The 56,689-nt window shown below is 74.1% G+C and carries 56 protein-coding genes and 3 tRNA genes (2 of these 59 cut by a window edge); 36 read left to right on the top strand and 23 right to left on the bottom strand.

What is annotated here, in order from left to right; translation table 11 throughout:
* The 11 genes from dnaN to ACFP6A_RS09025 all read left to right on the top strand — a co-directional run.
* Positions 1-592 carry the 3' portion of a DNA polymerase III subunit beta gene (gene dnaN / locus ACFP6A_RS09075; RefSeq protein WP_379603170.1) on the top strand. 539 nt of this gene lie to the left of the window's left edge, so the window shows 592 of its 1,131 coding nt (coding positions 540-1,131); the start codon falls outside the window, past its left edge; its stop codon occupies positions 590-592.
* Positions 593-616: 24 nt separating this feature from the next.
* Positions 617-1,582, top strand: coding sequence for a phosphogluconate dehydrogenase (NAD(+)-dependent, decarboxylating) (gene gnd / locus ACFP6A_RS09070; protein ID WP_379603169.1), 966 nt, complete (start codon positions 617-619; stop codon positions 1,580-1,582).
* 70 nt (positions 1,583-1,652) lie between these two features.
* Complete coding sequence (gene recF, locus ACFP6A_RS09065) at positions 1,653-2,804, top strand: DNA replication/repair protein RecF (RefSeq protein WP_379603168.1); 1,152 nt, start codon at positions 1,653-1,655, stop codon at positions 2,802-2,804.
* Positions 2,797-3,366, top strand: a complete 570-nt coding sequence (locus tag ACFP6A_RS09060; protein ID WP_379603167.1) for a DUF721 domain-containing protein — start codon at positions 2,797-2,799, stop codon at positions 3,364-3,366. The genes recF and ACFP6A_RS09060 overlap by 8 nt, the downstream gene beginning before the upstream one ends.
* Before the next feature lie 252 nt (positions 3,367-3,618).
* Positions 3,619-5,709 (top strand): DNA topoisomerase (ATP-hydrolyzing) subunit B, encoded by a 2,091-nt coding sequence (gene gyrB, locus ACFP6A_RS09055; RefSeq protein WP_379603166.1) that lies wholly within the window; start codon positions 3,619-3,621, stop codon positions 5,707-5,709.
* A 95-nt stretch (positions 5,710-5,804) separates the two neighbouring features.
* The gene (gene gyrA, locus ACFP6A_RS09050) at positions 5,805-8,387 is read left to right on the top strand and encodes a DNA gyrase subunit A (RefSeq protein ID WP_379603165.1); all 2,583 of its coding nucleotides are present in this window, start codon (positions 5,805-5,807) and stop codon (positions 8,385-8,387) included.
* On the top strand, positions 8,384-8,884 hold the full coding sequence (locus ACFP6A_RS09045) for a DUF3566 domain-containing protein (RefSeq protein WP_379603164.1): 501 nt from the start codon (positions 8,384-8,386) through the stop codon (positions 8,882-8,884). The genes gyrA and ACFP6A_RS09045 overlap by 4 nt, the downstream gene beginning before the upstream one ends.
* A gap of 97 nt (positions 8,885-8,981) precedes the next feature.
* A tRNA-Ile gene (locus ACFP6A_RS09040) sits at positions 8,982-9,055 on the top strand.
* A 46-nt stretch (positions 9,056-9,101) separates the two neighbouring features.
* Entirely contained in the window at positions 9,102-9,218 is a 117-nt protein-coding gene (locus ACFP6A_RS09035) for a DLW-39 family protein (RefSeq protein WP_379603163.1), read from the top strand.
* Between the two features lie 12 nt (positions 9,219-9,230).
* A tRNA-Ala gene (locus ACFP6A_RS09030) sits at positions 9,231-9,303 on the top strand.
* Between the two features lie 61 nt (positions 9,304-9,364).
* Complete coding sequence (locus ACFP6A_RS09025; protein WP_379603162.1) at positions 9,365-10,891, top strand: CHAD domain-containing protein; 1,527 nt, start codon at positions 9,365-9,367, stop codon at positions 10,889-10,891.
* A gap of 70 nt (positions 10,892-10,961) precedes the next feature.
* Here ACFP6A_RS09025 and ACFP6A_RS09020 read toward each other — a convergent pair whose 3' ends face one another.
* The 3 genes from ACFP6A_RS09020 to ACFP6A_RS09010 form a co-directional block, all read right to left on the bottom strand.
* The gene (locus ACFP6A_RS09020) at positions 10,962-11,165 is read right to left on the bottom strand and encodes a type II toxin-antitoxin system RelE/ParE family toxin (RefSeq protein ID WP_379603161.1); all 204 of its coding nucleotides are present in this window, start codon (positions 11,163-11,165) and stop codon (positions 10,962-10,964) included.
* Positions 11,166-11,259: 94 nt separating this feature from the next.
* The gene (locus ACFP6A_RS09015) at positions 11,260-11,526 is read right to left on the bottom strand and encodes a type II toxin-antitoxin system Phd/YefM family antitoxin (protein WP_379603160.1); all 267 of its coding nucleotides are present in this window, start codon (positions 11,524-11,526) and stop codon (positions 11,260-11,262) included.
* Between the two features lie 220 nt (positions 11,527-11,746).
* Positions 11,747-12,595, bottom strand: a complete 849-nt coding sequence (locus ACFP6A_RS09010) for a DUF5324 family protein (protein WP_379603159.1) — start codon at positions 12,593-12,595, stop codon at positions 11,747-11,749.
* 124 nt (positions 12,596-12,719) lie between these two features.
* Here ACFP6A_RS09010 and ACFP6A_RS09005 point away from each other — a divergent pair, with 124 nt between their 5' ends.
* Both ACFP6A_RS09005 and ACFP6A_RS09000 read left to right on the top strand, forming a co-directional pair.
* On the top strand, positions 12,720-13,241 hold the full coding sequence (locus ACFP6A_RS09005; protein ID WP_379603158.1) for a peptidylprolyl isomerase: 522 nt from the start codon (positions 12,720-12,722) through the stop codon (positions 13,239-13,241).
* Between the two features lie 41 nt (positions 13,242-13,282).
* Entirely contained in the window at positions 13,283-14,092 is an 810-nt protein-coding gene (locus ACFP6A_RS09000; protein WP_379603157.1) for a rhomboid family intramembrane serine protease, read from the top strand.
* A gap of 137 nt (positions 14,093-14,229) precedes the next feature.
* Here the strand turns inward: ACFP6A_RS09000 and ACFP6A_RS08995 are convergent, their stop codons facing one another.
* Positions 14,230-14,505, bottom strand: a complete 276-nt coding sequence (locus tag ACFP6A_RS08995; RefSeq protein ID WP_379603156.1) for a cell division protein CrgA — start codon at positions 14,503-14,505, stop codon at positions 14,230-14,232.
* A gap of 222 nt (positions 14,506-14,727) precedes the next feature.
* On the opposite strand from ACFP6A_RS08995, the gene ACFP6A_RS08990 reads away from it, so the two are divergent.
* From ACFP6A_RS08990 to ACFP6A_RS08975, 4 genes are read left to right on the top strand one after another with little or no spacing between them, the layout of a single operon-like run.
* Complete coding sequence (locus ACFP6A_RS08990) at positions 14,728-15,420, top strand: DUF881 domain-containing protein (RefSeq protein ID WP_379603155.1); 693 nt, start codon at positions 14,728-14,730, stop codon at positions 15,418-15,420.
* Entirely contained in the window at positions 15,417-16,136 is a 720-nt protein-coding gene (locus ACFP6A_RS08985) for a class E sortase (RefSeq protein ID WP_379603154.1), read from the top strand. Before ACFP6A_RS08990 ends, ACFP6A_RS08985 begins: the two co-directional genes overlap by 4 nt.
* 4 nt (positions 16,137-16,140) lie before the next feature.
* Positions 16,141-16,296: a hypothetical protein gene (locus tag ACFP6A_RS08980; protein WP_379603153.1), complete on the top strand. Its 156-nt coding sequence runs from the start codon at positions 16,141-16,143 to the stop codon at positions 16,294-16,296.
* A gap of 14 nt (positions 16,297-16,310) precedes the next feature.
* Positions 16,311-16,946, top strand: a complete 636-nt coding sequence (locus ACFP6A_RS08975) for an aminodeoxychorismate/anthranilate synthase component II (RefSeq protein WP_379603152.1) — start codon at positions 16,311-16,313, stop codon at positions 16,944-16,946.
* Positions 16,947-17,212: 266 nt separating this feature from the next.
* Here ACFP6A_RS08975 and pknB read toward each other — a convergent pair whose 3' ends face one another.
* The 8 genes from pknB to ACFP6A_RS08935 are packed head-to-tail and all read right to left on the bottom strand — an operon-like array spanning position 17,213 to position 26,011.
* Entirely contained in the window at positions 17,213-19,111 is a 1,899-nt protein-coding gene (pknB, locus tag ACFP6A_RS08970; protein ID WP_379603244.1) for a Stk1 family PASTA domain-containing Ser/Thr kinase, read from the bottom strand.
* Positions 19,111-20,535, bottom strand: a complete 1,425-nt coding sequence (locus ACFP6A_RS08965) for a protein kinase (protein WP_379603151.1) — start codon at positions 20,533-20,535, stop codon at positions 19,111-19,113. Before ACFP6A_RS08965 ends, pknB begins: the two co-directional genes overlap by 1 nt.
* Positions 20,532-21,989 carry a peptidoglycan D,D-transpeptidase FtsI family protein gene (locus tag ACFP6A_RS08960; RefSeq protein ID WP_379603150.1) on the bottom strand — a complete coding sequence of 486 codons (1,458 nt, stop codon included), beginning with the start codon at positions 21,987-21,989 and terminating at the stop codon, positions 20,532-20,534. The genes ACFP6A_RS08965 and ACFP6A_RS08960 overlap by 4 nt, the downstream gene beginning before the upstream one ends.
* The gene (locus tag ACFP6A_RS08955) at positions 21,986-23,401 is read right to left on the bottom strand and encodes an FtsW/RodA/SpoVE family cell cycle protein (RefSeq protein ID WP_379603149.1); all 1,416 of its coding nucleotides are present in this window, start codon (positions 23,399-23,401) and stop codon (positions 21,986-21,988) included. The genes ACFP6A_RS08960 and ACFP6A_RS08955 overlap by 4 nt, the downstream gene beginning before the upstream one ends.
* Positions 23,401-24,621, bottom strand: coding sequence for a PP2C family protein-serine/threonine phosphatase (locus ACFP6A_RS08950; RefSeq protein WP_379603243.1), 1,221 nt, complete (start codon positions 24,619-24,621; stop codon positions 23,401-23,403). The genes ACFP6A_RS08955 and ACFP6A_RS08950 overlap by 1 nt, the downstream gene beginning before the upstream one ends.
* Before the next feature lie 5 nt (positions 24,622-24,626).
* A complete protein-coding gene (locus ACFP6A_RS08945) occupies positions 24,627-24,788 on the bottom strand; it encodes a hypothetical protein (RefSeq protein WP_379603246.1) in 162 nt (53 codons plus the stop codon).
* Between the two features lie 3 nt (positions 24,789-24,791).
* Positions 24,792-25,304 (bottom strand): FHA domain-containing protein, encoded by a 513-nt coding sequence (locus tag ACFP6A_RS08940; protein ID WP_379603148.1) that lies wholly within the window; start codon positions 25,302-25,304, stop codon positions 24,792-24,794.
* Entirely contained in the window at positions 25,301-26,011 is a 711-nt protein-coding gene (locus tag ACFP6A_RS08935; RefSeq protein WP_379603147.1) for an FhaA domain-containing protein, read from the bottom strand. Before ACFP6A_RS08935 ends, ACFP6A_RS08940 begins: the two co-directional genes overlap by 4 nt.
* Before the next feature lie 165 nt (positions 26,012-26,176).
* Here ACFP6A_RS08935 and ACFP6A_RS08930 point away from each other — a divergent pair.
* From ACFP6A_RS08930 to trxA, 6 genes are all read left to right on the top strand, one after another.
* Positions 26,177-26,260: transfer RNA gene (locus tag ACFP6A_RS08930), tRNA-Leu, on the top strand.
* Positions 26,261-26,567: 307 nt separating this feature from the next.
* Entirely contained in the window at positions 26,568-27,062 is a 495-nt protein-coding gene (locus tag ACFP6A_RS08925) for a helix-turn-helix domain-containing protein (RefSeq protein ID WP_379603146.1), read from the top strand.
* 3 nt (positions 27,063-27,065) lie between these two features.
* Positions 27,066-27,653, top strand: coding sequence for a putative toxin-antitoxin system toxin component, PIN family (locus ACFP6A_RS08920; RefSeq protein ID WP_379603145.1), 588 nt, complete (start codon positions 27,066-27,068; stop codon positions 27,651-27,653).
* Positions 27,654-27,846: 193 nt separating this feature from the next.
* Entirely contained in the window at positions 27,847-28,500 is a 654-nt protein-coding gene (locus tag ACFP6A_RS08915; protein WP_379603144.1) for a redoxin domain-containing protein, read from the top strand.
* A complete protein-coding gene (locus tag ACFP6A_RS08910; protein WP_379603143.1) occupies positions 28,497-28,790 on the top strand; it encodes a glutaredoxin family protein in 294 nt (97 codons plus the stop codon). Before ACFP6A_RS08915 ends, ACFP6A_RS08910 begins: the two co-directional genes overlap by 4 nt.
* A gap of 6 nt (positions 28,791-28,796) precedes the next feature.
* Positions 28,797-29,249 (top strand): thioredoxin, encoded by a 453-nt coding sequence (gene trxA, locus ACFP6A_RS08905; protein ID WP_379603142.1) that lies wholly within the window; start codon positions 28,797-28,799, stop codon positions 29,247-29,249.
* Positions 29,250-29,322: 73 nt separating this feature from the next.
* Here trxA and ACFP6A_RS08900 read toward each other — a convergent pair whose 3' ends face one another.
* The gene (locus tag ACFP6A_RS08900) at positions 29,323-30,951 is read right to left on the bottom strand and encodes a long-chain fatty acid--CoA ligase (RefSeq protein ID WP_379603141.1); all 1,629 of its coding nucleotides are present in this window, start codon (positions 30,949-30,951) and stop codon (positions 29,323-29,325) included.
* Positions 30,952-31,066: 115 nt separating this feature from the next.
* Between ACFP6A_RS08900 and ACFP6A_RS08895 the strand changes: the two genes are divergently transcribed.
* The 3 genes from ACFP6A_RS08895 (at position 31,067) to ACFP6A_RS08885 (ending at position 34,104) form a co-directional block, all read left to right on the top strand.
* Positions 31,067-32,620: an AMP-binding protein gene (locus tag ACFP6A_RS08895; protein ID WP_379603140.1), complete on the top strand. Its 1,554-nt coding sequence runs from the start codon at positions 31,067-31,069 to the stop codon at positions 32,618-32,620.
* A 19-nt stretch (positions 32,621-32,639) separates the two neighbouring features.
* On the top strand, positions 32,640-32,990 hold the full coding sequence (locus tag ACFP6A_RS08890; protein ID WP_379603139.1) for a nuclear transport factor 2 family protein: 351 nt from the start codon (positions 32,640-32,642) through the stop codon (positions 32,988-32,990).
* 193 nt (positions 32,991-33,183) lie between these two features.
* Positions 33,184-34,104 carry a glycosyltransferase family 2 protein gene (locus ACFP6A_RS08885; RefSeq protein WP_379603138.1) on the top strand — a complete coding sequence of 307 codons (921 nt, stop codon included), beginning with the start codon at positions 33,184-33,186 and terminating at the stop codon, positions 34,102-34,104.
* A gap of 42 nt (positions 34,105-34,146) precedes the next feature.
* Here the strand turns inward: ACFP6A_RS08885 and ACFP6A_RS08880 are convergent, their stop codons facing one another.
* Positions 34,147-35,601, bottom strand: a complete 1,455-nt coding sequence (locus ACFP6A_RS08880; protein WP_379603137.1) for an aldehyde dehydrogenase family protein — start codon at positions 35,599-35,601, stop codon at positions 34,147-34,149.
* 188 nt (positions 35,602-35,789) lie between these two features.
* Here ACFP6A_RS08880 and ACFP6A_RS08875 point away from each other — a divergent pair, with 188 nt between their 5' ends.
* Genes ACFP6A_RS08875 through ACFP6A_RS08835 form a run of 9 tightly spaced genes read left to right on the top strand, consistent with a single transcriptional unit; the run spans position 35,790 to position 45,990 of the window.
* On the top strand, positions 35,790-37,475 hold the full coding sequence (locus ACFP6A_RS08875) for a carbamoyltransferase (protein ID WP_379603136.1): 1,686 nt from the start codon (positions 35,790-35,792) through the stop codon (positions 37,473-37,475).
* A complete protein-coding gene (locus ACFP6A_RS08870; protein ID WP_379603135.1) occupies positions 37,472-39,001 on the top strand; it encodes an HAD-IIIA family hydrolase in 1,530 nt (509 codons plus the stop codon). Before ACFP6A_RS08875 ends, ACFP6A_RS08870 begins: the two co-directional genes overlap by 4 nt.
* The gene (locus tag ACFP6A_RS08865; RefSeq protein ID WP_379603134.1) at positions 38,998-40,017 is read left to right on the top strand and encodes a glycosyltransferase family 9 protein; all 1,020 of its coding nucleotides are present in this window, start codon (positions 38,998-39,000) and stop codon (positions 40,015-40,017) included. Before ACFP6A_RS08870 ends, ACFP6A_RS08865 begins: the two co-directional genes overlap by 4 nt.
* Complete coding sequence (locus ACFP6A_RS08860; protein ID WP_379603133.1) at positions 40,014-40,970, top strand: glycosyltransferase; 957 nt, start codon at positions 40,014-40,016, stop codon at positions 40,968-40,970. Before ACFP6A_RS08865 ends, ACFP6A_RS08860 begins: the two co-directional genes overlap by 4 nt.
* The gene (locus ACFP6A_RS08855) at positions 40,967-42,190 is read left to right on the top strand and encodes a glycosyltransferase (RefSeq protein ID WP_379603132.1); all 1,224 of its coding nucleotides are present in this window, start codon (positions 40,967-40,969) and stop codon (positions 42,188-42,190) included. The genes ACFP6A_RS08860 and ACFP6A_RS08855 overlap by 4 nt, the downstream gene beginning before the upstream one ends.
* Positions 42,187-42,798 carry an SIS domain-containing protein gene (locus ACFP6A_RS08850; RefSeq protein ID WP_379603131.1) on the top strand — a complete coding sequence of 204 codons (612 nt, stop codon included), beginning with the start codon at positions 42,187-42,189 and terminating at the stop codon, positions 42,796-42,798. Before ACFP6A_RS08855 ends, ACFP6A_RS08850 begins: the two co-directional genes overlap by 4 nt.
* Positions 42,795-44,246: a PfkB family carbohydrate kinase gene (locus ACFP6A_RS08845; protein ID WP_379603130.1), complete on the top strand. Its 1,452-nt coding sequence runs from the start codon at positions 42,795-42,797 to the stop codon at positions 44,244-44,246. The genes ACFP6A_RS08850 and ACFP6A_RS08845 overlap by 4 nt, the downstream gene beginning before the upstream one ends.
* On the top strand, positions 44,243-44,953 hold the full coding sequence (locus ACFP6A_RS08840) for an SDR family oxidoreductase (RefSeq protein ID WP_379603129.1): 711 nt from the start codon (positions 44,243-44,245) through the stop codon (positions 44,951-44,953). The genes ACFP6A_RS08845 and ACFP6A_RS08840 overlap by 4 nt, the downstream gene beginning before the upstream one ends.
* On the top strand, positions 44,950-45,990 hold the full coding sequence (locus ACFP6A_RS08835) for a glycosyltransferase family 9 protein (protein WP_379603128.1): 1,041 nt from the start codon (positions 44,950-44,952) through the stop codon (positions 45,988-45,990). The genes ACFP6A_RS08840 and ACFP6A_RS08835 overlap by 4 nt, the downstream gene beginning before the upstream one ends.
* Here the strand turns inward: ACFP6A_RS08835 and ACFP6A_RS08830 are convergent.
* Together ACFP6A_RS08830 and ACFP6A_RS08825 are read right to left on the bottom strand one after the other, a co-directional pair.
* The gene (locus ACFP6A_RS08830) at positions 45,974-46,936 is read right to left on the bottom strand and encodes a UDP-glucuronic acid decarboxylase family protein (RefSeq protein WP_379603127.1); all 963 of its coding nucleotides are present in this window, start codon (positions 46,934-46,936) and stop codon (positions 45,974-45,976) included. The two genes, ACFP6A_RS08835 and ACFP6A_RS08830, sit on opposite strands and share 17 nt — an antisense overlap.
* Positions 46,933-47,820: a glycosyltransferase family 2 protein gene (locus ACFP6A_RS08825; protein WP_379603126.1), complete on the bottom strand. Its 888-nt coding sequence runs from the start codon at positions 47,818-47,820 to the stop codon at positions 46,933-46,935. Before ACFP6A_RS08825 ends, ACFP6A_RS08830 begins: the two co-directional genes overlap by 4 nt.
* Positions 47,821-48,008: 188 nt before the next feature.
* Here ACFP6A_RS08825 and ACFP6A_RS08820 point away from each other — a divergent pair, with 188 nt between their 5' ends.
* Positions 48,009-49,634: a RecQ family ATP-dependent DNA helicase gene (locus ACFP6A_RS08820; RefSeq protein ID WP_379603125.1), complete on the top strand. Its 1,626-nt coding sequence runs from the start codon at positions 48,009-48,011 to the stop codon at positions 49,632-49,634.
* A 22-nt stretch (positions 49,635-49,656) separates the two neighbouring features.
* On the opposite strand, the gene ACFP6A_RS08815 is transcribed toward ACFP6A_RS08820, so the two are convergent.
* The 7 genes from ACFP6A_RS08815 to ACFP6A_RS08785 all read right to left on the bottom strand — a co-directional run.
* Positions 49,657-50,292: a peroxiredoxin gene (locus ACFP6A_RS08815; protein WP_379603124.1), complete on the bottom strand. Its 636-nt coding sequence runs from the start codon at positions 50,290-50,292 to the stop codon at positions 49,657-49,659.
* A 173-nt stretch (positions 50,293-50,465) separates the two neighbouring features.
* Positions 50,466-51,353, bottom strand: a complete 888-nt coding sequence (locus tag ACFP6A_RS08810; RefSeq protein ID WP_379603123.1) for a cation diffusion facilitator family transporter — start codon at positions 51,351-51,353, stop codon at positions 50,466-50,468.
* A 118-nt stretch (positions 51,354-51,471) separates the two neighbouring features.
* Positions 51,472-52,905, bottom strand: a complete 1,434-nt coding sequence (locus ACFP6A_RS08805; RefSeq protein ID WP_379603122.1) for an NADH-quinone oxidoreductase subunit N — start codon at positions 52,903-52,905, stop codon at positions 51,472-51,474.
* Positions 52,902-54,404, bottom strand: a complete 1,503-nt coding sequence (locus ACFP6A_RS08800) for a NuoM family protein (protein WP_379603121.1) — start codon at positions 54,402-54,404, stop codon at positions 52,902-52,904. The genes ACFP6A_RS08805 and ACFP6A_RS08800 overlap by 4 nt, the downstream gene beginning before the upstream one ends.
* Before the next feature lie 7 nt (positions 54,405-54,411).
* A complete protein-coding gene (locus ACFP6A_RS08795; protein WP_379603120.1) occupies positions 54,412-56,265 on the bottom strand; it encodes a proton-conducting transporter membrane subunit in 1,854 nt (617 codons plus the stop codon).
* Complete coding sequence (locus ACFP6A_RS08790; protein WP_379603119.1) at positions 56,262-56,567, bottom strand: NADH-quinone oxidoreductase subunit NuoK; 306 nt, start codon at positions 56,565-56,567, stop codon at positions 56,262-56,264. Before ACFP6A_RS08790 ends, ACFP6A_RS08795 begins: the two co-directional genes overlap by 4 nt.
* Positions 56,564-56,689: the final stretch of an NADH-quinone oxidoreductase subunit J gene (locus ACFP6A_RS08785; RefSeq protein ID WP_379603118.1), read on the bottom strand. 441 nt of this gene lie beyond the right edge of the window; the window shows 126 of its 567 coding nt (coding positions 442-567); its start codon lies beyond the right edge, outside the window — the gene reads right to left on this strand; the stop codon is at positions 56,564-56,566. The genes ACFP6A_RS08790 and ACFP6A_RS08785 overlap by 4 nt, the downstream gene beginning before the upstream one ends.

Below are 56,689 nucleotides of genomic sequence, written 5' to 3'. Positions count from 1 at the left end.
GCCGTGGCGGTCGGCCGCTCCGGGCACGTCGGCGGTCGCGCTGGTCCGGGCGCGCACGCTGTCCGACGTGGCCAAGGCCCTCGGCGGCGGCGGCGAGGTCACCGTCGCGCTGTCCGCGGACGGCGGCACCGGGCTCATCGGCTTCGAGGCCGGCGGCCGCCGGACCACCTCGATGCTCGTCGACGGGGACTACCCGAAGGTGCGGTCGCTGTTCCCCGCCGAGTCGCCGGTGTGGGCCGTGTGCCACACCGCGGCTCTGGTCGAGGCGGTCCGCCGGGTGGCGCTCGTCGCCGAGCGCAACACCCCGGTGCGGATGGCGTTCACCGACGGCCAGGTGCGACTGGACGCAGGCCAGGGCGACGACGCCCAGGCGACCGAGGAGCTCGAGGCGGACCTGCACGGCGAGGACATCACGATCGCGTTCAACCCGCAGTTCCTCCTCGACGGGCTGCAGGCGTTGACCACCGACTACGTCCGGATGTCGTTCACGCTGGCGACCAAGCCGGCCGTGCTCACCGGGCAGTCTGAGCGCGACGGGGACCCCGACGACACCTACCGTTACCTGCTGATGCCCGTCCGGATGGCGGGCTGACAACCGCGGCAGGGAGGTCTCACCGTGCACATCGGTCTGGTCGGGCTGGGCAGGATGGGCGGCAACATGCGCGAGCGGCTGCGCCGCGCGGGCCTGGACGTGACCGGGTACGACCGGGACCCGCAGGTCAGCGACGTCGGCTCCCTCGCAGCCATGGTCGAGGCGCTGCCGGCGCCGCGCACGGTGTGGGTGATGGTGCCGGCCGGCGACATCACCCGGGGCGTCGTCGAGGAGCTCGGCGGCCTGCTCGAGGCCGGGGACCTCGTGATCGAGGGCGGGAACTCCCACTACACCGACGACCGGGAGCACGCCGCCTTTCTCGCCGAACGTGGCATCGGCTACCTCGACTGCGGCGTCAGCGGCGGGGTGTGGGGCCTGGACAACGGCTACGGCCTCATGTGCGGTGGCTCGGCCGACGACGTCGAGCGGGCGATGCCGGTGTTCGACGCGCTGCGCCCGGAGGGTCCTCGCGAGGAGGGCTTCGTGCACGCCGGCGACGTCGGCGCCGGCCACTACGCGAAGATGGTCCACAACGGCATCGAGTACGGGCTCATGCAGGCCTACGCCGAGGGCTACGAGCTGCTCGCCGCCAAGGACATCGTCACCGACGTCCACGGCTGCTTCCAGGCCTGGAGCCGGGGCACCGTCGTCCGCTCCTGGCTGCTCGACCTGCTCGTCAAGGCGCTGGACGAGGACGCCGGTCTGACCGGGATCAAGGGCTACGTCGAGGACTCCGGCGAGGGCCGGTGGACCGTGCAGGAGGCCATCGACAACGCCGTCCCGATGCCGGTGATCTCCGCTGCCCTGTTCGCCCGGTTCGCCTCCCGGCAGGAGGACTCCCCGGCGATGAAGGCGGTCGCCGCGCTGCGCCACCAGTTCGGCGGGCACGCCATGACCGAGGCCGGGCCGACGTCCGGCACCGAGGACGTCAGCGCCGAGGCCGAGGCCGACGAGGCCGGGCCCTCCTCCGGCGCCGGCGACACGGACTGACCGGCCCTGACCGGCCCTGACCGGCACCGACCGTCAGCCGCACCCGACCCGCCGAGGACTCCGTGAACCTGTGCACGTCACCCACCTGTCGCTGACCGACTTCCGCTCCTACCGGGGCGCCGAGGTCACCCTCGGCCCGGGGGCGACGGCCGTCGTCGGGCCGAACGGGCAGGGTAAGACGAACCTCGTGGAGGCCCTCGGCTACATCGCCACGCTGGGGAGCCACCGGGTGGCCACCGACGCCCCGCTGGTGCGGGCCGGGGCCGAGCGGGCGGTCGTGCGGGTCGCGGTCGACCGCGGCGGGCGCTCCACGCTGGTCGAGCTCGAGATCGTGCCCGGCCGGGCCAACCGGGCCCGGCTCAACCGCGCCCCGGTGCCGCGGCCGCGGGAGGTGCTCGGCACGCTGCGCACCGTGCTGTTCGCGCCGGAGGACCTCGGCCTGGTCAAGGGCGAGCCCGACGCCCGTCGCCGCTTCCTCGACGAGCTGCTCGTCGCCCTGGCCCCGCGGCTGGCCGGCGTGCGAGCCGACTACGACCGGGTGCTGCGTCAGCGCAACGCGCTGCTGAAGTCCGCCGGCGCCACCCGCGCGACCCGCCGCGGCACGGCCGACCTGCCCACCCTCGACGTCTGGGACGGCCACCTCGCTGCGGCCGGTGCCGAGCTCGTCGCCGCCCGGCTGCACTTGGTCCGCCGGCTCGCCCCGTTCGTCGCCGAGGCCTACCGGCAGGTCAGCGACGCCCAGGGGGACGCGGTCATCGGCTACCGCTGGTCGCTGACCGGCCCCGTCCCGGACGACGTCCCGCGCCGGGACGAGCTCGACGAGGCGCTGCGGGCCGACCTGGCCCGTGGACGCGGGCAGGAGATCGAGCGGGGCACCACCCTGACCGGCCCGCACCGCGACGACCTCGTGCTGACCCTCGGCGACCTGCCGGCCAGGGGGTACGCCAGCCACGGCGAGTCCTGGTCCTACGCCCTGGCCCTGCGGCTGGCGTCGTGGTACCTGCTGCGCGGCGACGGACAGGATCCTGACCCGGCGCAGGAGCCGGTGCTCGTCCTCGACGACGTGTTCGCCGAGCTCGACACCGGTCGGCGCCGCCGGCTCGCCGAGATGGTGGCCGGTGCCGAGCAGGTGCTCGTCACCGCCGCGGTGGACGACGACGTGCCGGCCGAGCTGAAGGGAGCGCGGCTGACCGTGCGCGACGGGGAGGTCCTCGGTGGCTGACGAGCACGAGCGCGGCCCGGACGACGAGCCCGCCGAGGGGGCCGGGCCGGACGGGACCGGGGTGGACGCCGTCCGCGCGGCCCTGAACCGGGCCCGGGCGGCCGCCGCCGCCCGAGGTCACACCCCGTCGTCCCGGCCTGGTCCGGCCGCCGGCCGCGGCCGGCGCCGGGTGGCCGGCCAGAGCCGGTCCGGGGCCCACCCCGACGGCCGGGACCCGCAGCGGGTTGCGGGTGTCATCGACCGGCTCGTCGCCGAGCGGGGCTGGCAGGCCCCGGTCGCCGTCGGCGGGGTGATCGGCCGCTGGGAGCAGGTGGTCGGCGACCAGGTCGCCACGCACTGCACCGCCGAGGCCTTCGCGGACGGCGTCCTGACCGTCCGCGCCGACTCCACCGCGTGGGCCACCCAGCTGCGGCTGCTCACCCCGACCCTGCTGCGGCGGATCAGCGAGGAGCTCGGCCCCGGGGTCGTCGAGCGGCTCGTCGTACGCGGTCCGACGGCCCCGAGCTGGCACCGCGGCCCCCGGACCGTCCAGGGCCGCGGTCCCCGCGACACCTACGGCTGAGGCGTTCGAGGACCGGGGGCGCGTACGGGGACCCGTGACTGAACCCCTTCGCGCGCCACGCCGGCCGCCACGGGCTGTGGACGGCCTGTCCGGACCGTCGCGACGGGTAGACTGGACCTCAGTTCGGTGGTCGTCCCCACCGCTGCGCCGGGATCCCGTACGGGTCGTCCGGCCCGGGCGGCCGCCGGCATCAGGCCGGCGTCCGTCGGCCCGACTGCGACCGCCGTACGCGAGACAGGAGCGCCGGACCCAGTGGCCGACGAGACGAGCACGCCCCAGCCCGACACGTCCCCCGACCAGGCACCCTCCCTCGCCGACGTCGTCGACGCGTCCGCGGCCGGGCCGGCGTCGTCCGGGAGCTACGACGCGAGCGCGATCACGGTGCTCGAAGGCCTGGAGGCGGTCCGCAAGCGCCCCGGCATGTACATCGGCTCCACCGGAGAGCGCGGGCTGCACCACCTCGTCTACGAGGTCGTCGACAACTCCGTCGACGAGGCGCTCGCCGGGTACGCCACGTCGATCGAGGTGACGCTGCTGGCCGACGGCGGCGTCCGGGTCGTCGACGACGGCCGCGGCATCCCCGTCGACGTCCACCCGGTGGAGAACCGTCCTGCGGTGGAGGTCGTGCTCACCGTGCTGCACGCCGGCGGCAAGTTCGGGGGCACCGGGTACGCGGTCTCCGGTGGCCTGCACGGGGTCGGCGTGTCGGTCGTCAACGCCCTGTCCACCCGGCTCGAGGTCGAGGTGCGTCGGCAGGGTCACGTCTGGCGGCAGGCCTACCTGCAGGGCGTGCCGGAGGCGCCGCTGGCCAAAGGGGAGCCGACCGACCGCACGGGCACCACGGTGACCTTCTGGCCGAACCCCGACATCTTCGAGACCACCGACTTCGACTTCGAGACGCTGCGCAGCCGGTTCCAGCAGGTGGCGTTCCTCAACAAGGGACTGACGATCTCGCTGACCGACGAGCGCCCGGGACACGCCACCGAGGACGCGGACGACGTCGCCGCCGAGACGGGTGGGCCGGCGCAGGAGGCGGCGGCCCGCACGGTGACCTTCCGCTACGACGGCGGACTCGTCGACTACGTCACCCACCTCAACTCCTCGAAGAAGACCGAGAAGATCCACCCCGAGGTGATCTCCTTCGAGACCGAGGACGCCGACCGGCGGATGAGCCTCGAGGTCGCGATGCAGTGGACGGGCGCGTACTCCGAGAGCGTCCACACCTACGCCAACACCATCAACACCCACGAGGGCGGCACTCACGAGGAGGGCTTCCGGGCGGCGCTGACCACGCTCGTCAACCGGTACGCCCGCGAGCAGAACCTGCTCAAGGAGAAGGACCTCAACCTCACCGGCGAGGACGTCCGCGAGGGCCTCACCGCCGTCGTGTCGATCAAGCTGGCGGACCCGCAGTTCGAGGGCCAGACCAAGACCAAGCTCGGCAACACCGAGGTCAAGGGGTTCGTCCAGCGTGTGGTCACCGACGAGCTCGCCGACTGGTTCGAGCGCAACCCGCGGGAGGCCAAGGACGTCGTCCGCAAGGCCATCCAGGCGGCCGCGGCCCGGATGGCCGCCCGCAAGGCCCGGGAGGCGACCCGGCGCAAGGGGCTGCTGGAGTCCGGCGGGATGCCGGGCAAGCTGCGGGACTGCCAGCTCAACGACCCGGTGCGCACCGAGGTGTTCATCGTCGAGGGCGACTCCGCCGGCGGCTCCGCCGTCCGCGGCCGCAACCCCGAGACGCAGGCGATCCTGCCGATCCGCGGCAAGATCCTCAACGTCGAGAAGGCCCGGATCGACAAGGCGCTGGGCAACCTCGAGGTCCAGGCGCTCATCACCGCGTTCGGCACCGGCATCGGGGAGGACTTCGACCTCGCCCGGCTGAGGTACCACAAGATCATCCTGATGGCGGACGCCGACGTTGACGGCCAGCACATCTCGACGCTGCTGCTGACCCTGCTGTTCCGCTACATGAAGCCGCTCATCGAGAACGGCCACGTCTACCTCGCCCAGCCGCCGCTGTACCGGCTGAAGTGGAGCAACGCCCCGCACGAGTACGTCTACAGCGACAAGGAGCGCGACGCCCTGCTGCGCGAGGGGATCGCCGCGGGCAAGCGGATCCCCAAGGACAACGGCATCCAGCGCTACAAGGGCCTCGGCGAGATGGACTACTCCGAGCTGTGGGAGACGACGATGGACCCCGAGCACCGCACGCTGCGGATGGTGACCATCGACGACGCGGCCGCCGCCGACGAGATCTTCTCCGTGCTCATGGGTGAGGACGTCGAGTCCCGGCGGGCGTTCATCCAGCGCAACGCCAAGGACGTCCGCTTCCTCGACATCTGACCCCCACCCCCGACCCCCTCCACCCCCGACCCCCTCCACCCCGACCCCCCAACCGTGATCATGCAGTCCCGCCACCCTGACGACGAAGGACGCCCGTGACCGAGCAGCCCCCCACCCCGTCGGCCGGCGACCGGGTCGAGACCGTCGACCTGCAGCTGGAGATGCAGCGGTCCTACCTCGACTACGCGATGAGCGTGATCGTGGGGCGGGCGCTGCCGGAGGTGCGGGACGGCCTCAAGCCGGTGCACCGCCGCGTCCTGTACGCGATGTACGACGGCGGCTACCGCCCGGACCGCGCGTTCTCCAAGTGCTCCAGGGTCGTCGGCGACGTCATGGGGCAGTACCACCCGCACGGCGACCAGGCGATCTACGACACCCTCGTACGGCTGGTCCAGGACTGGTCGATGCGGTACCCGCTGGTGGCAGGCCAGGGCAACTTCGGCTCCCCGGGCAACGACCCGGCCGCCGCCCCCCGGTACACCGAGTGCCGGCTGGCGCCGCTGGCCATGGAGATGGTCCGTGACATCACCGAGGACACCGTCGACTTCGTCGACAACTACGACGGGCGCACCAAGGAGCCGGTGATCCTGCCGAGCCGGTTCCCGAACCTGCTCGTCAACGGGTCCGCCGGCATCGCCGTCGGGATGGCGACCAACATCCCCCCGCACAACCTGCGCGAGGTCGCGGCCGGCGTCCAGTGGCTGCTGGAGAACCCGGAGGCCTCCAAGGAGGAGCTCCTCGACGCCCTCATCGCCCGGATCCAGGGGCCGGACTTCCCGACCGGAGCCCTCGTCCTCGGTCGCCGCGGCATCGAGGAGGCCTATCGCACCGGCCGCGGGTCGATCACGATGCGCGCGGTGGTGGAGGTCGAGGAGATCCAGGGCCGCACCTGCCTCGTCGTCACCGAGCTGCCCTACCAGGTCAACCCGGACAACCTGGCGCAGACGATCGCCCAGCTGGTCAAGGACGGCCGCCTCGCCGGCATCGCGGACATCCGGGACGAGACGTCCGGGCGCACCGGGCAGCGGCTGGTCATCGTGCTCAAGCGTGACGCCATCGCCAAGGTGGTGCTCAACAACCTCTACAAGCACACCCAGCTGCAGTACACGTTCGGCGCCAACATGCTGGCCCTCGTCGACGGCGTGCCGCGCACCCTGAGCCTCGACGCGTTCGTCCGGTACTGGGTCGACCACCAGATCGAGGTCATCGTCCGGCGGACCCGCTACCGACTGCGGGAGGCCGAGCAGGAGGCGCACATCCTGCGCGGCTACCTCAAGGCGCTCGACGCGCTCGACGAGGTGATCGCGCTGATCCGGGCCAGCGCCACGGTCGAGGTCGCCCGCACCGGGCTGATGGACCTCCTCGACATCGACGAGGTGCAGGCGACCGCGATCCTCAACATGCAGCTGCGCCGGCTGGCGGCCCTCGAGCGGCAGAAGATCGAGGACCGGTTCGCCGAGCTGCAGACCCTCATCGCCGACTACGAGGCGATCCTCGCCGACCCCCAGCGGCAGCGCCGGATCGTCAGCGAGGAGCTCGCCGAGATCGTCGACAAGTACGGCGACGAGCGGCGCACCCGGGTGGTGCCCTTCGACGGGGACATGTCGATGGAGGACCTCGTCCCGCAGGAGGACGTCGTCGTCACCATCACCCGTGGCGGGTACGCCAAGCGGACCCGGGTGGACCAGTACCGGTCCCAGCGCCGCGGCGGCAAGGGGGTGCGCGGGGCGCAGCTGCGGGCCGACGACGTCGTGAGCCACTTCTTCACCACCTCGACCCACCACTGGCTGCTGTTCTTCACCAACCTCGGCCGCGTCTACCGGGCCAAGGCGTACGAGCTGCCCGAGGGGGGCCGGGACGCGCGGGGCCAGCACATCGCCAACCTGCTCGCCTTCCAGCCCGGCGAGGAGATCGCCCAGGTGCTGGCGCTGGAGAGCTACACGCAGGCCCCGTACCTCGTGCTGGCCACCCGGCGCGGGCTGGTGAAGAAGACCCGGCTGACCGAGTACGACTCCAACCGGTCCGGCGGGGTGATCGCGATCAACCTGCGGGACGGCGACGAGCTGGTGTCCGCCCGTCTCGCCTCCGCCGAGGACGACCTGCTGCTGGTCTCCCGGAAGGGCCAGTCGCTGCGGTTCACGGCCACCGACGAGAGCCTGCGGCCGATGGGCCGGGCGACCTCGGGGGTCACCGGGATGAAGTTCCGCGGGGACGACGAGCTGCTGGCGATGGACGTCGTCCGGGAGGGCACGCCGGACGACGTGTTCGTCGTCTTCGAGAACGGCCTGGCCAAGCGCACCCCGGTGGCGCAGTACCGGGTGCAGGGCCGCGGCGGGCTGGGGATCAAGGTCGCCGCGATCACCGAGCGCGGCGGGGACCTCGTCGGAGCCCTCATCGTCGGCCCGGACGACGAGGTGCTCGTCGTCATGGAGAAGGGCAAGATCGTCCGCTCGCGGGTGTCCGAGGTCCGCTCCACCGGCCGGAACACCTCCGGGGTGAAGTTCGCGACGCCGGACCCCGGCGACTCCATCATCGCGGTGGCGCGCAACGCCGAGCGTGCCATCGAGGAGGAGATCGGGGACGAGAGCCCCGACGACGTGCCGGACGGCGCGGGGACGGCCGAGACCGCCGGCGATGCCGTACCGTCGGAGCCGTCCGACGACGGAGGTGAGGCGTGAGCCCGTCCGAGCAGTCCCCACCGGGGCCGACGGTGACCGCGTCGCGGACGCCTCAGGGCCGCCCGGCCGAGACCCGGGACGCGTCCGGCGGCCCCGCCCAGCGCCCGTCGTCCGCGGCGCCCCGACCGGCTCCCCCGGCGCCGCGCAAGGTGCGGCTCACGGTCTCCCGGGTCGACCCGTGGTCGGTGATGAAGCTGGCGTTCCTGCTGTCGGTGGCGATCGGGATCGCCCTCGTCGTCGCGGCCGGCATGCTGTGGTCGATCCTGGACGGGATGGGCGTGTTCGCGGACCTGTCCGACGTCATCGGCCAGATCCTCGGCGACCCGGCGTTCAGCCTGGAGGACTACGTCGGCTTCTCCCAGGTGCTGTCGCTGGCCACGGTCGTCGCCGTCGTCGACGTCGTGCTGCTCACCGCGATCGCGACGCTCGGGTCGTTCCTGTACAACCTGTCCAGCGCACTCGTCGGCGGGCTGCACGTGACCCTGTCCGACGACTGAGATCCCGTCGGCCGTCGACCGGGCCCGTCGACCCTTCCGACCGCGGCGGTCGGTTTGGGAGGCCCCGACGCGCTGGGGTACCCTCGTGCGGCACCACGGGCCTATAGCTCAGTCGGTTAGAGCGCTTCCCTGATAAGGAAGAGGTCAGAGGTTCAAGTCCTCTTAGGCCCACTGCCTCCTGCGAGGCCCGCTGTCCGTCCCACCCGTGGAGGTCGTCGTGAAGAAGCTGCTCACGCTGGCGGCGGCCGCCGCCGCGGGCGTCGTCGTCTGGCAGCGGCTGCGCGCAGAGCGCGCCGAGCGGGACCTGTGGGCGGAGGCGACCGACCGGGTTTGACCCCGGGCCCCGGGGGGCGTGGCGCAAGTGGTAGCGCACCTGCTTTGCAAGCAGGGGGTTAGGGGTTCGAGTCCCCTCGCCTCCACCCCAGACTCCGAAGGCCAGTACGTGGCTGCTGGCGCCCTCGGCGCCTAAGGAGACGGCAGATGCACAACCAACTCGAGGTCGAGCGGAAGTTCACGGTCGACGAGGACTTCGACCTCACCAGCGTGCGTCTCTCCGACCGGACTCGCCTGGTGCACGACGGAGTGTTCCAGCTGAGGGCGACGTACTACGACGCCGCCGACCTGCGGCTGATCGCCGAGGGGATCACGCTGCGCCGGCGAACCGGTGGCCCCGACGACGGGTGGCAGCTCAAGCTGCCGCACGGGCCCGACGGACGCGAGGAGGTGCACGAACCGGCCGCAGCCGGTGAGACCGAGCCGCCCGCGTCGCTTCGTGGCCTGGTGCTGGCCCACCTGCGCGGTGAGACCCTGAGGCCGGTGGCGCAGATCACGACCTCCCGCGTCGTCCACCGTCTCGTCGGCGACGAGCGGGGCGGTCCGGTGCTTGCCGAGCTCGTGGACGACCACGTCACAGCCGAGGTGTGCGGAGACGAGGCGATCTCTACCGCCTGGCGCGAGGTGGAGGCCGAGCTGGTCGAGGGCGACGCAGACCTGCTGAGAGCGGTCACGGCCGCACTGGAACGGGCGGGTGCCTCCCGTGCCGTCGCAGGATCGAAGCTGGAGCGCGCGCTCGGCGGCCGGGTGCCGCCCCGGCGCCAGGCGCCGGCGGGCCTCGGCAGGGACAGCGACGCCGCCGCAGTGGCGCTGGCCTACCTGCGCCAGCAGGTCGCGGCGATCACGGCGGCCGATCCGCTGGTCCGGCTGGACGCCGAGGACGCAGTGCACCAGATGCGCGTCGCGTCCCGGCGACTGCGGGCAGCCCTGACGACGTTCCGGCCCCACCTCGCCCGCGGGCACACCGACGCGCTCCGCGGCGAGCTGCGGTGGCTCGCCGGCCTCCTCGGCGACGTCCGCGACGCCGAGGTCCTTCGCGACCGCCTGCGCGACCGGTTCGACGCCGCCCCGGCCGGCCCGGGGACCGCGGCGGCTCGGGCGCGGGTGGACGCCGGCCTCTCCCGCAGGTACGACCACGCGCGCGCCGAGATGCTCCACCAGCTCGACAGCCCCCGCTACCGGCGGCTGCTCGACGACCTCGACGGCCTGCTCGACGCGCCACCGCTCACCCCACGTGCCCGGCGTCCGGCACGTGAGGAGCTGCCGGGCAGGGCCCGGAAGGCGTGGAAGGCCCTGCGCCGGGCGCACCAGGCAGCCGATGCAGCCGTCACACCGGGGGAGAGGGCGACCGCCTTGCACGAGGTGCGCAAGGCCGCCAAGCGGGCGCGGTACACCGGCGAGGCGCTCCAGCCCGCCTTCGGCAAGGACGCCGCACGGTTCGCCGCGGCGATGGAGCGGGTCCAGGAGGTGCTCGGCGAGCACCAGGACAGTCAGGTGGCGCGCGAGACGCTCGCCGAGATGGCAGCCCAGGCGTACGCCGCCGGCGAGGACACGTTCGCCTACGGCTTCGTGGCTGGGCTCGAGGAGGCAGCGGCCGCGGCGGCTCGGAGCACGTACCGCGACGCGTGGCGGGCGGCGTCGCGACAGAAACTGCACCGCTGGACGCGGTCCTGAGCGGTGCGCACACACCGAGCGCTCCACCCCTCAGTGGGCAACTCCTCGCGGCTGGCGGGGGCGAGGTCTCTCATGGAGTCCGATAGGCGCTACGGCGGTGGTCGATCCGGATCACGACGACCTCGTGCCTGTTCTCGTTGATGCGGTACAGGACCCGGTAGGTGCCGCGCCGCGCGGAGTAGATTCCGGCGAGATCTGCACGCAACGGCTTCCCGACGCGATGAGGGTTCTGGATGAGAGAACCGGTGAGGAGCTCGATAACGGCGGCCGCCACAGCCTCGGACAACGTGGTCTGCAGGGCGACGTGGTCTGCAGGGCGCGGACTGCTGGTGGAGTCACGATGAGTGCATAGGGCTCCCCCGCCGAGGTCACGGACGCAGCGCACGGACCGCCTCGACGCCGCGGACGACGTCCCCGCGAGCGTAGGCGGCGTCCGCCTCACGAATCTCAGCCAGCGCCTCTGCGTCTCCCAGGACCTCCAGGGTCTCTTCCAGCTGTGCCAGGTCATCAGGACTGATCAGCACCGCCGCGGGGCGTCCGTTACGGGTCAGGGTGACGCGCTCGTGCTCATGCTCGACCCGGTCGACCACCTCACTGAGGTGATCACGAATCCGGCGAATCGACTCTGTGCGCATGGCCACAATTGTGGCCCTGGATGCCTACAGCACAAGATGCGTGACGGGTCCCTGTGGTGGCGACGCAGAACCCTGGCTCAGGGTTCCGGGCTACGAGCGTGAGGCTCGCCGGGAGCCTCCGGGGCCGCTCGGCGAGGACGTACTCGCCGGTCTCGTTCTCCACCATGAGTCCCGGCAAGGCGTCCCACGGGGCCGATTCGTGACTCTGCGAGCGGCCGGCCTACCCCCGGCCGGGCTCGTTCTTCGGCTCGTCCGTGCTCTCGCCCTCGGCGGGGACGCCGGGGACCTCCGCCGTCCCGGTGCCGGCGGCGTCGGCGTCCAGGGCTGAGCTCGCCTCACCGGACGCCAGGGCCTCTCCGGCCTGCGCCTCGGGCGACCCGTCGGGTGCCGGGGTGTCGACGTCCGTGCTCTCACTCGCCAGGGTGCCCGTACCGAGCCCGCCGCCGGTGGTACCGCCGCTGAGCCGGCTGCCGCTGGTCCCGTAGCTGGGGGCAGTCCCCGTCCCGCTCGCCCACGGGTTCTCCACCGGACGGGTGGAGCGCCAGACGGCCCAACCTGCGGCGACGGCCGCGGCGAGCACGGAGACCAGCAGCACGGTCCGCCCGGTGTGCCTCTCCTCGCGTCGGCGCGCTGCGCGGGCCGCCTTGGCGCTCTTCTTCGCCTGCTTCTCGGTCTCGGCCAGGGCCACCATGCTGCGGTCGTGCGCCGCGTCGGCCTTGGCCTGTGCGGCAGCGGCGGCCGCCGTCACCGCCTCGACGAGCCGCGGCAGCACGTCCTCCACGATCTTGTCGCGGGCGGCGTCCACCCTCGGGGCGAGCGCCTCGGCCGCGGCCTCCACCTTGGGAGCGGCCGTCTCCAGCCCCCGGGTGCGGGCGTTCTCCAGCCGGGGCTGGGCCCACTCCCGGGCGGTCGCGCCGGCGGTCAAGGCACTCTCCCGCGCCCGTTCGGCGGCCCGCTCGGCGGCCGGGCTCAGCCGCTGACGCACCTCCTCGGCGGACTGGCGCAAGTGCTCGGTGGACTCCCGCAGCTGCTCGGTGGTTCGTCCGGAACCGCTCTTCGTACGGAACACGCAGTCCTCCCCTCGGGCCCGTCTGGTCCGGGCCTGGTGGTCGTGGTGCCCCATCCTGCCCCTCCCGGCGTGCGTCTGCCCGCCGGGGCCGGCCGTACGTGACGTGCGTGACAGGATGGGCGTCATGTTCGCGACCCTGCACACGTCCCACGGCGACATCCGTATCGAGCTGTTCGAGAACCACGCCCCCAAGACGGTCCGCAACTTCACCGGACTGGCCACGGGCACCCGGGAGTGGACCGACCCGAGGTCCGGCTCGACGTCCTCGGAGCCGTTCTACGACGGCCTGACGTTCCACCGCGTCATCCCCGGCTTCATGATCCAGGGCGGCTGCCCGTTGGGCACCGGGACCGGCGGTCCCGGTTACGTGTTCGACGACGAGATCCACCCCGAGCTGTCGTTCGACCGGCCCTACCTGCTGGCGATGGCCAACGCGGGCAAGCGGATGGGCAAGGGCACGAACGGCTCCCAGTTCTTCATCACCGTCGCGCCGACGACGTGGCTTACCGGCAAGCACACGATCTTCGGCGAGGTCGCCGACGCGCCGAGCCGGGAGGTCGTCGACGCGATCGCCGCCGTCCCGACCGGCCCGCAGGACAAGCCGCGCCAGGACGTCGTCATCGAGCGGGTGACGATCGAGGAGTGAGTGGGGACCTCCCCGCCACGGGCGGGCCCGCTGCGCCCCCGGTGTGTCCCAGGCACCCCGACCGGGAGTCCTGGGTCCGCTGCCAGCGCTGCGAGCGTCCCGTCTGCCCGGAGTGCCAGCGGCCGGCCGCGGTCGGCGTCCAGTGCGTCGACTGCGTCCGTGACCAGGCGCGCACCGTCCGCCCGGCCCGGACGACGTTCGGGGGTCGGGTCGCCGAGGGCCGGCCCGTCGTCACCCTGACCCTCATCACGGTGTCCGTGCTGGCGTTCCTCGCCCAGCAGGTGCCCGGACTGGACGTGACGAGCACCTTCGCGTTCACCCCCGCGTTCGCGGCCGAGCAGCCGTGGCGGTTCCTCACCGCGGCCTTCCTGCACGCGCCCGGCTCCATCTGGCACATCGGCTTCAACATGTACGCGTTGTGGCTGCTCGGCCCGTACCTCGAGGGCCTCTTCGGCCGGTTGCGGTTCTCGGTGCTCTACCTCATGTCAGCCCTCGGCGGGTCGGTCGGCTTCGTGCTCCTCGCGGGCTTCGTCGACGGCCCGTACCTCACGAGCACCGTGGGCGCCTCCGGTGCGGTGTTCGGACTGTTCGGTGCGCTCGTCGTCGTCCAACGCCGGCTCGGTCGCCGGCTCGGGCAGATCGCCGTCGTGCTCGGCATCAACGCCGTGCTCGGCTTCGTCCTGCCCAACATCGCCTGGCAGGCGCACCTCGGCGGGCTGGTCACCGGCGGCGCCCTGGCGGCCGTCCTCGCCTACGCGCCGCGCGAACGGCGGACCGTCGTCCAGGTCGCCGGGACCGCGGCGGTCGCGGCCGTCCTCGTCGTCCTCGCTGCCGTCCGCTACCTCGTCTGACCGACCAGCGCCCGACCGCTGCTCGCTTGCCCGCCGGCACAGTCTGAGGACGAGTTCCAGCGGCGTAATTCCACCGGTGGAACTTGTCCCCAGGTGTGGAGAACCCTGTGGACGACGCCCGGGTGAGTGCGGTGCGCTCAGCGCCAGCGGGTGGTCATGAGGAACCCGGCCATGATGAAGACGAAGCCGATCACGAGGTTCCAGTTGCCCGGAGTCCACTCACCGCCGCCGAGGGACAGGGTCGGCAGCGGGTACTGGCCCTGGCTGAGGTAGTACACGACGATCCAGACCAGCCCGAGGAGCATGAGGCCGAGCATCACCGGGACGAACCACGGCGGGTTCGGCTTCGGTCCGGACGAGGACGTCGGGGGCGGCGTGTAGGCGGCCTTGCGACGGCTCCTCGACTCGGGCACGGGTTCCTCCTCGGGACCGGGGGCGGGATCAGCGCGGCTGATCTGTGCACGGCGGAACGACCGGACCGCCTGAGACGTCTAGCGTAGTGCCGAAGGACTTCCCGGGGCACGAGCGGGCACGCGGTGGCGGGAACGGACGACGGACGGACGACAGGAGCGGTGGAAGTCGACGTGGACTCAGCGGACCGAGGGCACCAGAGGCGCCGGGGGCTGCCCCTCGGCGTGACCGCGGTGCTCGTCGTGGCCGGCCTGCTGTTCTCCGCCAGCGCCACCGTGGCTGACGGCGACGACCTGCGCACCGACGTGGCCGACCTGCCCGCCCTCATCGCCGCCGAGACCAAGGACGTCGAGGCCAAGGCGGAACGGGTCACCCAGCTGCGGGCCGAGGTCGAGGAGCTCAGCGAGCGCACCGGCGACACCCGGGTGCAGGACCTGCAGGCCGTGGCCGACACGCTCGGTTTCGCCAGCGGCACCCAGCCGGTCGAGGGCCCGGGGGTCGAGGTCGTCCTCGACGACGTACCGCGGGACCGGCCCCTCCCCGAGGGGGTGGCCGCCGACCTGCTCGTCGTCCACCAGGAGGACGTGCAGGCCGTCGTCAACGCCCTGTGGGCCGGTGGCGCGGAGGCCATGACGCTCATGGACCAGCGGGTGATCTCCACCAGCGCCGTGCGCTGCGTCGGCAGCACCCTGCGCCTGCAGGGTCGGGTCTACAGCCCGCCGTACACCATCCGCGCCGTCGGGGACACCGGCGCGCTGCTGCGCGCCCTCGAGGAGTCCCGGGACGTCCAGATCTACCGTGAGTACGTCGACGCGTACGGCCTGGGGTGGAGCACCCGGGTGCTGCCCTCGGTGGAGGTGCCGGCGTTCGAGGGGTCGCTCGAGCTGCGGTACGCCGAGGCGCTGGAGGACGCGTGATCCGGTCCGTCGTCCGGGGCGTCGGGGAGGTGCTCCTCACCCTCGGCGTCCTGCTGCTCCTGTTCGTGGCGTGGCAGCTGTGGTGGACCGACGTCGAGGCAGGACGCGAGCAGCAGGCTGCCGCCGACCGGCTGCGGGGATCGTGGACCGAGCCGGCCGCGGCGGAACCGGCTGCGGACCCCGACCCCCCGCCGTCCGAGCCCCCGGTGCCGTCACCGGTGCAGGAGGGGGAGTCCTTCGCGCTCGTGCACGTCCCCCGGTTCGGCCCGGACTACGCCGTCCCGGTCGACGAGGGCATCGGGCTCGAGGAGGTGCTCAACGACGGCGTCCTCGGCCACTACCCGGGCACGGCGCTGCCCGGGTCGGTCGGCAACTTCTCGGTCGCCGGCCACCGGGTCACCTACGGGCGGCCGCTCAACCTCATCGCCGAGCTGCGCCCCGGGGACCCGATCGTCGTCGAGACCGCCGACGCCTGGTACGTCTACCGGATGCGTGAGCACCAGATCGTCTCGCCGGACCGGGTGGAGGTGGTGGCTCCGGTGCCCGGGGACCCGCAGGCGGAGCCGTCCGAGCGGCTCATGACACTCACCGCGTGCCACCCGATGTACTCGGCGCGTGAGCGGTACATCGTGCACGCCGAGCTCGACACCTGGCTGCCCCGGGACGCCGGCCCGCCGCCCGAGCTGGCCGCGGCACCCGAGAGGACGGAGGACTGAGCCGGTGTACGGATGGATCTGGCGCTCCCTTCCCGGCCCGGTCGCGGTGAAGGTGCTGCTCGCGCTGGTGCTGGTCGTCGCGGTCGTGGCGGTGCTCTTCGTCTGGGTCTTCCCCGCGATCGCGCCCTACCTGCCGTTCAACGACAACACCGTCGGCTGAGGCAGGATGGGTCCGTGGCCCCCCACGTCCTCGTCGTCGACAACTACGACAGCTTCGTCTTCACGATCGTCGGCTACCTGCGCCAGCTCGGCGCCAGCTGCCGGGTGGTCCGCAACGACGCCATCGGGGTGGAGGCGGCGGACGACGTCGACGGCGTCCTGCTCTCGCCCGGGCCGGGTACCCCGGCCTCGGCGGGGGTGTGCAGCGACCTCGTCCGGCACGTGGTGCGGACCGGGACGCCGCTGCTCGGCATCTGCCTGGGACACCAGGTGATCGCCGAGGTGCACGGAGCGACCGTCACGCACGCCGACGAGCTCGTGCACGGCAAGACGAGCCGCGTCGTCCACGACGGCGTGGGGGTGCTCGACGGGCTGCCGAGCCCGTTCACGGCGACCCGCTACCACTCCCTGGCCGTCGTGGAGTCCACCGTGCCGGACGAGCTCCTCGTCACCGCACGGACCGACGGCGGGGTGGTGATGGCGCTGCAGCACCGGGAGCAGCCGGTCCACGGGGTGCAGTTCCACCCGGAGTCGGTGCTCACTGAGGGCGGTCACCGACTGCTGGCGAACTGGCTGACCACGTGCGGGGACCCCGGCGCGGTCGCCCGCTCCGCCGGCCTGGCCCCCCTCGCCCCCCACCCCCCTTCGTGATCATGCAATCCCGCCACCCTCGCCGTCCCTCGTGACCCCCGTGATCATGCAATCCCGCCACCCACCGGCTCGCAGAATGCTGGGTTGGTGGCGCGACACGCCGGCCGGGTTGTGCTGAGCGCAGCATTCTGTGGTGGAGCCGCCCGACCCAACTGGTGCTGAGTACGGGGGTGGCGGGATTGCATGATCACCGACGGGGCAGACGGATCCACGCACGGGGCGCGCGGCGGCTTGGACAGGGTGGCGGGATTGCATGATCACCGAGGTCAGGGGGCGGGGGTGGGTGGCGGGGCCGGCTCCGTGGTGGGCGGCGTGCTCGGCTCGGCCGGGGGTGTCGTCGTCGTGGGCGCGCTCGTCGTCGGTGTCGACGGCTCAGGCAGCGGGTCGGCGACGACGAGGGTGACCACGCTGCCCCGCTCCACCCGGCCGGGAGCCGGGTCCTGGGACACCACGGCGTCCGGCTCCTGCTCGTCGGTCGGCTGTCGCTCGATGACGACCTGGAGACCGAGGTCGAGCAGCTCGGCGCGCGCCTCCGGGTACGGCGTTCCGACGAGGTCCGGCAGCTCCACCTGCCCGGAGGACAGGACGAGGTCGATCTGGGTGCCCTCGGGCACCGACTGCCCGGCCGGCGGGATGGTTCGCACGACCTGGCCGGCGTCGTGGTCGGGGGAGTCCTCCGTGGTGACGACGCCCGGTTCGAGGCCCAGCTCCTGCAGGGCGGTGCGGGCTTCCTCCTGGGTCCGCCCCTCGAGGTCGGGGACGTTGACGTTGCCAGGGGCCGCGGCCAGTCGCACCGTGACGGTGGTCCCGACGTCGACGGTGGTGCGCTCCTCGGGAGTCTGGTCCACGACCGTGCCCGGTTCCGCCTCGGTGTCCTCGACGTCCTCGCCCTGGGCGTACTCGAGCTCGAGCTCGTCGAGGGCGGCCTTCGCCTCCGGTGCGGTCATCCCGATCAGCCGCGGGACCTGCACCTGCTCGGTCGTGGACGTGCCACCGACGAGGTTGCTGGTCAGCAGCGCCGCGACGGCGAACACGGCGATGACGGCAAGCGCCAGCCCGACGTAGCCCGCGGCCCGGCGACGGCGTCGCGGCGGTGGGTCCTGGACGTCGCGGGCGGTGATCGTCTCGGTCGGTGGCGCCGGCGGCGCACCGACGGGAACGGTGGCACCCGTGGCGGCCGCCGGCATCGCCTGGGTGGCAGCGGTGCCCACACCGGGCAGAGCCTGGGTGGCCGCCGCGGCGGCGGCCGCAGCAGCGGCGACGGCCGGTGCGGAGACCGGTCGCCCGTCCCTGGCGGCGATCAGGTCTCGGCGGAAGGCCGCGGCGTCCGGGTAGCGGTCGCCTCGCTCCTTGGCCAGGGCGTGCAGCACCACCCGGTCGACCGCCTCCGGCACCTCGGGGTTGAGCGAGGACGGCGGCTGCGGGACCTCCCGCACGTGCTGGTAGGCCACCGACACCGGGGAGTCGCCGACGAAGGGTGGCCGACCGGTGAGCAGCTCGTACAGCAGGCACCCGGCGGAGTACAGGTCGCTGCGGGCGTCGACGGTCTCCCCCCGGGCCTGCTCGGGTGACAGGTACTGGGCGGTGCCGATGACGGCCTGGGACTGGGTCATCGTCGCCGAGGAGTCGGCGACGGCGCGGGCGATGCCGAAGTCCATCACCTTGATGTCGCCGCGAGGAGTGATCATGACGTTCCCGGGTTTGATGTCCCGGTGCACGATGCCGGCACGGTGGCTGTACTCGAGGGCCTCCAGGACGCCCAGGGTGATGGTGATGGCCTCCTCGACGCCGACCCCCTGGGAGGTGCCGTCCGGGCCGGCGGGCCGGTTGTGCAGCAGGTCCCGGGCGGTGTGCCCCTCGACGTACTCCATGACGATGTAGGGCACCCGGGCCTGCGCACCACCGGACTCGGTGACGACGTCCTCCCCGGTGTCGTAGACGGCGACGACGTTGGGGTGGTTGAGCGCGGCGGCGGACTGCGCCTCGCGGCGGAACCTGGCCTGGAACACGGGGTCCCTGGCGAAGTCGGAGCGCAGCATCTTGATGGCGACCCGACGACCCAGCCGGGTGTCGCGGCCCAGGTGCACCTCGGCCATGCCACCTCGGCCGAGCAGGGCTCCGACCTCGTAGCGGTCGCCGAGCATGCGGGGTGCGTCGTCCACGATCAGTCGTCCTCGTCCTTGTCGTTGCCCTTGCCGGGATTGTTGCCCTCGTCGGGCTGGGGTCGGGGGTCCGCCACGACGACGGTCACGGTGTCCCCGGCGGCGAAAGCGCCCTCGGAGACGGCCACGACGGTCCCCTTCTGTGCGTCGGTGTCCTTCTCGTCGCGACGCTCGACCTTGAGACCGAGTCCCTCCAGGGTCGCCTTCACGGTCTCGAAGTCCTGGCCGACCAGCTCGTCGGCGCTGATCTCGAGCCCGCTGGGACCGCTGGTCGCCGGCTCGGGGTCCTCGTCAGCGGGGGCCTCGGTGGGCGGCGGCGTCGTCACCGGTGGCTCGGACGGCGCAGGGCCGGTCGGGGTTCCCGTCGTCGCCACCGGGGTGTCGCCCGGGACGACGGCCCCGGTGTCCTCGTTCGCCCCGGTCACCAGTGCCCCGGTGACGACGAACCCGACCAGCGCGACCAGGGCGACCAGCGGCCAGGTCAGCCCGCGCGGCGGACGGGTCGTCAACGGTGTCGCCGCGGCGCCGTCCCCGACGCCGCTCCCGGACGCCGGCAGCGGGGCCGTCGGGGGGGTCGGGGGTGTCGTGACCGGCTGTGCCGGCAGGTCGGTACCGGCGGCGAGCGCCTCGGCCGCCTCGGCGAACTCGCCGGCGTCCGCGGGGCGGTCGGCCGGGTCCTTGGCGAGCGAGCGCTCGACCAGCTCCCGGACGCCGGCGGGCACGTCGTCCGGGAGCGGCGGTGGCGGGTCGTTGACGTGCTGCAGGGCGACGGCGACCTGGGAGCCGCCGTCGAACGGCCGGGAGCCGGTCAGTGCCTCGTAGGCGACCACCCCGAGCGCGTACACGTCGCTGGCGGGGGTCGAGGAGCCGCCGGACGCCTGCTCCGGGGCGAGGTACTGCGCCGTCCCCATCACCTGCCCGGTGGCGGTCAGCGGCGCGGCGTCCACGGCCCGGGCGATCCCGAAGTCCGTCACCTTGACCTGGCCGTCGGGGGTGACGAGCAGGTTGCCGGGCTTGACGTCCCGGTGGACGACGCCGACGGCGTGCGCCGCGGACAGCCCGCGCGCCGCCTGGGCCAGCAGGTCAAGGGCGCGGCGCGGCGCCAGCGGGCCCTCGCGGGCCAGCAGGTCGGACATCGGCTCGCCGGGGACGAGCTCCATGACGAGGTAGGTGCTGTGCTCCTCCTCGCCGTAGTCGTAGGTGCCGGCGATGTTGGGGTGGGTGAGGGCGGCGCTGTGCCGGGCCTCCGCCCGGAACCGTTCGACGAAGCCGGGGTCCCCGGTGTACTCCTCCTTGAGGACCTTGACGGCGACCTCGCGGCCGAGCACGTCGTCGCGGGCGCGCCACACCTCGCCCATGCCGCCGACGGCAATCCGGTCGAGCAGCCGGTAGCGGCCGCCCAGGACGGCGTCGGGCTGCGGCCTCACCGCAGCACCGCCTCGATCACGGCTCGGGCGATGGGGGCGGCGGTCCGACCACCGGAGGCCTCGCTGGCGGCCTCCCCGCCCTCCTCGACGACGACGGCGACGGCGACGGTCGGGTCCTGCGCGGGCGCGAAGGCGGTGAACCAGGCGTGCGGCGCGGCACCTGGCGCGTGCTGGGCGGTGCCGGTCTTGCCGGCCACGTCGACGCCGTCGATCTGCGCGGCACGTCCGGTGCCGTCGGTGACGACGGTGGTCATCATCCGGGTGAGGGCGGCGGCGGTCTCCGCCGAGACCGCCCGGCCGAGCTCGGTGGGCTGTGGCTCGTCGATGACCTCCAGCTCGGCGCTGCGGACCGAGGAGATGAGCTGCGGTTCCATCACGACGCCGCCGTTGCCGATCGCGGCGGCGACCATCGCCATCTGCAGGGGGGTGACCCGCACGTCGTACTGGCCGATCGCGGACTGGGCGGTCTGCGGCGCGTTGAGCTCCTCCGGCACGCTGCTCGGGGTCACCCGTAGCGGGATGCGCAGGTCCTGACCGAACCCGAACGCCTCGGCCTGGTCCCGCAGCGCCTCACCGCCGAGGTCGAGGCCGATGGCCCCGAACGCGGTGTTGCAGGACTGCCGCATGGCGTCGGTCAGGGACACCTCGTCGTCCGGTCCGCAGGCGCCGCCGCCGGCGTTGGGCAGGGTGACGGTGGTCTGCGGCAGGTCGAGCTCGGCCGGGCCCGGGACCACGCTGTTCTCGTCGTACCGGCCGGACTCCAGCGCGGCCGCGGCGGTGACGAGCTTGAACACCGACCCCGGTGGGTAGAGCCGCCCGGAGATCGCCCGGTTCTCCAGCGGCCGCGCCGGGTCGTCCAGGAGGGCCTGGCGGGTACCGACCGCGGTCTCCCGGTCGTGGGAGGCGAGCGCGTTGGGGTCGAAGTCCGGGGAGGACACCATGGCGAGCACGTCGCCGGTGCGCGGGTCGAGGGCCACGACCGCGCCGCGCTGGTCGCCGAGGGCCTCGGCCGCGGCCTGCTGGACGGCGGGGACGACGGTGGTCTCGACGACCGCCCCACGTGGCTCGGCACCGGTGAGCAGGTCGGACAGCCGGCGGTAGAAGAGCTGGTCGGCGCTGCCGGACAGCAGGTCCCCGGCGGCCGCCTCCAGGCCGGTGGCCCCGGAGTACACCGAGTAGTACCCGGTGAGGTGGGCGTACAGCTCCCCGGCCGGGTACCGGCGCTGGTACTCGAAGGCGTCCTGGTCGTCGTCCGGCACCGACTCGGCGACGGGGTCGCCGGCGACGACGATCGGGCCGCGCTCCCGGCCGAGCTCCCGCAGCAGGGTGCGGCTGTTGCGCGGGTCGGCGTTCAGGTCGTCGGCCCGGACGAACTGGATCCACGTCGAGGCGGCCAGCAGCATCGCGAAGAACGCCGCGACCACGACCGACAGCCGGCGCAGCGGGGCGTTCACGACGCACCTCCTGGGCGGACGGCGACCACCTGGGTGGCCGCGGTGTCCGCCGAGGACGACGAGGTGCTGACCACGACCGGGGCGGGGCGGCGGGCCGCGTCGCTGACCCGCAGCAGCAGCGCGACGATCATCCAGTTGGCCACGAGCGAGGAGCCGCCGTAGGCGAGCAGCGGCATGGTCAGGCCGGTGAGCGGGATGACCCGGGTGACCCCGCCGGCGACGACGAAGACCTGCAGGGCGACGGCGAACGCGAGCCCGCCGGCGAGCAGCTTGCCGAACCCGTCCCGGACGCCGACCGCGGCGCGCAGGCCGCGCTGGACGAGCACGAGGTACAGCAGGAGCAGGGCGGTGAGCCCGGCCAGGCCGAGCTCCTCGCCGATCGCGGCGACGATGAAGTCGGACTCGGCGTACGGGACGATGTCGGGCCGGCCCTGACCGAGACCGGTGCCGATGAGACCGCCGTTGGCCATCCCGAACAGGCCCTGGACGAGCTGGTAGCTGCCACCGACCTCGGCGTCGTAGACGGCCGGGTCGTACGGGTCCAGCCAGGCCTGCACCCGCCCCTGGACGTGGTCGAACAGGCTCCAGGCCAGGACGGCGCCGGCGGCGAACAGGCCGAGGCCGAGCGCGATCCAGGCGACCCGCTGGGTGGCGACGTAGAGCATCGCGACGAAGATGCCGAAGAACAGCAGCGACGTGCCGAGGTCCCGCTCCAGGACGAGGACGCCCATGCTCGCCACCCAGGCGATGAGGATGGGGCCGAGGTCCCGGGCCCGCGGCAGCTGCAGGCCGAGCACCGTGCGACCGGCCAGGGACAGGGTGTCCCGGTGGGTGACGAGGTAGCCGGCGAAGAAGACCGTGAGCGCGATCTTGGCCAGCTCGCCGGGCTGGAAGCTCAACGGCCCCAGCCGGATCCAGATCCGGGCCCCGTTGATCGTCGTCCCGAGCACCGGCACGAGCGGCAGCAGGAGCAGGACGAGCCCGGCGACCATCGCGGTGAACGTGTACCGGCGCAGGATCCGGTGGTCGCGCAGCAGCACGAGGACGGCTGCCGCGGCGGCGACCCCGATCGCCGTCCACACCAGCTGGCGGGGGGCGAACGCGGACGCACCGGACTGGCCCTCGGCGAGGTCGAGGCGGTGGATGACGGCGAGCCCGAGCCCGTTGACGGCCGTCGCGATGGGCAGCAGGACCGGGTCGGCGTACGGCGCCCGCCAGCGCAGCACGAGGTGCAGCGCGACGGCCAGCGCGCCGAGCCCGGCGCCGTACCCGAGCAGGCCCGGCGGCCACACGCCGTCCTGGGCCAGGCCGACGAGGGCGTAGGCGGCCATCGCCACCGCGACGGCCAGGACGAGCAGGGCCAGCTCGACGTTGCGGCCGGTGCGCGGGGCGGGCTCGGTGACGGTGGCCATCAGTCACCCACCTCGCACCCGGGTGGCAGGGTCGCGGTCGGGGACGGCGCCGGCGCGGGAGTCAGACCGGACGTCGGGGAGGGGGCGCCCGGGGCGCCGGGACCGGGTGCGGGTGTCGTCCCGGTGGTCGGCGTCGGGGACGGCGCGGGGCTCGGAGTCACCGGGACCGGGGTGCACAGGTCGGAACGCAGTCGCAGGTCGGCGACGATCCGCTCGGCGTCCGGGAGGTCCTCGGCGGTGATCCCGTCGGCCACCCGGTCCTGCCAGACCCGGGGCAGGGTGTCGACCGGCAGGTCCTGGCGCTCGTGGACGGCGGACAGGCTCAGCGGACCGACGTCCTGGGTGAGGCCGCGGTAGATCGCGACGTCCGTCCCCGCGGTCCCGACGTAGAACTGCTGCTGGCTCCAGCCGTACGCTGCCCAGCCACCGGCCACCAGCACGGCCACGACGCCGAGGGCGGCCAGGGCGCGCAGGACCCGCCGACGTCCGCCGTGCTCGGGCGGCGCGCCGTCCTCGCCGTCCTCGGCGTGCTCGGTGCCTCGGTCGCCGGGTGTGGCGGTGAGGGCGGCGGCCCGGGCGGCGGGGCTGTCCTGCGGGACGGCCCCGGGGCCGGTTCGACCGGCCGCCGCCCCGACGACCACCGGTACGGTGTCCGGGGTCTGGGTGTCGTCGACGACGTCGGCGACGACACAGGTGATGTTGTCCGGGCCGCCGGCCCGCAGGGCCAGCTCGACGAGCCGCTCGGCGCAGGTCGCCGGGTCCTCCACCACGCGCAGCGTCTCGGCGAGGGTGTCCGCCGAGACGACCCCGGACAGCCCGTCAGAGCACAGCAGCCAGCGGTCGCCGACGGTGGCCTCACGCACCGAGGTGTCCACCTCGCTGGAGGCGTCGACGTCGCCGAGCACGCGGGTGATCACGGACCGCTGGGGATGGCGCTCGGCCTCCTCGGCGGTGATCCGGCCGGCGTCGAGCAGGCTCTGCACGAACGTGTGGTCGCGGGTGACCTGCGTGAGCTCGCCGTCGTGCAGCAGGTACGCGCGGGAGTCGCCGATGTGGGCCAGGACGAGCTTGCGGCCCGAGCGCAGGACGGCGGTGACGGTCGTGCCCATCCCGGCGAGCTCCTGCTCATCGTCCGCGCGGTCCTGGATGAGCTCACGGGCGCGGCGGATCGCGGCCTCCAGCTGGGCGACCGCCTCCGGGCCGTGCGACTCGCCGTCCAGCCGGCTCAGCTCCCCGACGGCGATGGACGACGCGACGTCCCCCCGGCGTGCCCGCCCATCCCGTCGGCGACGACGAGCAGGTGCGGACCGGCGTAGCCGGAGTCCTGGTTGTTCTTGTACCGGCCGTGGCCGATGTCGGAGCGGGCGGCGAAGCGCAGCGCGACCACGGGCTACCTCCGCAGCTCGAGAACGGTCCGCCCGATGCGCAGCTGCTGGCCGGGCTCGACCGGCGTCGGGGCGGTCACCGGGGAGCGGCCGAGCCGGGTGCCGTTGGTGGAGCCGAGGTCCTCGACCCACCACCGGCCGTCCCGCGGGAACAGCCGCGCGTGCCGGCCGGAGGCGTACTCGTCGGTGAGGACGAGGGTGCACTCCGGTGCCCGGCCGATGAGCACCGGGCTGCTGCCCAGGGTCAGCGTCGTCCCGGCGAGGGAGCCGGCGGTGACGACGAGGGTCCGCGGGCTCGTCGTGGCAGCAGGGGAGGACGGGGGCGGGCCGGCCGGCCGGGGGGCTGCCGGGGCCGCGGGCTGCGGACGACGCGACGCGCTGCGTGGCGACGGGCTGCGGCGCGCGACGGTGGTGCCGCCGTAGAGGTCGCGGCGCAGCACTGCGACCACGGCGAGCACGAACACCCACAGCAGGACGACGAAGCCCAGCTGCAGGACGGTGAGGGTCAGCTCACTCATGCGCCCTCGTCCTGGTCACCGTGGCCGGCCAGGTGGACGGTGATCCTCGTGCGACCGAGCGTGAGCCGGCTGCCGTCGGTGAGCCGGGCGCTCGGAGTGCGCTCGCCGTCGACGAAGGTGCCGTTGGTCGAGCCCAGGTCGCGGACGAGGGCACCGTGGTCGTCGAGCCGGATCTCGGCGTGCCGGCGGGAGACGCCAGGGTCGTCGAGGACGACGTCGGCGTCGGAGCCACGGCCGATGACCGTGACCTCGCGGGTCAGCTGGTAGCGGCGACCGTCGACGTCGAGCACCGGGTGGCGGGGGGTCGCGGTCGCCGCGGTCGCCGGGGCGATGCGGCCCTTGACCCGGGCGCTGCGGACCCGGAACACGCCGGTGTCCAGCGACTCGTCCCGGTGGAAGCGCACCGACACCGGCCCGACGAACGCGTACCGCTGGTGGCGGGCGTGCTCGGTGACGGCGTCGGCGAGCTCCTCGGCGAGGGTGTCGTCCCACTGGGCGACCCGGTCGTGGTCGCTGGGGCCGAGCTCGATGACGAAGGCGTTGGGGACGAGCACCCGGTCGCGGGCCACGACGGCAGCCTCGGTGTCGGTCTCCCGCCGCAGCGCGCTGGCCAGCTCGACCGGTTGGACCTCCGCCTTGAAGGCGCGCGCGAAAGCCCCGCTCACCGCGCGCTCGATCCCGCGCTCGAAGCGGTCCAGCACTCCCACGCCGGCCTCCTCACGCCTCGGGGACGTCCGGTGCCGCATGCAGTCCCGGCACACGGAACGGGGCCGGTGCTGCCGGCCCCTCGCGGAATCGTAGCCGCAGCCACCCTCCGCGCACTCCTCGCCGTCCGGGGCAGGGACCGATGCGTGCTAGGGTCGTCGACGCTCGCGCGAGTGGCGGAATAGGCAGACGCGCACGGTTCAGGTCCGTGTGCCCGAAAGGGCGTGGGGGTTCAACTCCCCCCTCGCGCACCGCAACCCGGAGATGTTTCGGGTCCGAGGACCGGGTGACCAGCGAGCTGGGCGCCCGTCCTCGTCGTCTTCTGTTGGCGTGGACTCCTGTTGGCGTGGACCACGGTCCCGGGCCCGGGGACCGACCCGAGGGCGACCCGTCGGACGCCGGGGGTGTGGGTGAGCGGTCGGTCCGCTCGCCCACGCCTGGGCTCGGAGGGCGGGGGCCCCTCCGTTTGTGTGAGTGGTCACGGGGATCATGGACGCGTTCGTTTTGTTCGACTACTCTGGGGAGGTGTGGGGGCGGCAGTCGATATCAGGAGGATTCGTGACCAGGGTTGCGGCCGGCTGCGACGCCAGGACGTACGTACCCGATGACGCACAGGGCGCGCTGATCGCCGAGGTTGCGCGCGTCCTGGACGAGGCGGGGCTCGCGGCGGTGGGTCCACGGCCCGCGCTGGTAGCCGCGAACGGACAGCGCTACGAGCTGCCGGAGCCGATGTTCGCCGTGCTCCGACAGGTGGCCGAGGCGCTGTCCAGCGGAATGGGGGTGAGCGTCGCACCGCTGAGTGCGATGCTCACGACTCAGGAGGCCGCGGACTACCTCGGGGTCTCCCGTCCGACGCTCGTCCGGATCCTTGAGCGCGGCGAGATCCCCATGCACAAGCCGGGCCGGCACCGCTTCGTTCGACTGCAGGACCTCGTCGCCTACCAGCAGCGGATGCAGGTGGAGCGCCGCGCCGCGCTGGACCAGATGGTGACCGACGCGGTGCGGGACGATCTCTACGCCAGGACGGACGGTCCGCCTCCCCGGACTCGGTGACGTATGGCGTTCCCGGCGTTCCTGGACACCAATGTCCTGTATGGCGCGACGCTGTGCGACACGATGCTGCGGATCGCCGAGCAGGGCGCCTACCGGCCGCACTGGTCGGCCGGCGTGCTGGGCGAGCTCGTCGAGGCGCTGGTCCGCCATGCCGGGATCCCGCTAGAGAGAGCCGAGCGCCGCGTGGCCCATATGCGGCGCGCGTTCCCGCACGCCGCCGTCGAGGAATACGAGGTGCTCGTCGAGGCCATGGCCTGCGACCCGAAGGATCGACACGTCCTGGCGGCGGCCGTCGCGGCACGCTGCGAGGTCGTCGTGACGTTCAACGTCAAGGACTTCCCGCACGAGTCAACCCATCCTCACCAGATTTCGGTCGTCACCCCGGACGCGTTCCTGCTCGACCAGCTCGACCTGCACCCACCGATGGTGCGGCGGGCGCTCGAGGCACAGGTGAGCCAGGCCCGCCGTCCGCAGTTGACGATGGGGCAGCTGCTCGCCAGCCTGGCGCGCGCCGGCGTCCCGGCATTCGCCGAGGAGGTGAGGCGCCAGGAGCTTGGTGACACATCACAGGCGGATGACGCATTGTCCTGAGGGGGCACTGGCGAGGGATGACGGCGGCGACGAAGGTGGCCGCAGCAGTCAGGACCCGTACGGTGCCTGGGAGGCGGCGGCGGGAATATTCGGCCGGCTTCCTTCGTCTCACGTGTCGGATTTCAGTTCCCCGACCCGAGCCGCCAGGACGGGAGCCTCAGCGGCTCGAGGGCTTGGACAAGGAGGCGCTGAGATGCTGTCCGACCTGTCAGAGAAGGACCCGCTGCGCACCGACCCGCTCTCACTCGTGGACGACCTTCCCGAGGACCTGACGCCTAGTTCGGGGTCGACCGATGTGCGCGACCTGTACCGGACCGCCCCGCCGATGGAGGGTGACCGTCTCTCGACCGGCCTGCCGGTCGGCACGGCCGCACCGGACTTCGAGCTGCCGGATGCCGCGGGCGACGTCGTCCGGTTCTCGGACCTGAGGGGCCGTCCGGTCGCCCTGGTGTTCTACCCGCTCGACTGGAGCCCTGGGTGCAGCGTGCAGCTGGAGCTCTACCAGCAGGAGCACGAGGAGTTCAGCTCTCGCGGGTTCCAGCTCCTGGGGATCTCGGTCGACTCCATCTACAGCCACGGCGCGTGGGCGCACGTGCGCGGCATCACCTACCCGCTGCTGTCCGACTTCAACCCGCGTGGCGAGGTCGCCCGGCGTTACCAGGTGTGGCGGGAGCCTGACGGGTTCAGCGAGCGCGCCGTGTACCTCGTCGACGCGGACGGCGTCATCCGCTGGACCTACGTGTCGCCCCAGCTCCACCACCTGCCGCCGTGGGACGAGCTCGTCAGCGCACTGGACGCCGTCGCCCGGACCGGAGTCGAGACCGGAGTGGAGGTGCAGACGACATGACGATCCTGGACGTCGGCGCGCCCGTCCGGCAGCGTCCCTCGACGGTGCCCGTCGCGGTCTACGGCCACCGGTGGTGCGGGCTGACCCAGATGATCGCCCGCGCCCTCGGCCGGGCCGGAGTGGACTTCCAGTACGTCGACCTCGACGTCCACCCTGAGATCGAGCACAGACTGCGGTTGACGCTGGGTCACCGCCTGCGGACGCCGCTGGTCTACGTCGGTGGCGACTGGTACATGGCTCCGAGCCTCACGGAGCTGCAGAACGCGCTGGTCCGGCACGGAGGCTGGTGACGACCGGTGGCAACGGCTGAGGCGAGCATCGTCACCTGCCCGTCCTGCGGGAAGCGCAACCGGGTCGCGAGCCCGACGGCGGGCCGCGCCCGGTGCGCGGTCTGCCACGCCGACCTGCCGCGCCTCGTCGTGGCCGACGACGCCACCTTCGACGAGGTCGTCGTCGACAGCTCCGTGCCCGTGCTCGTCGACCTGTGGGCGCCGTGGTGCGGCCCGTGCCGGGCGATTGCGCCCGTCCTCGAGCAGGTGGCGGTCGACTACGCGGGCCGGCTGAAGGTCGCCAAGGTGAACGCCGACGAGTCACCGCAGGTGTCCGCGCGTCACCAGGTGACCGCTATCCCTACCTTGCTCCTCTACCGAGGAGGGTCCGAGGTGGCGCGTACCGTCGGAGCGCTGCCCCCGCCACAGCTGCGCGCCTGGTTGGACGGGGCCCTGCGAGAAGCCCCGTCGCCGGCATGACGCCGGACGGGACACGCCGTCGCCGGGCGGCGACGGCGTGTCCCGTGAACCTCAGTGGGACAAGGGCTCTGGGCTAGCGGGTGGTCGCCGAGTTCAGCCGGTAGTCGGCGAACCTCTCCCGCAGGGTCTTCTTGGAGAACTTCCCGACGCTGGTCTTGGGAACCTCCTCGATGAACTCCACTGCGTCGGGCAGCCACCACTTGGCCACCAGCGGCTCCAGGTGGTCGAGGATCTCCTCCTGGGTGGCCGTCTCCCCGGGCTTGAGGACGACGCAGGCCAGGGGCCGCTCACCCCACTTGGGGTCCGGCACGGCCACCACCGCGGCCTCGGCGACCTTCGGGTGGCTCATGATCGCGTTCTCCAGCTCGACCGAGCTGATCCACTCGCCGCCGGACTTGATCAGGTCCTTGGTCCGGTCGGCGATCCGGATCGACCCGTAGGGGTCCATCGCAGCGATGTCGCCGGTGCGCATCCAGCCGTCCTCGGTGGACAGCACCACGCCCGCGTCGGGTCGGTAGTACTCCTGCGCGCACCACGGCCCGCGGACCTGCAGCTCTCCCGTGGCCCGGTCGTCCCACGGCTGCGGCTCCAGGGTGTCGGCGTCCACGATCCGGGCCTCGACGCCGAAGATCGGGATGCCGGCGCGGGCCCGCTGGTCGGCCTGGGTGGCGGCGTCCGCGTCGGCGTAGCGGCGGGGCAGCACACTGGAGGAGGCCAGCGGGCTGGTCTCGGTCATCCCCCAGGCCTGCAGGATCGGCAGCCCGACCTGCTCGCGGTAGGCCTCCGAGAGGGCCTTGGGCACCGCCGAGCCGCCGCAGCCGATCTCCCGCAGCTGGTGCGGGCGGCCGGCCAGGTGCGGTAGCACTCCTTGCCACACGGTCGGGACGCCTGCGGTGAAGGTCACTCCCTCGTCCACGATGAGGTTCGCCAGCGCCTCGGGTTGCATGACCGGTCCGGGCAGCACGAGGGAGGCGCCTGCGGCGGGGGCGGCGTGGGCGATACCCCACGCGTTGGCGTGGAACATCGGGACCACCGGCATCGCGACGTCACGCACCCCCATGCCGAAGGCGTTCGCCGACAGCGCCGCCATGGTGTGCAGCACGATCGAGCGGTGCGAGTAGACGACGCCCTTCGGGTTCCCGGTCGTGCCGCTGGTGTAGCACATCGACGCGGCCAGGTTCTCGTCCCGGACGGCGAACTCGACGGGCTCGGCGTCGGCCAGCAGGGTCTCGTAGTCGAGGATCCGCGGGTCGTCCGGCAGCTCGCAGTCACCGCCGTCGTCCATCACGACGACGTGCCGGACGGTCTTCATCGTCTCGACCAGCGGCCAGAACACCGGGAAGACGGTGCGGTCGACGAAGACCACCTCGTCCTCGGCGTGGTTGGCGATGTACGTGAGCTGGTCGGGGAACAGTCGGATGTTGAGCGTGTGCAGCACCCGGCCGGTGCCCGGGGCGGCGAAGTACAGCTCCAGGTGCCGCTGGGTGTTCCAGCCGAAGCTGCCGACCCGGCCGTCGGCGCTGATCCCCAGCGTGTCGAGGACGCCGCCGAGTCGGCGGGTGCGCTGGGCCCAGTCCCCGTAGGTCGTGCGGGTGACGCCCTTGGGCGTGTTCGTGGCGATCGTGCCGTCGCCGAAGTGCTGCTCGACGTGCCGGAAGATGGCGTCGAGGGTCAGTGGGTAGTCCTGCATCAAGCCGCGCATGCCGTGATCCTGCCACCGAACTCGGCCGCGATCGAGGGTTTCCATGGGATTTCTTGGCCATGACGTGGCCGTGGCATGGGCCGTTGGTAAGGTCGCCGATGTCGAAGGGAGCGCCATGTTCGTCCCGTTGAGTGTCCGCGACTTCCTCGACCGTGCCGTCACCGTGTACGGCGACAGGATCGGCGTGGTCGACGAACCCGACCAGCCCGCGCCCAGCCAGGGGCAGCTGACCTACCGACAGCTGGGTGACCTGGCACGCCGTCAGGCCGCGAAGCTCGACCAGCTGGGCGTCGGCGTCGGCGAGCGGGTCGCAGTCGTCAGCCACAATTCCAGCCGGCTGCTGACGTCGTTCTTCGGCGTCTGCGGGTGGGGTCGGGTGCTGGTGCCGGTGAACTTCCGGCTCCGGCCCGAGGAGGTCTCCTACATCGTCCAGCACTCCGGTGCCCGGGTGCTCTACGTCGACCCCGAGCTTGAGCAGTCGCTCAAGGACGTGGAGTGCGAGCACACGTTCGTGCTCGGTGACGACGACGACCTCTATGCTCCCGAGGGCGCGGAACTCGTTGAGTGGGAGCCGGACGAGGGCGCCACGGCGACGATCAACTACACCTCGGGCACCACCGCTCGCCCGAAGGGCGTCCAGATCACCCACCGCAACATCTGGGTGAACGCGGTGACGTTCGGCCTGCACACCACCATCAGCGACCGGGACGTCTACCTGCACACGTTGCCGCAGTTCCACGCCAACGGGTGGGGGATGCCGTTCGCCATGACCGGGGTGGGCGCGCAGCACGTCATCCTGCGCAAGGTCGACGGCGCGGAGATCCTTCGCCGGGTGCGCGACCACGGCGTGACGGTCATGTGCGCGGCCCCGGCTGTCGCGGCCGCTGTTCTCGACGCGCTGCCCGACTGGGACGGCGAGGTGCCGGGCCGGGACCGGGTGCGGATCATCATGGCCGGTGCGCCGCCACCGACGAAGACGATCAGGCGCGTCCAGGAGGAGCTCGGCTGGGAGTTCATCCAGATCTACGGTCTCACCGAGACCTCGCCGCTGCTGACGGTCAACCGCGACCGCGCCGAGTACGACGACCTCTCCCCCGAGGAGCGCGCCCAGAAGCTGGCCCGCGCAGGAGCCCCGGCGCTCGGGGTACGGCTCGCCATCGACCACTCCGAGCAGGGCGCCGGTGAGGTGCTCGCCCGTTCCAACGTCGTGCTCGAGGGCTACTGGGAGCAGCCCGAGGAGACGGCGAAGGCCCTGGAGGGCGGTTGGTTCCACACCGGTGACGGCGGCTTCATCTCCGAGGACGGGTACCTGACGATCGCCGACCGCAAGAAGGACGTGATCATCACCGGCGGGGAGAACGTGTCCTCGATCGAGGTCGAGGACTGCCTGTTCTCCCACGACGCCGTGGCCGAGGTGTGCGTCATCGGCGTGCCGAGCGAGAAGTGGGGCGAGACCATCAAGGCGCTGGTGGTGCTGGCCGAGGGCTACCAGCCGTCGCCCGACCTCGAGGCCGAGCTGATCGCCTTCTGCAAGGAGCGGATGGCGGGGTACAAGGCGCCCACCTCAGTGGAGTTCCGCGACGAGCTGGCCCGTACGGCCACCGGCAAGCTGCAGAAGTTCAAGTTGCGCGCCCCGTACTGGGAAGGCCGCACCCGCCAGGTCAACTAGCTCGAGGTCCACTTGGGGTATGCGATCCACCGACGAGGTCATCCGCTCCCACCTGGCCCACCGCGCCGCTGGGGACCTGGAGGGCGACCTGGCCGAGAACTACCACGACGACGTCGTCCTGCTCTCCTGGGGTGAAGGTGTCACCCGAGGAAAGGACGGCGTGAGGCGCCTGGCCAGCATCCTCAAGACCTACGTCAGCGCCGGACAGTACCGCTACGACGACGTCATCGCCGCCGACGAGTTCGCGATGCTCCGGTGGCACGGGGAGGCACCCGATCTGCAGGTGCACGACGGCACCGATTCGTTCGTCGTGCGCGGCGGGCTCATCGTCGCGCAGACCATCGCCTACGCCGTCGACCAGAAGCCCTGACCGGTGGCGTGACGCGCCTCCACCACAGAATGCTGCGCTCAGCATGGCTTGAGCGGCGTGTCGCGCCACCAACCCAGCATTCTGTGAGCCGGCGGGTGGCGGGGTGGGTGGCGGGATTGCATGATCACGGGAGGTGGGGAGGCGGGCTGTGCGGGGTGGCGGGATTGCATGATCACGGGGAGGGTGGGCGGGTGTGAGGGACACCCGGACCGGGGTCGTGGTCATCACCCACAACCGTCGTGCCGAGCTCGACCGGACGCTGCGGCTCCTGCGGCGACTGCCCGAGCAGCCGCGGGTCGTCGTCGTGGACAACGCCTCGGGCGACGGGACCGCCGCAGCCGTGCGCGCCGACCACCCGTGGGTGGACCTCGTGGTCGCGACGGAGAACCTCGGTGCGGTCGCCCGCAACGTCGGCGTGGAGCGGCTCGACACCCCCTACGTCGCGTTCTGCGACGACGACACGTGGTGGGAACCGGGCAGTCTCGCTCGGGCGGCCGACGTGCTGGACGCCCACGACGACGTCGCGGTGGTGACCGCCCGCATCGTCGTGGAACCGGCCGGCACGGAGGACCCCATCGTCGCCGAGCTGCGGGACTCGCCGGTGCAGGGCCGCAGCGGGCTGCCCGGCCCGGCGCTGGGCAGCTTCCACGCCGGCGCCTCGGTGGTCCGCCGTGAGGCGTTCCGTTCCGTCGGCGGCTTCCACCCGCGCCTGTGGCTGGGCGGGGAGGAGGAGCTCCTCGCCGCCGACCTCGCGTCCCAGGGGTGGGAGCTGTGCTACCTCGAGGAGCTCACCGTGCACCACCAGGCCTCGACGCTGCGCGACGAGCGCCGTCGCCTGCGCGACGGCGTCCGGAACACGTTGTGGTTCACCTGGCTGCGCCGGCCGCTGCCCGCGGCCCTGCGCCGCACGGCCGCGGTGCTCAGCGACGTCCGGCCCGGCAGCCCCGCGCTCGCCGGGGTGCTCGCGGCACTGCGCGGCCTGCCGTGGGTGCTGCGTGAGCGGCGGGTCCTGCCGCCGCGGACGGAGCAGCGCTTCCGGGTGCTGGAGTCGGCGCAGCGCCGGTCCACGGCACGCCGCTACCGCCTCGCGCCCCGACCCGAGAGCAGCCGGTGAGCACCGGGTGCGGCAAGACCACCGTGCGCGGCACTGTCCTCGTCAGGGCGTGGCGGGCAGCCCCTCCAGGTGCACGGTCTTGAGCAGCGTCATCGCCGCGATCAGGTCCGGCCCGTAGCCCGCACCGGAGCCCGAGTCCCGGCGCGGGTCCGCCGAGCCGCCGGGTGCGCCACCGAAGACCGCGTTGACCTTGACCGTGCCCACGTCCAGCTCCTCGGCGGCTCGCAGGGCGTGGCGCAGGTCCGGGGTCAGCACCGTGGCGGCCAGCCCGTACCGGCCGGTGTTCGCCAACGCCAGCCCGGTCGCGAAGTCGGGCACCCGCACGGCCGCCGCCACCGGGCCGAAGGTCTCCTCCCGCATGACCTCGAGGTCCTCGGTGCACCCGTCCAGCACGGTGGGCGGGTACCAGCTGCCCGGCCGGTCCAGCCGGCTGCCGCCGGTGAGCAGGCGCGCGCCGGCGGCGACGGCCTGCTCGACCTGTCCGGCGACGACGTCCAGCTGTGCCTCGTCGACGAGGGGACCGAGCTCCGTGGCGGGTTGCCGCGGGTCGCCCACGACCGTCTGCTCGGCGATCCGCACCAGCTCGGCCAGGACGTCGTCGGCCACGGCGTCGTGGAGGTAGACCCGCTCCACCGAGGTGCACAGCTGGCCGGTGTTGGTGAAGGCACCGGTCGCGATCTGCCGGGCCGCCCAGCCGGGGTCCACCCCGGCGTCGACGACCAGCGGGTCCTTGCCGCCGTTCTCGAGCAGCACCCGGGCACCTCGGGCACCGGCTGTCGCCGCGATGGCCCGTCCGGTGGCGGTGGAGCCGACGTGGGCGACCAGCGCGACGCGCTCGTCCGCGACCAGCGCGGCCCCGGTGTCGCCGTCGCCGTTGACGACCCCGAGCACGCCGGCCGGCACGTTCTCGGCGATGATCCGCGCCATCTCGTACCCGGCGAGGGCGCTTCGCTCGGACGGCTTGTGGACCACCGTGTTCCCGGTCACCAGCGCAGCAGCGACGAGACCGGCGGCGGTGGGCAGCGGGTCGTTCCACGGGGTGATGACGGCGACGACGCCGTGCGGCTCGCGGCGCACCACGTCGAGCGCGGCGGGGGCCCCGGCCAGGGTCCGGCCGGTGGCTCCCAGGCCCGTGACCGCCGCCTCCTCGAGCAGGTCGGCGGCGACGTGGGCGCTCTCGCGAGCGGTGGCCAGCGGCCGTCCGGTCGCGGCCGTGAGCAGAGCCGCCAGCTCGTCCGCCGACTCGCGCACGCCGTGCGCCGCCCGGCGCAGCGCCGCCGCCCGCTCGGCCGGCGCCGTGCGCCGCCAGTCCGCGCTCGCGGCGGACGCCGCGTCCACGGCCGCGGCCACCTCGTCCTGCGTGGCCGCCAGCACGATGTGGCCAGGCCCGCCCGTTGCGGGGTCGAGGCGGTGGATCTCCCGCCGGCCGCGGCCCGGCACGGCCACTCCGCCGACGTGGTGGACGTCGAGGCGGTCGGTGTCGACGGGGGTGCGCATGGGCCTCCTCAGGTCGGTTCGCGGTGCCTCCGGGTGCAGCGGCCCCATCAAACCGCTCACCGTGCGAGCGGGGCGACTTGGGTGCACAGTGCACGGGTACCCGAATCACCTATACCGAACACCCGACCAGATCCCCACGACCGGATCCACCCGACCAGACCCGTCCGATTCGTGAAGGTCCTACGTCTATGCGTGTCCTCGGAGTCAACGCCCTGTTCCACGACCCCTCGGCGGCCCTCGTCGTCGACGGCCGGGTCGTCGCCGCCGCCGAGGAGGAGCGGTTCAGCCGGCGCAAGCACGGCAAGCGTCCCGTTCCCTTCGCCGCCTGGGAGCTCCCCGAGCAGGCCATGGCCTGGTGCCTGCGGGAGGCCGGGCTGCGACCGGCCGACCTCGACGTCGTGGCGTACTCCTTCGACCCCGACCTGGCCCGCCCGGCCGGGGAGATGGGGCTGGACGACCCGTGGGACCACCTGCGCCTGACGTACGCGCAGCGCGCCCCCCAGTTCCTGTCCGCCGCCCTGCCCGGTCTCGACCCGGCGAGGGTCCGCTTCGTCCCCCACCACGTGGCCCACGCCGCGTCGGCGTCCCTGGCCTCGCCGCACCGGCGCAGCAGCGTCCTCGTGCTCGACGGGCGCGGCGAGCACGCCTCGCACCTGTCTGGCCGGTACGTCGACGGCCGGCTCGAGGTCCTCGCGAGCCAGGACCTGCCGCACTCCCTCGGCCTGCTGTACGAGTCCCTCACCGAGCACCTCGGGTTCCTGCGCTCCTCCGACGAGTACAAGGTGATGGCACTGGCCTCCTACGGCCGGCCCGCCTACCTCGAGGAGCTGCGCGAGCTCGTCCACGCCACCGACGACGGCGGCTTCGTGGCGGAGGTCCCGGACTGGTCGCGGTGGGTGCCACCCCGGGTGGACGACGGCACGTGGGGCGGCGCGCACGCCGACCTCGCGGCGTCCGTCCAGACCCGGCTGGAGGAGGTGCTCGTCGACCTTGCCCGGTGGGTGCACGAGCAGACCGGCGACCGGGTGCTGGCGATGGCAGGCGGCACCGCGCTCAACTGCGTGGCCAACTCCCGGATCTGGCGGGAGACGCCGTTCGAGGAGGTCTGGGTCCAGCCCGCGGCCGGGGACGCAGGGACCGCCCTGGGCGCGGCGCTGCAGGTCAGTGCCGACGGTGGAGAGGTCGCGCAGCCGATGCCGGGTGCCGCTCTGGGCCGGTCGTGGTCCAACGAGGAGCTGGCCGCACGGCTGCGCGCGGCCGCCGTCCCGTTCACGACGCCGGACGACCTCGCCGGGCAGGTCGCCGACGTCCTGGCCGCCGACGGCGTCGTCGCCTGGTTCGACGGGCGCAGCGAGTTCGGCCCGCGCGCGCTGGGCCAGCGCTCGCTGCTGGCCCACCCCGGCAACCCGGCGAACCTTGAGCGGCTCAACGACGTCAAGGGTCGCGAGCAGTTCCGGCCGGTCGCCCCCATGGTGCTGGCCGACCGGGCGGCGGAGATCTTCACCGACGGGCCGCTGCCGAGCCCGTACATGCTGTTCGTCCACACCGTGCGCCCGCACTGGCGTGACCGGATCCCCGCAGCCGTCCACGTCGACGGCACGGCCAGGATCCAGACCGTCGACCCCGCCACCCACCCCCGGCTGGGGCGCACCATCGAGGCGTTCGCCGCCCGCACCGGGCTGCCGGTCCTCATCAACACCTCGCTCAACACCGCGGGGCGCCCGATGGTCGACGACCCCCGCGACGCCCTCGAGCTGTTCGGTTCGGCGCCGGTGGACGCCCTCGTCCTGGGACCCCACCTCGTCCTGCGGGCCGAGATGTTCGCCCGCGGCGCGACGGCGGCGAACGAGGTGACGGCAGGAGCCAGCCGGTGACGCCGGGCGGCTACGCCGTGGTCGTCCCCACGGTTGGACGTCCCTCGTTGGCGACGCTCCTGCGAGCCATCGCCGACGAGGCGGCCAGTCCGGGTCACGTCGCCCCCGCCGAGGTCGTCGTCGCCGACGACCGCCCGCTGACGGCCGCCGCTCCTGCTCCGCTGGACCTCCCCCCGCTGCCGTGGCCGGTGCGCGTCGTGCGCACGGGTGGCCGGGGACCGGCCGCCGCCCGCAACGCCGGCTGGCGGTCCACCTCCGCCCCGTGGGTGGCCTTCCTCGACGACGACGTCGTCGTCCCGGCCGGCTGGACCGCGGCGCTGGCCCGCGATCTCGCCGCGGCGGCGGACGACGTCGGGGCCGTCCAGGGCCGGGTCCGCGTGCCGCTGCCGGCCCACCGGCGGCCCACGGACTGGGAACGCAGCACCGCCGGGCTCCAGGACGCCGCCTGGGCCACCGCCGACATGGCCTACCGGCGGACGGCGCTGGAGGCCGTCGCCGGGTTCGACGAACGGTTCCCCCGTGCCTACCGGGAGGACGCCGACCTCGCCGTGCGGGTGCGCCGGGCGGGGTGGCGCCTGGCCCGCGGCAGCCGGCACGTCGTCCACCCGGTGCGCCCCGCCGACGCGTGGGTCAGCGTCCGCGTCCAGGCCGGCGCCCGTGACGACTCGCTGATGCGTGCACTGCACGGTCCGCGCTGGCGGGACGTGGCCGAGACCGGGCGGGGCCGCTTCCGCCGGCACGTCGTCACGACAGCGGCCGGGCTGGTCGCCGCGGGCACGTCGGCCGCCGGCCTACGCCGGTCCGCCGCCGCCGCGGGCGCCACCTGGCTGGCGCTGACGGCCGAGTTCGCCGCCCACCGCATCGTCCCCGGGCCGCGTCCGGGCCAGGAGGGATGGGCTCGGGAGTGGGCCCGGATGGCGGTGACGAGCGCGGTCATCCCGGCCGCCGCCGTCCTGCACCGGGTACGCGGCACCCTGGCGCACCACGGCGCACCACCGTGGCCGCCGCCGCTTCGGGCCGTGCTCCTCGACCGGGACGGGACGGTGGTCCACGACGTGCCCTACAACGGCGACCCGGCCGCCGTCCGCACGGTGCCCGGGGCACGTGCGGCTGTGGACCGGCTGCGAGCCGCCGGGCTGCGGGTGGGAATGGTGTCGAACCAGTCCGGTGTCGCCAGGGGCCTGCTGACCCGCGACCAGGTCGACGCCGTCAACGCACGCGTGTCCGACGAGCTGGGCGGCCTGGACGTCGTCGAGGTCTGCCCGCACGGGCCGGACGACGGCTGCCCGTGCCGCAAGCCCGGACCGCTCATGGTGCTGCGGGCGGCCGCAGCCCTGGGCGTCGCTCCGTACGAGTGCGCCGTGGTGGGGGACATTGGCGCCGACGTCGGGGCGGCCGTCGCCGCCGGCGCCCGGGCGGTGCTCGTCCCCACCGACGTCACCCGGCCGCAGGAGCTGGCCGCCGCGCCCGTCGTCGCCCCGGACCTCGGCACCGCCGTGGACCTGCTCGTGGGGGTGCCTCGATGACCCGGGTGCTGGCCGTGCGACTCGACAGCGACGGCGACGTGCTCCTCACCGGGCCGGCGGTCCGAGCCCTGGCGGCCGCGGCCGACCAGGTGGACCTGCTCGTCTCGCCGGCCGGCAGCGCCGCAGCGCGACTGCTGCCCGGCGTCGCGGACGTCCTCGTCTTCGACGCCCCGTGGAGCGGGTTCCGGCCGCCGCCGGTGGACCGGCCAGCCGTGGACGCGCTCGTCCAGGACCTCGCCACTCGCCGCTACGACGCCGCGGTCGTGTTCACCTCCTTCCACCAGAGCCCCCTGCCGATGGCGCTGCTCGCCCGCATGGCCGCGATCCCCTTCGTCGCGGCGACGAGCGAGGACTACCCCGGCTCGCTGCTGGATCTGCGGCACCGCCGTGCCGACGGGCTGCACGAGGTCCGGGCCGCTCTCGACCTCGCCGTCGCCGCCGGCGGCCGGCAGGACGGGGACGACCTGCGGGTCCGCGGCCCCCTGCCCGACGTCCGGAGTCTCGTCCCCGGGCCCGGCTACGTCGTCCTGCACCCCGGCGCCTCGGTGCCGTCCCGCGCGCTCGGACCGGACCAGGCCCAGCGCATCGCCGCGGCGCTCGGCTCGGCCGGGTGGCCGGTCGTCGTCACCGGCAGCCCCTCGGAGCGCGCGCTCACCGCGGTCACCGCCGCCCGCGGCGCGGTCGACCTGGGCGGGCGCACCTCCTTCGCCGAGCTCGCCGCCGTGCTCGCCGGGGCCGCGTGCGTGGTCGTCGGCAACACCGGCCCGGCGCACCTGGCCGCCGCTGTGGGCACCCCGGTGGTCTCGTTGTTCTCCCCCGTCGTGCCCGTCGAGCGCTGGGCCCCGTGGGGGGTCCCCACCGTGGTGCTCGGCGACCAGGGGGCCGCGTGCGCCGGCTCCCGGGCTCGGGACTGCCCGGTCCCCGGGCACCCGTGCCTGGACTCGGTGGACGCCGCCGACGTCCTCGCCGCGGTGGCCGCGCTGACCGGCACCACGGTCCGGGAGGCGCTGCGATGAGGATCCTCGTCTGGCACGTGCACGGGTCGTGGATGACGTCGTTCGTCGCCGGCCCCGACACCTACCTCATCCCCGTCGTCCCCGGCCGGGGACCGCAGGGACGGGGCCGGGCGCAGACCTGGGACTGGCCGGCCGCGGCGGTGGAGGTCACACGCGGCCAGCTGCGGGACGACGGCTTCGACGTCGTCGTCCTCCAGCGGCCGGAGGAGCTCGACCTCCTCGAGCAGTGGACGGGACTGCGGGCCGGCCGCGACGTCCCGGCCGTCTACGTGGAGCACAACACCCCGCGCGGGCCCGCGGTAGAGACGGTGCACCCGCTCGCCGGCCGAGACGACATCCCCGTGGTCCACGTCACCGCGTTCAACGCCCTGGTGTGGGACACCGGGGTCGCCCCGACCTGGGTCGTGGAGCATGGCGTCCCCGACCCGGGGCACCGGTACACCGGCGAGACCGAGCGGGTCGGTGCCGTCGTCAACGAGCCGGTGCGGCGGTGGCGGGTGGCCGGCACCGACCTGCTGCTGCGCCTCGGCGCGCAGGTGCCGCTGTCGGTGTTCGGGATGCAGACCGGGGCGCTGGCCGCCCGGGCCCCGGCGCTGACCGGCCACCTGCACGACCTCGGTCAGGACGAGATGCACACCGCCCTGGCCACCCACCGGGCCTACCTGCACCCGTACCGGTGGACGTCCCTGGGGCTGGCGCTGCTCGAGGCCATGACCCTCGGTATGCCGGTGCTCGTCGTCGCGGCCACCGCCGCACCCGAGGCGGTGCCACCCGGGACCGGTGTGGTCTCCAGCCGGCCGGAGGTGCTGGCCGCCGCGGCACGGCGCTGGCTCGCCGACCCCGCCGAGGCCCGCGAGGTGGGTGCCGCGGCCCGCCGCCACGCACTGGACACCTTCGGCCTGGACCGGTTCCTCGCCGACTGGCAGAGGTTGCTCAAGGAGGTAGCCCGATGAGGATCGCGATGGTCTCGGAGCACGCCAGCCCCCTCGCCACGCTCGGCGGAGTCGACGCCGGCGGCCAGAACGTCCACGTCGCAGCCCTGGCCACCGAGCTCGCCCGAGCCGGGCACGAGGTCACCGTGTACACCCGGCGGGACGACGCGGACCTGCCCGAGCGGGTGGCGATGCCGCACGGCGTCCGGGTCGTGCACGTGGACGCCGGACCGGCTCGGCCGCTGCCCAAGGACCACCTCCTGCCGTTCATGGCGGACATGGGCAGGTGGATCCAGCGGGACTGGCGGGAGCGGGGGCTCCCGGACGTCGTGCACTCGCACTTCTGGATGTCCGGGCTGGCCGCCCGCACCGCCGCCCGCAGGCTCCGGGTCCCGGTCGTGCACACCTACCACGCCCTCGGCTCGGTCAAGCGCCGCCACCAGGGCACGGCGGACCCCTCCCCGCCGCAGCGGGTGCACCTGGAGACCCGGCTCGGCCGGGAGGTCGACGCCATCGTCGCCACCTGCACCGACGAGGTGACCGAGCTGGTCCGCATGGGCGTCCCCGACGCGCACGTGCACGTCGTGCCCTGCGGCGTGGACACGACCTACTTCACCCCCGGCCCCGGCGCGGCACAGCCGTGGCTCACCTGGGAGCCGCTGCCCTACCGGCTGCTGAGCGTGGGCCGGCTCGTGGAGCGCAAGGGCCTGGCCACCGTCGTCGAGGCCCTGCCGTCCGTGCCCGGCGCCGAGCTCGTCGTAGCGGGCGGGCCCGCCGACGGCCACCTGGACGACGACCCCGAGGTGCGGCGGCTGCGGGCCCTGGCCGCCCGGTTCGGCGTGGCAGGCCGGGTGCACTTCGTCGGTGCCGTGCCGCGCGAGCAGGTGCCGGCGCTGATGCGCGCCAGCGACGTGGTCGTCGCGACCCCGTGGTACGAGCCCTTCGGCATCGTCCCGCTGGAGGCCGCCGCCTGCGGGCGCCCGCTGGTCGGAAGTGCCGTCGGCGGGTTGCTGGACTCCGTCCAGCACGGCGTCACCGGGGTCCTGGTCCCGCCGCGCGACCCGGCCGCGCTCGCGCGTGAGCTGCGGCTCCTCCTCGCCGACCCCGCCCGGCGGCGCCGGCTCGGCGAGGCCGCACGCCGGCGCGCGGTGCGGCTCTACGACTGGCGGCAGGTGGCCGCGCGCACCCTCACCGCCTACGAGTCCGTGGTGTACCCGAGCGTGAAGGAGGCGACGGCATGAGCACCGAGAGCTGGCTCGACGAGCACAGCACCGAGCTGACCGGCGGCCTGGCGAGCCTGCGGGCACAGGCCGCGACGGTGGAGCGCTGGGGCCACCGCCTGGCCGACAAGGTCCGCGGCGGCTCCCGGCTGCTGGCCGCGGGCAACGGCGGCAGCGCCGCCGAGGCGCAGCACCTCACCGGGGAGATCGTGGGTCGCTTCCTCGGCGAGCGCCGTCCCTTCTCCGCGATACCGCTGTGCGCGGACAGCGCCGCGGTCACCGCGATCGTGAACGACTACGGCGTCGAGGAGATGTTCGCCCGGCAGGTCGAGGGCCACGGCCGCCCCGGCGACGTCCTGGTCCTCCTGTCCACCTCCGGCGCGAGCCTGAACGTGCTGCGTGCCGCCGAACGCGGACGCCACCTCGGCCTGGACGTCTGGGGCCTGACCGGCCCGGCGCCGAACCCGCTCGCGGAGCGCTGCCACGAGGTGGTCGCGGTCGACGCACCCTCGACCGCAGCGGTCCAGGCCGTCCACCTCGTCGCCATCCACGCCCTGTGCGCCGCGATGGACGCCCGGCTGCGCGTGCAGTCCTCCTACCGGCCCGCCCTTGAGGAGGTGACGGCGTGAACCGGCCGGCGGTGGTGGTGGTCGGGGACGTCGTCCTGGACGCCGACGTCGAGGGCACCGTGGAACGTCTCGCCCCGGACGCCCCGGTCCCCGTCCTGGACGTCGCCGCCACCCGGGAGAGCCCCGGCGGCGCCGGTCTGGCGGCGCTGCTGTGCGCGGCCGCCGGCGCCCGGGTCACACTCGTCGCCCCGGTCGCCGAGGACGAGTGGGGCGACCGTCTCGCCACCCTCCTCACCGAGCACGTCGAGCTCGTCCGGCTCGGTCACGACGGGGCCACCCGGCGCAAGACCCGCCTGCGCAGCCAGAACCAGTCCCTCGTCCGCGTCGACGACGGTGGCCCCGGAACGCCCCAGCACGTCCCGGTGGCCGCGGTGGAGAAGGCCCTGGCCGCGGCGGACGTGGTGCTGGTCTCCGACTACGGCGCGGGCGTCACCCGCGACCCGGCGCTGCGGACCCTGCTGACCGCGGCCGCGCGCGGCCCTCGCCTCGTCTGGGACCCGCACCCCCGGGGCGGCGCACCCGTGCCGGGGGCCACGCTGGTGACCCCGAACCTGGCGGAGGCGCGGACCGCGGCCGGGCAGGACACCGAACCACCGGACGTCCTCGCGGCCACGCTGGTCCGCCGGTGGGACGCCGGGGCGGTGTGCGTCACCGTCGGCGCGGCCGGCGCGTTCCTGGCCCGGCCGGGCGGGGAGGCGACCTTCGTCCCGGCCGTGCCGGTCACCGGCGGCGACCCGTGCGGTGCCGGCGACCAGTTCGCCGCCTCGGCCGCCGCCGCCCTGGCCCGGGGGGCCCTCGTCCCGGAGGCGGTGCAGGCCGCGGTCGCGGACGCGACGGCGTGGGTCGGCGCCGGCGGCGCCGACGGCTTTCGTACCCGTGGGCGTTCCCGGCCGGCCGCCGTCGTCGGCGACGCGGCCCCCCCGCTGGGCGCGGCGGGTGGGGACCTGGAACGGCTGGCCGACCGGCTGCGCGCAGACGGCGGCACGCTCGTCGCCACCGGCGGCTGCTTCGACATCGTCCACGCCGGTCACGTCGCCACGCTGCAGGCGGCTCGACGGCTCGGTGACCGCCTCGTCGTCCTGATGAACTCCGACGCCTCGGTGGCCCGGTTGAAGGGCCCGGGGCGGCCCGTCGTCACCGCCGCGGACCGGGCGCGGGTGCTGGAGGCGTTCGACTGCGTCGACGCGGTCGTCGTCTTCGACGAGGACGACCCGAGCGCCGTCCTGGAGCGGCTCCGCCCGGACGTCTGGGCCAAGGGCGGCGACTACGGCGGGGCACCGCTGCCCGAGGCGGAGGTGGTCCGCGCCCACGGTGGGCGCGTGGTGCTCCTGCCGTACCTCGGTGGTCGGTCGACCACCTCCATCATCGAGCGCACGGGTGCCGCCGTGCCCGCCACCGCCCGTCCGGACGAGTCCACCGTCCCCCCCGCAGATGGGAGAACCGCGTGAGCCCCACCAAACCCCGTGCACCTCGCGAGCTCGGCACCGTCGTCGTCACCGGCGGCTCGAGCGGGCTAGGCGCCGCCGTCGTCGACGCCGTCGCCGCCGCCGGCGGGTCGCCGGCCGTCCTGGACCGGCGACCGCCGCGTGACGGTGTGCCGTACGTCGAGGTGGACCTCGCCGACTCGCGGGCGGCCGGTGACGCCGTGGCCCGCCTGGTGGAGGCCGCCGGGCCGCCGTCGGCGGTGGTCACCGCCGCCGGCATCGACGTGCCGGGTGAGCTGGGCGAGGTCGACCCGCAGGTGTGGGAGCGTGTCGTGCGGGTGAACCTCTTCGGCACCGTTGCCGTCGTGCGTGCCTGCCTGCCGTACCTGGAGGAGTGCTACGGCACCGTGGTCACGGTCGCGTCCACGCTGGCGCTGCGCGGGATGAGCGGGGCGACGGCGTACTCGGCGTCGAAGTTCGCCGTGCGCGGGTTCACCCAGGCTCTGGCCGCCGAGCTCGCCGGCCGGGTCGCGGTGACCGGCCTGGTGCCCGGCGGGATGCGCACGGCGTTCTTCGACGACCGGGACGAGCGCTACCGGCCCGGGCCGGACGCCCAGCTCAACGACCCCGCCGACACCGCCGCGGCCGTGCTCACCGCGCTGCGCCAGCCGGTGGGCTCGGAGATCCGGGAGATGCTGGTCATGGCCTCGCGGGAGAGCTCCTGGCCGTGACCGCCGGCGACGTCCTGGTCCTGCGCGCCCTCGGTCTGGGTGACGCGCTCACCGGGGTGGCGGCGCTGCGGGGGGTGCGCCGGGCCTGGCCGGACCGGCGGCTGGTCCTCGCCGCGCCCGCGGGCACCGGCGGCTGGCTGCGCGACCTCGGCGTGGTGGACGCCGTGCTCCCGACCACGGGTCTGGACCGGCTCGGTCCGCCGGACGGCGACCCGGAGCGTGGGGGTTACCCGGACCGGGGGGGTGACCCGGCCCGGGGGCACGTGGCCGTCAACCTCCACGGGCGCGGCCCGCAGAGCCACCGGCTGCTGCTGGCGACCCGGCCGGACCGGCTCGTCGCCTTCGCCTCGCCGCAGGCCGGTCACCTCGACGGGCCGCACTGGCGGGCGGACGAGCACGAGGTGGACCGGTGGTGCCGCCTGGTCCGGTGGGCCGGCGGTGCCTGCGGGCGGGAGGACCTGCGGCTGACGGTGCCACGGCGAGACGGGCACGGACGCGACGGGCACGGTGCCGTCGTCCTGCACCCCGGTGCGGCGTCGGGGTCGCGGCGCTGGCCGGCGGAGCGCTGGTCGTGGCTGGCCGCACGGCTGTCCGCCGCCGGCGTGCCCGTCCTCGTCACCGGGTCGGCGGCGGAGACCGGCCTGTGCGAGCAGGTGGTCGCGGGCGCCGGCGGTCACGCCCCACCCGACCCGGTGGTGCCGGGACGCCGCCCGGCCGCTGGGACGGTCCGCTCCGTCGCCGGTGCCCTGGACCTGCCCGGGCTGGCGTCGCTCGTGGCCGGCGCCCAGGTGGTGGTCTGCGGCGACACCGGCGTGGCCCACCTGGCCACCGCCGTCGGCACGCCGTCCGTCCTGCTGTTCGGGCCCACCCCGCCGAGCTGGTGGGGGCCGGCGCTGGACGCCGAGCGGCACACCGTGCTGTGGCACGGCAACGGGGTCGGCGACCCGCACGCCGACACCGTCGACCCGGCCCTGGCGGCCATCACCCCGGCCGAGGTGTGGGAGGCGGTGGAGGCGCTGCTCAGGCAGTGCGGCTGAGGACGTCCGCGAACCACTCCACGGTGCGGCTCAGGCCCTGCTCCCAGGAGACCCGTGGCTCCCACCCCAGCAGCTCGCGCGCCCTCGTGGTGTCCGGTCGGCGGACCTGCGGGTCGTCCACGGGACGCTCCACGAGCTGGACCTGCGAGCGCGAGCCCGTCGCGGCGATGACGTCCTGCGCGATGGCGAGCACCGACCGCTCCTGCGGGTTGCCGATGTTGACCGGCCCCGGGTGCCCCGACCCGGCGAGCGCCAGGACCCCGGCGACGAGGTCGTCGACGTAGCAGACGGACCGGGTCTGGCGCCCGTCACCGGCCACCGTGACCGGCTCTCCCGCGAGGGCCTGGCGGATGAAGGTGGGGATGGCCCGGCCGTCGTCCGGGCGCATCCGGGGACCGTACGTGTTGAAGATCCGCACGATGCCGGTGTCCACGCCGTGGGTGTCCCGGTAGGCCGTCACGAGTGCCTCGGCGTACCTCTTCGCCTCGTCGTAGACGCCGCGCGGCCCGATCGGGTTGACGTGGCCCCAGTAGTCCTCCGGCTGCGGGTGCACCTGCGGGTCGCCGTACACCTCGGAGGTGGAGGCCAGCACGAACCGGGCGCCCTTGTCCCGGGCCAGGACCAGGGCCCGCTCGGTGCCGACCGACCCCACCCGCAGCGTCTCGATGGGGAGCTGGAGGTAGTCCACCGGTGAGGCCGGGGAGGCGAAGTGCAGGACGAGGTCCACCTCGCCGCGCACGTGGGTGTTCTCAGTGACGTCGCAGTGCACGAGCTCGAAGCCCGGGCGCCCCGCCAGGTGCGCCACGTTGCCGGGCGTGCCGGTGAGGAAGTTGTCCAGGCAGACCACCTGCCACCCGCGCTCGAGCAGCTCCTCGCACAGGTGGCTGCCGAGGAACCCGGCGCCACCGGTGACCACGGCGCGTCCGCCGGTGATGAGCCTCGTCATACCCGTTGCCCCTCCCTGGCCGCGCCCGCGGCCTCCTCGAGCCGATCCAGCATCGCGAGCACCTCCGGTCCCACGGGACGGCGCTCGCGCAGGGCCGCCGGCAGGTCGCGGACGGCGTCCAGGGCCCCACGGCGGGTGGCCGCCCCGGTCGTCAGGGCCTGGGCGGCCCGGGCTCCCGCCCTGCGCCACGGCAGTCGCATGACGCCGGTCAGCACGTGCGAGCGGGCGATCCCCCGCGCCCGCTGCGCCGGCCCGTGGCGCACCGACGAGGGGTGGTGGTGGACGACGGCGTCGTCCAGGTAGCACAGGTGCCGTCCCGCGGTGACGAGGTCGAGGGCCACCCGCTCCTCCTCGCCGGGGAAGCGCACGACCCGGTCGAAGCCCCCGACGGCGAGAAACGCCTCGGTGCGGACCATCGTGGCGCACGCGACGAACCCGAGCAGCGAGGGCCCGGGACCACCTCCCGGTGGCGGGGGGAGCGGCGAGCGGGCCATCTCCACGGACACGGGGTCGAGCCGCTCGTCGGCCCCGACGAGGATCCGCGCGGTGACCGCGCCGACCCGGGGGTGAGCGCTCAGCGCGTCGGCGGCCAGGGCAAGCGCGCCGGGCGCCCACCACGAGTCGTCGTCGGCGAAGGCGACGAACGGCGTCCGCGCCCTGCGGGCCCCCACGGTCCGGGCGTACGCGCCGGCGTTGCGGTCGAGTTCGACGACGTCGACGTCGGGGTGCGCGGCCCGCACCGCCTCGGCGGAGCCGTCCGTGGAGGCGTTGTCGACGTAGACCACCGGTGCCCGGTGGCGGCTCAGCGAGGCGAGCAGCTCCCGGCGGCGGTTGCGGCTCATCACCACCACCGTGACCCGGGCGTCCTCGACGGGGCGGGTCACGCCGGTCCTCCCCGTGGGGCAAGGTCGTGCTGCTGCACCCGCTCCTCCCGGTGTCGCTCGAGCGGCTCTCGTGGCGGTGGCCAGGGCGGCCCGCGCCGTGGCCAACGCTGGCACCGACTCGCGACAGGCGCATCTCGTGAGCCGCTGCCCGGATTGCCGACCCGCCGGCCACACCGCACAGTTGCCCCGTGCCAACCGAGACCGACGACGTCCAGCGCATCGCCCGCGACACCTTCGGCTGGGCCGAGCTGCGCCCCGGCCAGGCGGAGGCGATGGCAGCGGTGGTGGCCGGCCGCGACGTCCTCGCGGTGATGCCCACCGGCTACGGCAAGTCCGCCGTCTACCAGGTACCGGCGGTGCTCCGGGACGGGCCCACCGTCGTCGTCTCCCCCCTCATCGCCCTCCAGGCTGACCAGGTCGCGGGACTCGCGGACGCCGGCGGGCCGGACGCCGTGGCCGTCAACTCCGCGCAGGACGAACCCGAGAACGCCGAGGCCTGGGAGGCCGTGCGCGAGCACGGGGCGGAGTTCCTGTTCCTGGCGCCCGAGCAGCTGGCGAAGGACTCGGTGGTCGACCGGCTCCGGGCGTCCCGCCCCTCGCTGCTCGTCGTCGACGAGGCGCACTGCGTGTCCTCCTGGGGCCACGACTTCCGGCCCGACTACCTCGCTCTCGGCTCCGCCGTCGACCGGCTCGGTCGACCCCCGGTCGTGGCACTGACCGCGACGGCGTCCGGCCCGGTCCAGCGGGAGATCATCGAGCGGCTGGGGCTGCGCGACCCGCTCGTCGTCACCCGTGGGTTCGACCGGCCCAACCTCATGCTCGAGGTGCACCGGCACACGAGCGCCGACGACAAGCGGCGCGCCGTCCTGGCCCAGGTCAGTGAGCTGGCCGGCCCGGGGCTGCTCTACGTCGCGACCCGCAAGCAGACCGAGGCCTACGCCGCCGAGCTGGCCGACCGCGGCCTGCGAGCGGCCGCCTACCACGCCGGACGGCGGGCCGAGCACCGCGACGGCGTCCACCGGGCCTTCCTCGACGGAGCCCTCGACGTCGTCGTCGCCACCTCCGCGTTCGGGATGGGCATCGACAAGCCGGACGTGCGCTACGTCGTCCACGCCGACGCCCCGGAGTCCCTTGACAGCTACTACCAGGAGATCGGACGCGCCGGGCGGGACGGCCGGCCCGCCGTGGCCTCGCTGCACTACCGGCCCGAGGACCTCGGGCTGCGACGGTTCTTCGCCACGACGTCGGTGGACGAGGAGTCGCTGCGCGCCGTCCTGACGGCGCTGCGGGCCGCGCAGCGGCCGGTGCCGGTGGCGGCGCTGCGACGCGAGCTCGCGATGCCGGCCCGCCGCCTCACCACCCAGGTCAACCTGCTTGCAGAGGTGGGCGCCGCGGCGCGCAGCCGGCGGGGCGTGCGGGCGGTCGGTGACGACCCGCCGGCCCGCGTCGTCGAGGCGGCGGTCCGCTCGACCGAGTCACGGGAACGGATCGCCCGCTCCCGGATCGAGATGATGCGCGGCTACGCCGAGACGACCGCGTGCCGGCGGGACTTCCTGCTGGGGTACTTCGGGCAGGAGCACAGCGGCGCGTGCGGCAGGTGCGACGTCTGCCGGTCCGGGGCCGTCGCTCGTGACGACGACGCCGGCACGACCGAGACCTGGCCGCTGCAGGCCCCGGTCGTGCACGCCCAGTGGGGGCCGGGGACGGTGATGCGCCACGAGGGCGACCGGATCACCGTGTTCTTCGAGACCGAGGGCTACAAGACCCTGTCCCGTGACCTCGTCGACGACCAGGAGCTGCTGCGCCCGGCGTGAGGGGACGCGCGGCCCGGCCCCCTCAGCGGCCGGTGCTCGCGGTGTACCGCAGGTAGGGCTTGACGACCTCGAGGTCGCCGAAGCGCTGCTTGGCCTCCTCGGTCGGGATGTCGTTGCTGACGATCACCCGGTCTCCCGGCTGCCAGTCGGCGGGGGTGGCGAACGGGCCCAGGTCGTTCATCTGCAGAGCGTCCAGGACCCGCAGGATCTCGTCGAAGTTGCGGCCCGCGCTCTTCGGGTAGGTCATCATCAGCCGGATCCGGTTGGCGGGGTCGATGATGAAGACCGACCGCACGGAGCTCGCGTCCCCCTCACCGGGGTGGATCATGTCGTAGAGCTCGGCGACCTTCTTGTCCGGGTCGGCGATGATCGGGTAGTCGATCGAGGTGTGGACGACGTCCTCGATGTCGGGCTTCCACCTGTGGTGGTCCTCGACCGAGTCGACCGACAGTGCGATCACCTTGGTGTTCCGCCTGGCCCACGCCTCGCTCATCAGGCCGACGCGGCCGAGCTCCGTGGTGCACACCGGGGTGAAGTCGGCCGGGTGGCTGAACAGGATCGCCCAGCTGTCGCCCTTCCACTCGTGGAAGGAGATCTCGCCCTCACTGGTGGGGGCGGTGAAGTCGGGGGCGGTGTCCCCCAGGTGCAGGCAGGTCATGGGTGTGTCCCTTCGTTGACGGATCGTCTGACGGGTCGTGTGGCGGAGCTCGGCCCTCCACCTCTCCGTCCACGGTACATGCCCCCTGGGGTATGGCCAGGCGGCGCTTCCAGGACCACTCACCACCCGAGACCCACTCACCACCCCAGGCCCATTCACCACCCCAGGCCCATTCACCACCCCAGCTCGTGGCAGCTCCGGTCCGCGGTCGTCTCGACCTGCACGGTCGCGTGCTCGATGCCGTGCCGGGTCCGCAGCCGCCGACGAGCCTCGTCCAGGACGCGCGGGCCGGCGGTGGGGTCGGCGGCCACGAGGTGGGCCGTGGCGACGTTCATCCCGGAGGTGAGCGTCCACACGTGCAGGTCGTGGACGTCGTCCACCCCGTCGATCGCGGCCAGGTCCGCGGCGACGGCGTCCACCGTGACCCCGGCGGGGGCCTGCTGGCCGAGGACGGCGAGCACCTCCCGCCCCAGGAGGACCGCGCGGATCGCGACGAAGGCGCCGACGGCGAGGGCCACGACCGTGTCCCACACCCCCGACCCGGTCGCCGCGACGAGCCATCCTGCCCCCAGCACCCCGACGGACCCCACCGTGTCGGCCAGCACCTCGAGGTAGGCGCCCTTGACGTTGAGGCTCTCCCCGGCACCGGAGCGCAGCAGGACGAGGGCAGCGACGTTCACCACGAGACCGAGCGCGCCGACGAGGAGCATCGGCCCGGCGTCGGGCGCCGCCGGTGAGCCGATCCGGCCGACGGCCTCGACGACGACGTACACCGACACCCCGAGCATGAGCAGGACGGCGATCCCGGAGGCGAACACCTCGGCGCGGTAGGAGCCGAACGTCCGGCGGCCGGTGTCGTCGGGGCGGGTGGCGACGCGGGTGGCGACGAGCGCGGCGCCGAGGGCGACGACGTCGGCGGCCATGTGCCCGGCGTCCGACAGGAGGGCCAGCGACCCGGAGACCAGTGCGGCGACGAGCTCGACGACGAGAAACGTCGCGATCAGGGCGAAGGACGCCGCGAGCCGCCACCGGTGGCGGCCGCCGGCGTGCCCCGTGCTCATGGCACCCCCGGCAGCAGGACGGTTCGACAGGTCGTTGAGGAGCATCGGGTTCGTTGAGGAGCCTCAGTCGTCGACGAGGATGGCACACGCGCCGTCGCCGGACGACGCGGCCCGACGCTCAGCCGAGCGCGGCCACCACACCGGCGGCGATTCCGAGGACGACGGCGCCGGCGGCCGAGCAGTGCAGGACGGCGGCCGGTGCCGCGGCCAGGCCGTCCGGGCCGGCCGGGCTGCCGGGGGGCGCGGGTGCCGGTGGCTCGCTCACCGCCCGGAACGCCGGCGCTAGCCAGCGCAGGTAGTAGAAGAGGCTCGCGACGGTGTTCGCCGCGCCGAGGACGACCAGCCACATCAGCCCGCCGTCACCGGTGGCGGTGAAGACCGCGACCTTGCCGACGAAGACGGCGGTCGGCGGCGTCCCGACCAGGCCCAGCAGGACGACCGCCAGGCTCACCACCACCCAGGGTCGGTGCCGCACCCCGGTGGCCCAGTCCGAGATCGTCCGTGCCCCGGGCAGGGCCGCGGCCGCCGCGAAGGCGCCGACGTTCGTCACCGCGTACCCGAGCAGGTACACCGTCAGCGCCGGGACTGCCACGTCCGTGCGACCGGCGACCGCGACGACCATGAGCAGGTAGCCGACCTGGCTGATCGCCGAGTAGGCGAGCAGCCGCAGCGGGTCGTCCTGGCGGAACGCCGCCAGGTTCCCCAGGGTCATGCTCGCGGCCGCCAGCAGCGCCACGACGAGCGCGACGTCCACCGGCACCCCGGCGAACGGCTCCGCGAGCAGCCGGAAGGCGGCCGCCACCGCCCCCACCTTCGGCACGGTGGTGAGGAACGCGCCGACCGCGGGCGTCGTCCCCGCGGTGACGTCCGGGACCCAGAAGTGCACCGGCACCGCACCGGCCTTGAACGAGACGCCGGCGAGCAGTCCGAGCACGCCGACCGCCGTCAGGGCGCGGGGTGCTTCGGCCAGCCCGGCCGCCAGCTCGCCGTACCCGGTGCGGCCGGTGGCCAGCACCAGCGCCGTGACCCCGACCAGCATGAGGACGCCGGTGAGCGCTCCCATCAGGTAGTACTTCAGTGACGCCTCCACGCCGCGGGCGTCCTTGGTGAAGCCGGCCAGGGCGTACAGCGGCACGCTGGCCAGCAGGTAGGCCGCCACCAGCAGGAGCAGGTCGCTGGCCGCGGCCAGCGCGTTCGCCCCGACCGCCCCGAGCAGGCCCAGCACGTACACCTCGGTCTCCCGGGGGTGCCCGGTGAAGCGGGACCGGGCCAGGACGACGAACGCGGCGCTCGCCAGCGCGACGCTCAGGCGCACCACGCCCGTCACCGCGTCCACCGTCCAGGTGCCGGAGAACACCACCCGGTCCCCGGCCGCCAGGCCGACCGCGGCGGCGGCCGCCGAACCGCCCAAAGCCGTCACCGCCACCACGGCCACCCGGCCCTGGCGGTGCTGCGGCGTCCACAGCCCGAGCAGCAGCCCGCCGACCGCCCCGGCCAGCAGGAGGATCTCCGGCAGCAGCGCGAGCGGCTCCGGGCCGTGGCCGACCGTCACCGCGAGACCGTCTCGACGAGGGTGACCGCGGCCGGCTCGACGACGTCCAGCAGCGGTCCCGGGACGAGACCGATGAGCACCGACAGCGCCAGCAGGCCGGCGACCGGGGCCAGCTCGTGCGCTCGCAGGTCACCGGTCTCCCGGGCGTCCCCGGCGGCGGGGACGGCGGGGGCGCCGGCGAGCAGCCGCCGGATCGCCCGCAGGAACAGCCCGGCGGTGAGCAGGATGCCGGTGACCGCCACGACGGTGGCCACCGGCGCCGCCTGCAGGGCGCCGGTGAAGACCTGGAACTCGGCGATGAAGCCGGACAGTCCGGGCAGGCCGAGCGACCCGAACGCCCCGACGGCGAACAGCGCGGCGAACCGGGGCGCGGTGCCGGCCAGCCCGCCCCACCGGTCGAAGGCGTAGTCGCCACCCCGCGACCACAGGTACCCGGTGAGCAGGAACAGGGCGCCGGTGATCAGGCCGTGGCTGACCATCTGCACCACCGCGCCCGAGGTGGCCACCTGCCGGGCGGCCGGGTCCGCCCCGGCGACGAGACCTGCTGCCCCCAGGCCCAGGACGACGTAGCCCATGTGGTTCACGGACGTGTAGGCGATCATGCGTTTCGCGTCGGTCTGCGCCAGCGCGACCAGCGCCCCCCACACGACGCTGACCACGCCGAGGACGACGATGACCACGGCCCAGCGTTGCCAGGCGTCCGGCAGCATCGGCATGGCGATCCGGGCGAAGCCGTAGGTGCCGAGCTTCAGCAGCACGCCGGCGAGGATCGCCGACCCGGCGGCCGGGGCGTCGGTGTGCGCGTCCGGCAGCCAGGTGTGGAACGGGAACGTCGGGGTCTTCACCGCGAGCCCGACGACGATGGCGAGCAGGACCAGGGAGCCGGCCACCGGGGAGTCCTGCAGCGGCGGGGACTCGGTGAGCCGCACCATGTCGAACGTGCGGTCCGGTGAGCCGAGGAAGAGCCCGATGAAGCCGACGAGCAGGGCCAGGGAGCCGACGAAGGTGTAGAGGAAGAACTTCAGCGCGCTGCGCTGGCGGTCCCCGTGCCCCCAGCCGGCGATGACGAAGTACATGCCGACGATGGACAGGTCGAAGAAGACGAAGAACAGGATGAGGTCCAGGGCGGCGAAGGTGCCCAGCACCGTCGTCTGCAGGAACAGGAACAGGGCCGCGTAGGACCGCGGCCGGTGCGGTTCCCGCCAGGACCACAGCGCCGCCGCCAGGAACAGGACGTTCGTCAGCGCCAGCAGCGGCAGCGACAGCCCGTCGACGCCGACGTGGTAGCCGGCGTCCACGGTGGGGATCCACGTGGTGGACACCTCGAACGCCACCCCGCCGGCCGGGTCGTAGCGCCACCACATCCAGGCGACGAGGAGCACCTCGACGACGGCGGTGGCGACCCAGGCGCTCAGCACCAGCCGGCGGGCCCCGGCGGGCAGCACGAGCAGCCCGAGCGCCACCGCGACGGGGAGCAGGACGACGACGGTCAGCAGCACGGGGCTCTCACCCTCCGATCAGCAGCAGCGCGAGCAGCAGGCCGAGCCCGCCGGCGGCCATGGCGTAGTACTGGTGCAGCAGTCCGGTCTGCGGGCGACGGGCCAGTGCCCCGGCGCGGTAGAACGCCCGGGCAGTGGCCGTCACGGCTGCGTCGACGCCGCCGTGGTCCCACCGGGCGACCCGGCCGGCGAGCCGGACGGTGCCGGTGGCCGCGGAGGTCACCAGCCGGTCCACCCCCCGCTCGTCGACGACGGCCACCCTGGCGGCCAGCGCCGTCACCGGCCGGCCGGTCAGCACGGCCCTCAGCCCGGCCCAGCGGTGCAGCGGCGTGCGCTCCACGGCGGTGAGCAGTGCCGGCCGGGCCAGCACGGCGGCCAGCACACCGGTCGCCAGGGCCGCGGACACGACGAGGTCCACCGGCGCTGCCGCCGGCTCCGCCGGCACCCCCAGCAGCGTGCGGACCCACCGGGCCACCGGGGGCAGGGCCAGCACCCCGAGCCCGGCGGCCGGCAGCGCCAGCGTCACCGCGACCGCCGTAGTGGCCGGCGGGACCGGCCCAAGCGTCCGCGTCGCGCCGTGCGGAGCGCCGTCCGCAGCGTCGTCCGGCCGGGCCAGGACGACGCCGAGCAGCTTGCCGGCGTACCCGGCCGACAGGGCCGCCGCGGCCAGCGCCACGACGTGCAGCGCCTGCCCGTGCACCGAGGCGAGCACCTGGTCCTTGGTGGCCCACAGGGCGAGCGGCGGCACCCCGCTCAGCGCCAGCGCGGCCACCACGGCCGCGGCGCCGACCCCGCGGTGGCGGCGGGCAGCGCCCCGCAGCCCCGACAGCTGCTGGGTGCCCAGCGAGGTGAGCCAGGCGCCGGCGGCGACGAACAGCCCGGCCTTGACCGCCGCGTGGGCGACGAGCTGCGAGGTGCCCGCGGCCACCGCGGAGACGCCGGCGGCCAGGACGACGAAGCCGATCTGCGCCGCGGTGCTGGCGGCCAGCAGCTGCTTGACGTCGCGCTGGGCCAGGGCCACCGCGCCCAGCACCAGCGCCGTCAGCGCCCCCGCCCAGGCCGCCGCCGGCGCGGCCCAGCCGGCGGCCTGCAGCAGCGGGTGGAGCCGGACCAGCAGGTACCCGCCCGCCGCCACCATGGTGGCCGAGTGCAGCAGCGCGCTGACCGGGCTCGGGCCCTCCATCGCCGCCGACAGCCAGGCGGAGAACGGCAGCTGCGCCGACTTGCCGAGGGCGGCGATCAGGACGCCGGCGGCGGCCACGTGCAGCCACGGTCCGTCGGCGCCGGGCAGGTCGGCCAGGCGCAGGCTGCCGGCGCCGGCCAGGGCCGCGCCCGCCGCCACGTACAGGCCGAGGTCCGCGGCCCGGGTGGTGAGGAACGCCGTGGTGCCGGCTGCCATCTTGCCCGGGACCTCCCAGTGGAAGGCGATGAGGGCGTAGGAGGCCATCCCCATCACCTCCCAGGCCAGGAGCAGCGTGGTGAGCGTGGTGGCGGTGACCGTGACCTGCATCGCCGCGGCGAACACCAGCAGGAAGCCGAAGAACCGTGCCCGGGCGGCGTCCCGCGGCAGGTCCGCCGCGGCGAACACGGTCACGGCGGCGGTCACCGCGGCGACCGTCACCACCATCACCGCCGACAGCGCGTCGACCGACAGCGCGAGCTCGCCGCCGTCGACGAGGCCGACGAAACGGGCCTGAGCCCGCGGCCGGGTGCCGGCCACGACGGCGGCGGCGAGCAGGCCGACCGCGGCAGCGGCGACGGCGGCGGGCGCGGCAGCCCGGTCAGCGCGCCGGCCGGCCAGCAGCAGCGCGCCACCGGTCACGGCGGGGACCGCGACCAGCGCGGCGAGCGCGAGACTCACCCGCGCAGCTCCGTCGCCATGTCCACCATGTCCACCTGGCGGGCGCGGTAGATGGCGATGGTGGCGGCGAAGCCCATCACCATCTCCACGGCCATGACGACCAGGGCGAGGACGACGAGCACCTGCGCGTCCGGCGTCCCGGGACTCAGGAAGTACCACGCGGCCCCGGCGCCGACCAGCACCCCGTTGACGACGAGCTCGAGTCCCATCATCACCATGACGATCGACTGCTGGGACAGCGCGCCGAACAGCCCGACGCCGACCAGTGCGGCGGCGACGGTGAGGACGATCTGCAGGGTCATCGCGGCAGCCCTCCGGGGACGGGGTCGTCGGGACGGCGGCGGTCCAGGCCCGGCCCGAACCGGTCGTAGCGGCCGCGGGACGTCGCCAGCACCGTCCCGGCGAGGATGGTGGCGAGCAGGCC

The organism is Quadrisphaera sp. GCM10027208, assembly GCF_042658805.1.
Classification (GTDB): Bacteria; Actinomycetota; Actinomycetes; order Actinomycetales; family SCSIO-59966; genus SCSIO-59966.
This window is presented reverse-complemented; position numbering and strand designations above follow the sequence as displayed.

Coding starts and splice junctions, on each gene's coding strand:
- ACFP6A_RS09025 (WP_379603162.1), top strand. CDS start 9,365: ATGCACAACCAACTCGAGGTCGAGCGGAAGTTCACGGTCGACGAGGAC.
- ACFP6A_RS09015 (WP_379603160.1), bottom strand. CDS start 11,526: ATGCGCACAGAGTCGATTCGCCGGATTCGTGATCACCTCAGTGAGGTG.
- ACFP6A_RS09005 (WP_379603158.1), top strand. CDS start 12,720: ATGTTCGCGACCCTGCACACGTCCCACGGCGACATCCGTATCGAGCTG.
- ACFP6A_RS08955 (WP_379603149.1), bottom strand. CDS start 23,401: ATGGCCACCGTCACCGAGCCCGCCCCGCGCACCGGCCGCAACGTCGAG.
- ACFP6A_RS08940 (WP_379603148.1), bottom strand. CDS start 25,304: ATGAGTGAGCTGACCCTCACCGTCCTGCAGCTGGGCTTCGTCGTCCTG.
- ACFP6A_RS08920 (WP_379603145.1), top strand. CDS start 27,066: ATGGCGTTCCCGGCGTTCCTGGACACCAATGTCCTGTATGGCGCGACG.
- ACFP6A_RS08915 (WP_379603144.1), top strand. CDS start 27,847: ATGCTGTCCGACCTGTCAGAGAAGGACCCGCTGCGCACCGACCCGCTC.
- ACFP6A_RS08910 (WP_379603143.1), top strand. CDS start 28,497: ATGACGATCCTGGACGTCGGCGCGCCCGTCCGGCAGCGTCCCTCGACG.
- ACFP6A_RS08900 (WP_379603141.1), bottom strand. CDS start 30,951: ATGCGCGGCTTGATGCAGGACTACCCACTGACCCTCGACGCCATCTTC.
- ACFP6A_RS08895 (WP_379603140.1), top strand. CDS start 31,067: ATGTTCGTCCCGTTGAGTGTCCGCGACTTCCTCGACCGTGCCGTCACC.
- ACFP6A_RS08890 (WP_379603139.1), top strand. CDS start 32,640: ATGCGATCCACCGACGAGGTCATCCGCTCCCACCTGGCCCACCGCGCC.
- ACFP6A_RS08880 (WP_379603137.1), bottom strand. CDS start 35,601: ATGCGCACCCCCGTCGACACCGACCGCCTCGACGTCCACCACGTCGGC.
- ACFP6A_RS08875 (WP_379603136.1), top strand. CDS start 35,790: ATGCGTGTCCTCGGAGTCAACGCCCTGTTCCACGACCCCTCGGCGGCC.
- ACFP6A_RS08865 (WP_379603134.1), top strand. CDS start 38,998: ATGACCCGGGTGCTGGCCGTGCGACTCGACAGCGACGGCGACGTGCTC.
- ACFP6A_RS08860 (WP_379603133.1), top strand. CDS start 40,014: ATGAGGATCCTCGTCTGGCACGTGCACGGGTCGTGGATGACGTCGTTC.
- ACFP6A_RS08855 (WP_379603132.1), top strand. CDS start 40,967: ATGAGGATCGCGATGGTCTCGGAGCACGCCAGCCCCCTCGCCACGCTC.
- ACFP6A_RS08850 (WP_379603131.1), top strand. CDS start 42,187: ATGAGCACCGAGAGCTGGCTCGACGAGCACAGCACCGAGCTGACCGGC.
- ACFP6A_RS08830 (WP_379603127.1), bottom strand. CDS start 46,936: ATGACGAGGCTCATCACCGGCGGACGCGCCGTGGTCACCGGTGGCGCC.
- ACFP6A_RS08815 (WP_379603124.1), bottom strand. CDS start 50,292: ATGACCTGCCTGCACCTGGGGGACACCGCCCCCGACTTCACCGCCCCC.
- ACFP6A_RS08810 (WP_379603123.1), bottom strand. CDS start 51,353: ATGAGCACGGGGCACGCCGGCGGCCGCCACCGGTGGCGGCTCGCGGCG.
- ACFP6A_RS08790 (WP_379603119.1), bottom strand. CDS start 56,567: ATGACCCTGCAGATCGTCCTCACCGTCGCCGCCGCACTGGTCGGCGTC.